At 71.4% G+C, this 56558-nt stretch carries 53 protein-coding genes (2 of these 53 cut by a window edge); 17 read left to right on the top strand and 36 right to left on the bottom strand.

Annotation, left to right across the window (positions count from 1 at the left end):
* Nucleotides 1–1647 carry the start of an NAD-glutamate dehydrogenase gene (locus tag O7605_RS04400; protein WP_269738024.1) on the bottom strand. It extends 3408 nt beyond the left edge of the window, so only the first 1647 of its 5055 coding nucleotides appear in the window; the start codon lies at nucleotides 1645–1647; its stop codon lies off the left edge, out of view.
* Between the two features lie 285 nt (nucleotides 1648–1932).
* Between O7605_RS04400 and O7605_RS04405 the strand changes: the two genes are divergently transcribed.
* A complete protein-coding gene (locus tag O7605_RS04405; RefSeq protein ID WP_269738025.1) occupies nucleotides 1933–3888 on the top strand; it encodes a penicillin-binding transpeptidase domain-containing protein in 1956 nt (651 codons plus the stop codon).
* A 22-nt stretch (nucleotides 3889–3910) separates the two neighbouring features.
* Here the strand turns inward: O7605_RS04405 and O7605_RS04410 are convergent, their stop codons facing one another.
* From O7605_RS04410 to O7605_RS04435, 6 genes are all read right to left on the bottom strand, one after another.
* Nucleotides 3911–5086 carry an arginase family protein gene (locus tag O7605_RS04410; protein WP_269738026.1) on the bottom strand — a complete coding sequence of 392 codons (1176 nt, stop codon included), beginning with the start codon at nucleotides 5084–5086 and terminating at the stop codon, nucleotides 3911–3913.
* A gap of 122 nt (nucleotides 5087–5208) precedes the next feature.
* Complete coding sequence (locus O7605_RS04415; protein WP_269738027.1) at nucleotides 5209–6120, bottom strand: tetratricopeptide repeat protein; 912 nt, start codon at nucleotides 6118–6120, stop codon at nucleotides 5209–5211.
* Between the two features lie 99 nt (nucleotides 6121–6219).
* Nucleotides 6220–7908: an acyl-CoA mutase large subunit family protein gene (locus tag O7605_RS04420; protein WP_269738028.1), complete on the bottom strand. Its 1689-nt coding sequence runs from the start codon at nucleotides 7906–7908 to the stop codon at nucleotides 6220–6222.
* A 104-nt stretch (nucleotides 7909–8012) separates the two neighbouring features.
* A complete protein-coding gene (locus O7605_RS04425; RefSeq protein WP_269738029.1) occupies nucleotides 8013–8417 on the bottom strand; it encodes an Asp23/Gls24 family envelope stress response protein in 405 nt (134 codons plus the stop codon).
* An 85-nt stretch (nucleotides 8418–8502) separates the two neighbouring features.
* Nucleotides 8503–9438: a methylmalonyl Co-A mutase-associated GTPase MeaB gene (gene meaB, locus O7605_RS04430; protein WP_443083898.1), complete on the bottom strand. Its 936-nt coding sequence runs from the start codon at nucleotides 9436–9438 to the stop codon at nucleotides 8503–8505.
* Between the two features lie 65 nt (nucleotides 9439–9503).
* On the bottom strand, nucleotides 9504–10703 hold the full coding sequence (locus tag O7605_RS04435) for an acetyl-CoA C-acetyltransferase (RefSeq protein ID WP_269738031.1): 1200 nt from the start codon (nucleotides 10701–10703) through the stop codon (nucleotides 9504–9506).
* A gap of 61 nt (nucleotides 10704–10764) precedes the next feature.
* Between O7605_RS04435 and mce the strand changes: the two genes are divergently transcribed.
* The 4 genes from mce (at nucleotide 10765) to O7605_RS04455 (ending at nucleotide 16757) form a co-directional block, all read left to right on the top strand.
* On the top strand, nucleotides 10765–11238 hold the full coding sequence (gene mce / locus O7605_RS04440) for a methylmalonyl-CoA epimerase (RefSeq protein WP_269738032.1): 474 nt from the start codon (nucleotides 10765–10767) through the stop codon (nucleotides 11236–11238).
* A gap of 261 nt (nucleotides 11239–11499) precedes the next feature.
* Nucleotides 11500–12855 (top strand): crotonyl-CoA carboxylase/reductase, encoded by a 1356-nt coding sequence (gene ccrA / locus O7605_RS04445; RefSeq protein WP_269738033.1) that lies wholly within the window; start codon nucleotides 11500–11502, stop codon nucleotides 12853–12855.
* A 290-nt stretch (nucleotides 12856–13145) separates the two neighbouring features.
* Nucleotides 13146–14426, top strand: coding sequence for a DivIVA domain-containing protein (locus O7605_RS04450; protein ID WP_164447617.1), 1281 nt, complete (start codon nucleotides 13146–13148; stop codon nucleotides 14424–14426).
* Nucleotides 14427–14594: 168 nt separating this feature from the next.
* Entirely contained in the window at nucleotides 14595–16757 is a 2163-nt protein-coding gene (locus tag O7605_RS04455) for a hypothetical protein (protein ID WP_269738034.1), read from the top strand.
* Between the two features lie 69 nt (nucleotides 16758–16826).
* On the opposite strand, the gene O7605_RS04460 is transcribed toward O7605_RS04455, so the two are convergent.
* Nucleotides 16827–17141 carry a hypothetical protein gene (locus O7605_RS04460; RefSeq protein WP_269738035.1) on the bottom strand — a complete coding sequence of 105 codons (315 nt, stop codon included), beginning with the start codon at nucleotides 17139–17141 and terminating at the stop codon, nucleotides 16827–16829.
* Nucleotides 17142–17426: 285 nt separating this feature from the next.
* Here O7605_RS04460 and O7605_RS04465 point away from each other — a divergent pair, with 285 nt between their 5' ends.
* The 3 genes from O7605_RS04465 (at nucleotide 17427) to O7605_RS04475 (ending at nucleotide 19743) form a co-directional block, all read left to right on the top strand.
* Nucleotides 17427–18227 carry a helix-turn-helix domain-containing protein gene (locus O7605_RS04465; RefSeq protein WP_269738036.1) on the top strand — a complete coding sequence of 267 codons (801 nt, stop codon included), beginning with the start codon at nucleotides 17427–17429 and terminating at the stop codon, nucleotides 18225–18227.
* Nucleotides 18218–18400 carry a DUF397 domain-containing protein gene (locus tag O7605_RS04470; protein WP_269738037.1) on the top strand — a complete coding sequence of 61 codons (183 nt, stop codon included), beginning with the start codon at nucleotides 18218–18220 and terminating at the stop codon, nucleotides 18398–18400. Before O7605_RS04465 ends, O7605_RS04470 begins: the two co-directional genes overlap by 10 nt.
* Before the next feature lie 170 nt (nucleotides 18401–18570).
* Entirely contained in the window at nucleotides 18571–19743 is a 1173-nt protein-coding gene (locus tag O7605_RS04475) for an AI-2E family transporter (protein ID WP_269738038.1), read from the top strand.
* A 43-nt stretch (nucleotides 19744–19786) separates the two neighbouring features.
* On the opposite strand, the gene O7605_RS04480 is transcribed toward O7605_RS04475, so the two are convergent.
* The 5 genes from O7605_RS04480 to O7605_RS04500 form a co-directional block, all read right to left on the bottom strand.
* Complete coding sequence (locus tag O7605_RS04480; protein ID WP_269738039.1) at nucleotides 19787–20596, bottom strand: alpha/beta hydrolase; 810 nt, start codon at nucleotides 20594–20596, stop codon at nucleotides 19787–19789.
* Nucleotides 20593–20883 (bottom strand): hypothetical protein, encoded by a 291-nt coding sequence (locus O7605_RS04485; RefSeq protein ID WP_269738708.1) that lies wholly within the window; start codon nucleotides 20881–20883, stop codon nucleotides 20593–20595. The genes O7605_RS04480 and O7605_RS04485 overlap by 4 nt, the downstream gene beginning before the upstream one ends.
* Nucleotides 20884–20957: 74 nt before the next feature.
* Entirely contained in the window at nucleotides 20958–22796 is a 1839-nt protein-coding gene (locus tag O7605_RS04490; protein ID WP_269738040.1) for a 3-hydroxyacyl-CoA dehydrogenase family protein, read from the bottom strand.
* Nucleotides 22797–22974: 178 nt separating this feature from the next.
* Nucleotides 22975–24039, bottom strand: a complete 1065-nt coding sequence (locus O7605_RS04495) for an alpha/beta hydrolase (protein ID WP_443083868.1) — start codon at nucleotides 24037–24039, stop codon at nucleotides 22975–22977.
* 164 nt (nucleotides 24040–24203) lie between these two features.
* Nucleotides 24204–24665 (bottom strand): FHA domain-containing protein, encoded by a 462-nt coding sequence (locus tag O7605_RS04500; protein WP_269738042.1) that lies wholly within the window; start codon nucleotides 24663–24665, stop codon nucleotides 24204–24206.
* A 253-nt stretch (nucleotides 24666–24918) separates the two neighbouring features.
* Here O7605_RS04500 and O7605_RS04505 point away from each other — a divergent pair, with 253 nt between their 5' ends.
* Nucleotides 24919–26415 (top strand): aldehyde dehydrogenase family protein, encoded by a 1497-nt coding sequence (locus O7605_RS04505; RefSeq protein ID WP_269738043.1) that lies wholly within the window; start codon nucleotides 24919–24921, stop codon nucleotides 26413–26415.
* A 4-nt stretch (nucleotides 26416–26419) separates the two neighbouring features.
* Here O7605_RS04505 and nucS read toward each other — a convergent pair whose 3' ends face one another.
* Entirely contained in the window at nucleotides 26420–27079 is a 660-nt protein-coding gene (gene nucS, locus O7605_RS04510; RefSeq protein ID WP_269738044.1) for an endonuclease NucS, read from the bottom strand.
* A 71-nt stretch (nucleotides 27080–27150) separates the two neighbouring features.
* Here nucS and O7605_RS04515 point away from each other — a divergent pair, with 71 nt between their 5' ends.
* A complete protein-coding gene (locus O7605_RS04515; protein ID WP_269738045.1) occupies nucleotides 27151–27771 on the top strand; it encodes a DUF4126 domain-containing protein in 621 nt (206 codons plus the stop codon).
* 84 nt (nucleotides 27772–27855) lie between these two features.
* A complete protein-coding gene (locus tag O7605_RS04520; protein ID WP_210830096.1) occupies nucleotides 27856–28155 on the top strand; it encodes a DUF1540 domain-containing protein in 300 nt (99 codons plus the stop codon).
* A 45-nt stretch (nucleotides 28156–28200) separates the two neighbouring features.
* On the opposite strand, the gene O7605_RS04525 is transcribed toward O7605_RS04520, so the two are convergent.
* Entirely contained in the window at nucleotides 28201–30204 is a 2004-nt protein-coding gene (locus tag O7605_RS04525; RefSeq protein ID WP_269738046.1) for a protein meaA, read from the bottom strand.
* A gap of 108 nt (nucleotides 30205–30312) precedes the next feature.
* On the opposite strand from O7605_RS04525, the gene O7605_RS04530 reads away from it, so the two are divergent.
* Nucleotides 30313–31161, top strand: a complete 849-nt coding sequence (locus O7605_RS04530) for an ABC transporter ATP-binding protein (RefSeq protein ID WP_269738047.1) — start codon at nucleotides 30313–30315, stop codon at nucleotides 31159–31161.
* Entirely contained in the window at nucleotides 31158–32006 is an 849-nt protein-coding gene (locus O7605_RS04535; RefSeq protein ID WP_269738048.1) for an ABC transporter permease, read from the top strand. The genes O7605_RS04530 and O7605_RS04535 overlap by 4 nt, the downstream gene beginning before the upstream one ends.
* Nucleotides 32007–32044: 38 nt before the next feature.
* Here the strand turns inward: O7605_RS04535 and O7605_RS04540 are convergent, their stop codons facing one another.
* Nucleotides 32045–32893, bottom strand: coding sequence for a 3-hydroxyacyl-CoA dehydrogenase family protein (locus O7605_RS04540; RefSeq protein WP_269738049.1), 849 nt, complete (start codon nucleotides 32891–32893; stop codon nucleotides 32045–32047).
* Between the two features lie 73 nt (nucleotides 32894–32966).
* Nucleotides 32967–34409: a UDP-N-acetylglucosamine 1-carboxyvinyltransferase gene (gene murA / locus O7605_RS04545; RefSeq protein WP_269738050.1), complete on the bottom strand. Its 1443-nt coding sequence runs from the start codon at nucleotides 34407–34409 to the stop codon at nucleotides 32967–32969.
* Between murA and O7605_RS04550 the strand changes: the two genes are divergently transcribed.
* Both O7605_RS04550 and O7605_RS04555 read left to right on the top strand, forming a co-directional pair.
* Entirely contained in the window at nucleotides 34408–34980 is a 573-nt protein-coding gene (locus O7605_RS04550) for a cob(I)yrinic acid a,c-diamide adenosyltransferase (RefSeq protein ID WP_164447635.1), read from the top strand. The two genes, murA and O7605_RS04550, sit on opposite strands and share 2 nt — an antisense overlap.
* Nucleotides 34956–35372 (top strand): VOC family protein, encoded by a 417-nt coding sequence (locus O7605_RS04555; RefSeq protein ID WP_269738051.1) that lies wholly within the window; start codon nucleotides 34956–34958, stop codon nucleotides 35370–35372. The genes O7605_RS04550 and O7605_RS04555 overlap by 25 nt, the downstream gene beginning before the upstream one ends.
* Before the next feature lie 373 nt (nucleotides 35373–35745).
* Here the strand turns inward: O7605_RS04555 and O7605_RS04560 are convergent, their stop codons facing one another.
* The 14 genes from O7605_RS04560 to glyA all read right to left on the bottom strand — a co-directional run bounded on the left by O7605_RS04560 (nucleotide 35746) and on the right by glyA (nucleotide 48003).
* Nucleotides 35746–36336, bottom strand: coding sequence for a hypothetical protein (locus O7605_RS04560; RefSeq protein WP_269738052.1), 591 nt, complete (start codon nucleotides 36334–36336; stop codon nucleotides 35746–35748).
* A 591-nt stretch (nucleotides 36337–36927) separates the two neighbouring features.
* Nucleotides 36928–37383 (bottom strand): DUF2550 domain-containing protein, encoded by a 456-nt coding sequence (locus O7605_RS04565; RefSeq protein ID WP_093405446.1) that lies wholly within the window; start codon nucleotides 37381–37383, stop codon nucleotides 36928–36930.
* Nucleotides 37384–37395: 12 nt separating this feature from the next.
* Complete coding sequence (locus O7605_RS04570) at nucleotides 37396–37680, bottom strand: F0F1 ATP synthase subunit epsilon (RefSeq protein WP_269738053.1); 285 nt, start codon at nucleotides 37678–37680, stop codon at nucleotides 37396–37398.
* 89 nt (nucleotides 37681–37769) lie between these two features.
* On the bottom strand, nucleotides 37770–38915 hold the full coding sequence (locus O7605_RS04575) for an LCP family protein (RefSeq protein ID WP_269738054.1): 1146 nt from the start codon (nucleotides 38913–38915) through the stop codon (nucleotides 37770–37772).
* A 296-nt stretch (nucleotides 38916–39211) separates the two neighbouring features.
* Complete coding sequence (gene atpD / locus O7605_RS04580; RefSeq protein ID WP_443083869.1) at nucleotides 39212–40666, bottom strand: F0F1 ATP synthase subunit beta; 1455 nt, start codon at nucleotides 40664–40666, stop codon at nucleotides 39212–39214.
* Complete coding sequence (locus tag O7605_RS04585) at nucleotides 40666–41595, bottom strand: F0F1 ATP synthase subunit gamma (protein ID WP_269738056.1); 930 nt, start codon at nucleotides 41593–41595, stop codon at nucleotides 40666–40668. The genes atpD and O7605_RS04585 overlap by 1 nt, the downstream gene beginning before the upstream one ends.
* A 9-nt stretch (nucleotides 41596–41604) precedes the next feature.
* On the bottom strand, nucleotides 41605–43251 hold the full coding sequence (atpA, locus tag O7605_RS04590) for a F0F1 ATP synthase subunit alpha (RefSeq protein ID WP_093405432.1): 1647 nt from the start codon (nucleotides 43249–43251) through the stop codon (nucleotides 41605–41607).
* A 91-nt stretch (nucleotides 43252–43342) separates the two neighbouring features.
* Nucleotides 43343–44164 (bottom strand): F0F1 ATP synthase subunit delta, encoded by an 822-nt coding sequence (locus tag O7605_RS04595; protein WP_269738057.1) that lies wholly within the window; start codon nucleotides 44162–44164, stop codon nucleotides 43343–43345.
* On the bottom strand, nucleotides 44164–44694 hold the full coding sequence (locus O7605_RS04600; RefSeq protein ID WP_210941328.1) for a F0F1 ATP synthase subunit B: 531 nt from the start codon (nucleotides 44692–44694) through the stop codon (nucleotides 44164–44166). The genes O7605_RS04595 and O7605_RS04600 overlap by 1 nt, the downstream gene beginning before the upstream one ends.
* A 29-nt stretch (nucleotides 44695–44723) precedes the next feature.
* Complete coding sequence (gene atpE / locus O7605_RS04605; RefSeq protein WP_013735640.1) at nucleotides 44724–44945, bottom strand: ATP synthase F0 subunit C; 222 nt, start codon at nucleotides 44943–44945, stop codon at nucleotides 44724–44726.
* Nucleotides 44946–45040: 95 nt separating this feature from the next.
* The gene (gene atpB / locus O7605_RS04610) at nucleotides 45041–45862 is read right to left on the bottom strand and encodes a F0F1 ATP synthase subunit A (protein WP_164447646.1); all 822 of its coding nucleotides are present in this window, start codon (nucleotides 45860–45862) and stop codon (nucleotides 45041–45043) included.
* On the bottom strand, nucleotides 45863–46084 hold the full coding sequence (locus O7605_RS04615) for a hypothetical protein (protein WP_093405421.1): 222 nt from the start codon (nucleotides 46082–46084) through the stop codon (nucleotides 45863–45865).
* Between the two features lie 165 nt (nucleotides 46085–46249).
* A complete protein-coding gene (locus O7605_RS04620; RefSeq protein WP_269738058.1) occupies nucleotides 46250–46720 on the bottom strand; it encodes a hypothetical protein in 471 nt (156 codons plus the stop codon).
* Entirely contained in the window at nucleotides 46717–48003 is a 1287-nt protein-coding gene (gene glyA, locus O7605_RS04625) for a serine hydroxymethyltransferase (RefSeq protein ID WP_269738059.1), read from the bottom strand. The genes O7605_RS04620 and glyA overlap by 4 nt, the downstream gene beginning before the upstream one ends.
* 34 nt (nucleotides 48004–48037) lie before the next feature.
* On the opposite strand from glyA, the gene O7605_RS04630 reads away from it, so the two are divergent.
* A complete protein-coding gene (locus tag O7605_RS04630; protein ID WP_269738060.1) occupies nucleotides 48038–49531 on the top strand; it encodes an SDR family oxidoreductase in 1494 nt (497 codons plus the stop codon).
* Between the two features lie 5 nt (nucleotides 49532–49536).
* Here the strand turns inward: O7605_RS04630 and O7605_RS04635 are convergent, their stop codons facing one another.
* The 4 genes from O7605_RS04635 to prmC form a co-directional block, all read right to left on the bottom strand.
* Entirely contained in the window at nucleotides 49537–51651 is a 2115-nt protein-coding gene (locus O7605_RS04635) for a transglycosylase domain-containing protein (protein ID WP_269738061.1), read from the bottom strand.
* Nucleotides 51652–51746: 95 nt separating this feature from the next.
* The gene (locus O7605_RS04640) at nucleotides 51747–52358 is read right to left on the bottom strand and encodes an arsenate reductase/protein-tyrosine-phosphatase family protein (RefSeq protein ID WP_269738062.1); all 612 of its coding nucleotides are present in this window, start codon (nucleotides 52356–52358) and stop codon (nucleotides 51747–51749) included.
* Nucleotides 52359–53003: an L-threonylcarbamoyladenylate synthase gene (locus O7605_RS04645; protein ID WP_269738709.1), complete on the bottom strand. Its 645-nt coding sequence runs from the start codon at nucleotides 53001–53003 to the stop codon at nucleotides 52359–52361.
* On the bottom strand, nucleotides 53003–53983 hold the full coding sequence (gene prmC, locus O7605_RS04650) for a peptide chain release factor N(5)-glutamine methyltransferase (RefSeq protein ID WP_269738063.1): 981 nt from the start codon (nucleotides 53981–53983) through the stop codon (nucleotides 53003–53005). Before prmC ends, O7605_RS04645 begins: the two co-directional genes overlap by 1 nt.
* Nucleotides 53984–54053: 70 nt before the next feature.
* Here prmC and O7605_RS04655 point away from each other — a divergent pair, with 70 nt between their 5' ends.
* Nucleotides 54054–55604, top strand: a complete 1551-nt coding sequence (locus O7605_RS04655) for a GGDEF domain-containing protein (protein ID WP_269738064.1) — start codon at nucleotides 54054–54056, stop codon at nucleotides 55602–55604.
* Between the two features lie 14 nt (nucleotides 55605–55618).
* Here O7605_RS04655 and prfA read toward each other — a convergent pair whose 3' ends face one another.
* Nucleotides 55619–56558 carry the 3' portion of a peptide chain release factor 1 gene (prfA, locus tag O7605_RS04660; RefSeq protein ID WP_269738065.1) on the bottom strand. 149 nt of this gene lie beyond the right edge of the window, so 940 of the gene's 1089 nt are visible here — the last part of the coding sequence; its start codon lies off the right edge, out of view; it ends in the stop codon at nucleotides 55619–55621.

Raw genomic sequence — 56558 nt, forward strand, 5'->3', positions numbered from 1 at the left:
GTCGGCGTCGATGTCACCGGGCGGGCTCGTCGGGTCGGTACGCACGATGAAGTGCACCCGGGCCAGCATCGACTCGGTCACCCGGGTGGTGTAGTCCACCCCGACCCCGTTCAGCTCACGCAGCAGGATGTCCTGCATCCGCAGCCGGTTCTGGGTGGTGAACCGGTCCCGGGGTAGATAGATCAGACAGGAGATGAACCGCCCGTACGCGTCCCGGCGCAGGAAGACCCGCAACTGCCGGCGACCGGCCATCCGCAGCACCCCGATGACCGCGTGGTACAGGTCGTCGGTCTTGATCTGGAACAGCTCGTCGCGCGGGTACGTCTCCAGGATCTGCATCAGATCCTTGCCGGAGTGGCTGCGCAGGCTCAGGCCCGACCGGTCCAGCACCTCGGCGACCTTGCGCCGGACCACCGGCAGCTCCTGGACGCTGGTCCGGTACGCGGCGGTGGAGAACAGGCCGAGGAAACGGCGCTCGCCCACCACCTCGCCGTTCTCGTCGAAGATCTTGAAGCCGATGTAGTCGAGGTACGCCGATCGGTGCACGGTGGCCCGCGAGTTCGCCTTGGTGATGATCAACAGGCGCTTCTCGGTGACCTTCTCGTGCGCCTCGGGCGTCATCGAGGACAGCGCCCGCGCCTCCGGCGAGTCCTGGCGCAGGATGCCCAGCCCGGTGCCGAGCACCGCCTCCAACGCCGGCCCGTCCGCCGCCGAGTTCGGCACCAGCCGGTACTCCCGGTAGCCGAGGAAGGTGAAGTGGTCGTGCGCGAGCCAACGCAGCAGCTCGACCGAGTCGGTGATGTCCTTCTCCGGCACCGGTGGCCGGTTGTCACTGGTCCGCGCGGCGGCCAACTCGTCGGCCAGGGCGAGGGCGCGCTGGCGCATCTTCGGCCAGTCCTCGACCGCCTCCCGCACGTCGGTCAGCACCCGCTGCAGCTCCCGGCGCAGCTTGTCCCGCTCCTCCGGGTCGCGGACCGGGTCGATCTCGATCCGCATCCAGCTCTCGACCAGGTCACCGGAGATCGCGTCGTCCGGTTCCACGTCGGCGGCGACCTCGACCAGCCGCCCCAACGGCTCCCGACGCACCACGACCAGCGGGTGCACGAGCAGGTGGACGTCCAGGTGGTGGGTGTTGAGCAGGGCGGTCACCGAATCGACCAGGAACGGCATGTCGTCGGTGACGATCTCGACGACGCTGTGGTGCTGCTCCGCGTCGGGCGAGTGGATCCGCAGCTTCAACTCGCCCGGCACCCGCTGCCGGGCCAGCTCCCGGTGCGCACGGGCGGCGTCGAGCATCTCCTCGGCGGTGAACCCGATCAGCTCCTCGTCCGGCGCGAACCGCCAGAACCTGCCCACCAGGGTCGCCGCGTCGTGGTCGTCGCCGGCAAGCGACACGGCCTGGGCCACGAGTCGCTCGGCGTTGGGCACCGGCTCGTCGAACTCGGTGTCCTCCGCGTCGTCGGCGAGCGCCTCCGGCGGCAGTCCCAGATCGTAGAGGGTGTCGATGCTCGAACCGGTCATTCCGGTCGCGCCTGTGTCTAGCCGACCGAAACCGTTCCCGTCGGTCGCCGTGTCGAAACTGTCGTCCCGGCCGGTGTCAACCTGCCGGAGGTCGGGTTCCGGTTTGATCGCCGGACGCCGGTCCATCGGTGCCACTCCCCTCGACCCACAACGCTGTGGGTCACTCTGCCGCCAAGCCTAGGCCGACCGATCGGTACTTCCGTCGGCGGACCACCGGCCGGACGTCCGGATCTCCGACGCCGTCCTTTCACCCCGTTGCGGTACGAGGTTCGACCGGGTTCGGAGTACCCCGCCTGATGTTGTTCATCACACCGTCACGAGACCGTCTTTTCGCCTGGCCAGGACCAGCGGGGCAGTGGCCGGCCCGCCGGCGTACTAGCGTGCGGAGCAGCCGACCTGGAGGAAGCACAGATGTTCGTTCCGCGCCGACACCGCCGCAGCCGGTCGCCACTGGCCGTCGCCGCCACCTGCCTGGTCGTAGCGGCCGGCCTGGTCGCCTGCTCCGGTGCGGACGGCCCGCAGCGCACCGTCGACGCCTTCCTGGAGGGTTGGCGTAAGGGCGACCTGAACGCGGTCGGCTTCGTCGACCCGACCGGCGCGAAGATCTCCGCCGGCACCGTCGTCCAGGAGATCCGGGAGCTTTCCGGCGAGCTCGTCGACGCGCCGCTCACGCTGACCCGCCAGGGCGACCCCGAGGTCGTCCAGAACACCGCCACCGCCAGCGTCCGGGCGGAGTGGACGCTACCGGGCGGGACGAGGTGGGCGTACGACCGGCCGGTGCGGCTGACCCAGGGCCGCGACGACCAGTGGCAGGTCATCTGGGAGCCGCAGATCGTCCAGGAACAGCTCACCCGCGGCGATCGGCTGGGACTGCGGCGGGACCGGGCCACCCGGGCCACCGTGCTCGACGGCGCCGGTGAGCCGATCGTGGCGCCCCGCGACGTGGTCCGGGTGGGGTTGCAGCCCAACGAGGTGACCGACGTCAAGGCCATGATCCGCGAACTGGACAGCGCGTTCCGCGCCATCCGGCCGGCGATCACCCCGCCCGTCGACCTGTCGGACCTGCCGAAGCGGCTGAAGGAGGCGAAACCGGACGCGTTCGTCGAGGTGGTCACCCTGCGCGACGAGGCGTACCGACAGATCAAGTCCCGCATCTACCCCCTGTCCGGGACGAAGTTCCCGACCGACAAGCTGGACCTCGCACCCACCCGCGAGTTCGCCCGGGCGGTGCTCGGCACCGTCGACCCCGCGTACGCCGAGGACCTCGCCAACCATCCCGACCGCTACTCCCCCGGCGACCTCGTCGGTCACGGTGGGCTGCAGGGCCGCTGGGACGAACGGTTGCGTGGCGTACCGGGCCTGGCCGTCGTCATCAACCGGGCCGGGCCGGACGGCACCGTCGAGTCGACCGGCACCGAGGTGTTCCGCAGCGAACCCCAGCCCGGCCAGCCGGTTCGCACCACCCTCGACGTGGCCACCCAGAACGCCGCGGACCGGGCGCTGCGCGCGGAACGCCGGCGGGCCGCCCTGGTGGCCGTTCGGATCACCGACGGTGCCGTGCTCGCCGCCGCCAACGGCCCCGGCGCCACCGGGGAGAACCTGGCCTTCACCGCGCAGGTGCCACCCGGTTCGACCTTCAAGATGGTCAGCGCGTTCGGGCTGATCGAGCGCGGCGCGGTCACCCCCGACACCACCGTCGCCTGCCCGAAGCGGTTCGTCGTGGACGGGCGCGCCTTCAAGAACTCCGACGACTTCGCCCTCGGCGAGGTGCCGTTCCGCACCGACTTCGCCAAGTCGTGCAACACCGCCTTCGCCGCGCTCGCCCCCCAGCTGGGCGCGGACGGCCTGGCCGTCGCCGGACGCACCCTCGGCCTGGAAGGCGAGTGGGGCGACCTGGGCCTGGACGCGTTCACCGGCAAGGTCTCGGCGAACGGCGGCGCCACCGAACAGGCCGCCGCGGCGATCGGTCAGGGTACGACTGTGGTCAGCCCGCTGGCCATGGCGGCGGCGACCGCGGCGGTGGCCCGGGGCAGGTTCCTGCCACCGCAGCTGCTCGTGGATCCCGCGCCGGAACGGGCCGCCGAGCCCGGGCCGCAGTTGCAGCCCGAGGCGGTGACGGCGGTCCAGGAGATGATGCGCGAGGTGGTCACCAGCGGCTCCGGGACCGCCCTGCGGGACGTGCCGGGTGAGCCGGTGCACGGCAAGACCGGCACCGCCGAGTACGACGACAACCCGGAGAACACCCACGCCTGGTTCGTCGGCTGGCAGGGCGACGTCGCGTTCGCCGTCTTCGTCGAGAAGGGCGGCTCGGGCAGCGGCACCGCGGTACCGATCGCCGAGCGCTTCCTGCGTGCCCTGGCCGACTGAGCGACCCAGCGGTCGTGCGGAATCAGGCGGCCGGCCCGCCGGTGGCGGTCGCCGGACGGGTGGTCTCCGTCGAGACACCCGCGCCGCCCAGGTCACCGTCGGCCAGGTCAGGGTCAGCCGGGCCACCGTCGGACACGTCGGCGCCGCTCGCGGCATCGTCGTGGAGCTGACCGCCGTGGACCGGTGCCGGTGCGTCCGGTGGGCCGAGCTGATCGATGCTCCGGCGCGGCTCGGGAGCGGGAGCCGGCGCCTGCTCGGCACGCAGCCGGGAGGGCGCCGAGCCGGGGGCGGTCACCGGCCGCAGGCCGGACACCACGGTGTTGACGATCTCCGCGGCGTACCCGCCGTCCGGGTCGTAGTCGGGGTCGAAGACGGTCAGCTCGACGCCGAGGCAGTGCGGGGTGTCGACCAGACCGGCGAGCAGGATCTCCAGCTCGGCGAAGGCGATGCCACCCGGGTCGGGCGCGTCGACCGCCGGCATCACGGCGGGGTCGAGCACGTCCACGTCGACGTGCACCCAGTAGCCGGCGCAGTCGGCCAGTTGCTCGTGCGCCCACTGGGCGGTACGCGCCGCACCCTCGGCGCGCAGCGCCGGCACCGGTCGGGTGATGATCCCGGCGGCCTGCAGGTCGAGCCGGTACTCGTCCTGGGCGCGGATGCCGAGCACCACCACGTCGACGTCCCGGAAGTAGGGTCGCCGTCCCTCGATGCCCGCCAGGTCGGCCTGGCCCCGGCCGGTGACCAGGGCGAGGTCCTCACCCGCCGCCGCACCCACGTACGACGCGTTCCCGGGGTGCCGGAAGTCGGAGTGGCCGTCGACGAAGACCAGCCCGATCCGGCCACCTACCGCCTCGCCGAGCCGGTGCATGGCCAGCGCCGAGCCGAGCAGGATCGAGCAGTCACCGCCGAGGACCACGGGAAACTCGCCCCGGTCGATGATCGCGCCGATCCGGTCGGCCAGTGCCGCCGAGTAGTCGGCGATCTCGCGCGCGTGGCAGACGCCGTCGCCGGGTCGCCAGTCACCGGCGTCGTAGCGGGGCGGGGTCAGGCAGCCCGCGTCGCGGGCCCGCAACCGGGGCAGCAGCCCCTGGTCCCGGAGCGCACCGGGTGCCTTCCCGCAGCCGGGAACGGAGGTGGGCGTGGGCGGGCGCAGGCCGAGGTTGCTCGGCGCGTCGAGGACGGCGATCCGGCGCATCATGGGCCGCCTTCGTTCGCGACTGCGGGGCTCGCAAGCTCACTCCTCGCGCTCACTGAAGCTCCCGTCCTCCTGGGGTGGAGGCGGGCCGGCGACACGCCGGCCCGCGCTGGCGTGGCAGGTACTCAGAACAGGGCGCTGGCCAAGGCCCGACGGGCCGAGGCGACGGCGGGGTCGTCCGGGCCGGCGATGGCGAACAGGCCGACCAGGTGCTGGCGTACCTTCTCCCGGTCGTCACCCGCGGTGCGGCGGACCAACCCGACCAGGCGCTGGTACGCCTGATCGGCCAGACCGCTGAGCACCTCGATGTCGGCGGCGAGCAGTTGGGCGTCGACGTCGTCGGGTTTGGCCGCCGCGGCGGTGAGCGCGGCCTGCGGATCGGCGCCGGCCACCCGGCGGGCGAGTCCCACCTGGGCCAGCCCGGCCTCGGCGGCGGCGTCCGCCGGGGTTTCGGCGAGGATCTTCCGGTACGCCTGCTCGGCGGCGTCCAGGTCGCCGCTCATCAGCGCGTCGTCCGCCTCGTCGAGCCGTGGATCCTCCGGCTCGGTCACGCTCACCCCGCCGGCCTTGAGCACGGCCTGGATCCACTGGCGCAGCTGCGCCTCGGGCACCACGCCGGAGAAGGCGTCGACGGGCTGCCCGCCGACCACCGCGTACACCATCGGGATGCCCTGGACCCGGAACATCTGCGCGAGCCGCGGGTTGGCGTCCACGTCGACCTTGGCGAGCACCCAGGCGCCGCCACCCTCCACCGCCAGCCGTTCCAGCACCGGGGAGAGCTGCTTGCAGGGCTGACACCACTCGGCCCAGAAGTCGATCACGACGGGTGTGGTCAGCGAGCGCTCCAGGACCTCGGACTGGAAGGTCGCCTCGGTCACGTCGATGACGGTGACCCCGCCGACGGCGCCGCCGGGTGCCCCGGCGGGCGGGCCGGCCTGGACCGGAGCCGGTGTGGAACTGGGGGCAGGGGTGCGCAGCGCGCTGAGGTCGACCGCGCCGCGGGTGAAGATCGACGAGGTGATCCGTGGGTCGCTCATGGTTGTCTAGTCTCGCACGCAGTCCGCCGAACTCGGATCAGCCTCGGCCCGCGCAGTTGCCACTGTCACCCCTGCCCAGCCGCCCTGGTGGGCCGAAGGTCAGAACCGTGCGGGCTCGCGGTAAACGCCCCATTCGGCCCGCAGCGCGTCGCAGATCTCGCCCAGCGTCGCCTCCGCCCGGACGGCGTCCAGCATCGCCGGGATCATGTTCCCCCCGGTACGGCTCACCGCCACCATCGCCTCGACCGCGGCACGCACCCGGCCCTCGTCCCGAGCGCGCTTGCGCTCGGCCAGTGTCCGGCGCTGTTCCACCTCCACCTCGTGCGAGATGCGCAGGATCTCCAACTCCTTGGCGACCGTACCGGTGTGGCAGTTGACGCCGACGATCTTCTTGTCGCCCTTCTCCAGCGCCTGCTGGTACGCGAACGCGGCCTCGGCGATCTGTCCGGTGAACCAGCCGTCCTCGATGCCCCGCAGGATGCCGGAGGTCATCGGCCCGATCTGGTGCGGGCCGTCGCCACCGAGCGCGCGGATCCGGGCGAAGATCTCCTCCGCCTCGGCCTCGATCCGGTCGGTGAGCGCCTCGACGTACCAGGAGCCGCCCAGCGGGTCGGCCACGTTCGTCACCCCGATCTCCTCCATCAGCACCTGCTGGGTACGCAGGGCGATCTCGGCGGAGGAGTCGGTGGGCAGGGCGAGGGTCTCGTCCAGGGCGTTGGTGTGCAGCGAGTTGGTGCCACCGAGCACCGCGGCGAGCGCCTCGACGGCGGTGCGTACCACGTTGTTGACCGGCTGCTGCGCGGTCAGCGACACGCCGGCGGTCTGGGTGTGGAACCGCAGCCAGAGCGCCTTCTCACTGGTGGCGCCGTAGACGTCACGCAACCAGCGGGCCCAGATCCGGCGGGCGGCCCGGAACTTGGCGATCTCCTCGAAGAAGTCGACGTGCGAGTCGAAGAAGAAGCTCAGCCCGGGGGCGAAGACGTTGACGTCGAGCCCACGCGACAGCCCGAGTTCGACGTAGCCGAAGCCGTCGGCCAGGGTGTACGCCAGCTCCTGCGCCGCCGTCGAGCCGGCCTCCCGGATGTGGTACCCGGAGACCGACAGCGGCTTGTAGCGCGGGATCTCGGCCGCGCAGTACTCCATCAGGTCGCCGATCAGGCGCAGGTGCGGCTCCGGGTCGAACAGCCACTCCTTCTGCGCGATGTACTCCTTGAAGATGTCGGTCTGCAACGTCCCGTCGAGGCTCGACAGGTCGGCACCCTGACGCTCGGCGGCGACCAGGTACATGCAGAACACCGGCACCGCCGGGCCGGAGATGGTCATGCTCGTGGTCACCCCGGCCAGGTCGATGCCGTCGAAGAGCACCTCCATGTCGGCGGCGCTGTCCACCGCCACCCCGCAGTGGCCCACCTCGCCGAGCGACTGCGGGTCGTCGGAGTCGCGCCCCATCAGGGTGGGCATGTCGAAGGCGACCGAGAGCCCGCCGCCACCGGCGCCCAGGATCATCTTGTAGCGCTCGTTCGTCTGCCGGGCGTTGCCGAACCCGGCGAACTGGCGGATGGTCCAGGTCCGCCCCCGGTAGCCGGTCGGGTGCAGGCCCCGGGTGTAGGGGAACTCCCCGGGCCAGCCGATCCGCTCGAAGCCCGGGTACGCGACGCCCTCCGGCGGACCGTAGACCGGCTCGACGGGCATCCCGGAGAGCGTGGTGAAGTCGGCGTCCCGCTTGCGCGCGGAGTCGTAGCGGGCCTGCCAGCGGGCCCGCCCGGCCGCGATGTCGTCGGCGTTCATCCCCGGGCTCCTCCTCGAGTCCTCGACTGCGATCGAGTGTAGAGCCCCTGCCTGAACGATCGATAAGGTAGTTCGTACCGACCGGTAACCCGAGCTGCGCGAACTCAGCCGGCGGGACCGTCGATGGCCACGTCGTCCACCCGGATGTTGATCTCGTCGACCCGCAGCCCGTACGCCTCCACCGCCCTGGTCACCGCGACCCGCACCGCCGTGGTCACCTCGGGCACCGGATGCCCGGCGTCGGTCACGAGCACCAGGTTGATCACGGCACCGCCGTTCGTCACGTGCGCCGAGCACCCCCGCCGCGCGTCGCCGACCTGGTCGAGCCCCACCCGGTCGAGCACCGCGTTGAAGAACCGGGCGATGTCGCCACCCAGCTCGACCACGCCGGGCACCGACTTCGCCGCCGCCACCGCGATCTTCTCCACCACCTCGTCCGAGATGTGGGTGCGCCCGCCCGCCACCGCGTCCGGCGTCATCGCCAGCTCCTGCGTCATCTCGTGATCCATGCGTCCCCCAGCGGCCGTCGCGGCAGCCGCGCAACCGCGCGGCGGTGCGAGCCTAACCGTCTCCGGCGGTCCGCAGTGGACGCGGTCATCCGGAGAGCTGAGCCAGCAACGCCTCGGCTGCCGCGTACGGATCGGTGGCACCGGCCGCCACCTCGGCGGCGAGCGCGGGCAGCTGCGTACCGTCGCGCAGCGAGCCGATCCGGGAGCGGAGCACGCCCAGCGCGATCGCCTCGACCTCGGCGGCGGCCCGTGCCTCGCGCCGCCGGCGCAGCTCGTCGTGCTCGACCAGCCAGGCGCGGTGCTTGTCGATCGCGGCGGCGACGTCGTCGATGCCCTCACCACGCGCGGCGATCGTCCGCACCACCTGCGGACGCCACTGGCCCGGCCCACGCTCGCCGAGGGCGATCATGCCCTGGATGTCGCGGACCGTGGCGTCGGCGCCGTCCCGGTCGGCCTTGTTGACCACGAAGACGTCGGCGATCTCCAGGATGCCGGCCTTCACCGCCTGGATCGCGTCGCCCATTCCGGGCGCGAGCAGCACCAGCGTGGTGTCGGCCAGGGAGGCCACCTCGACCTCCGCCTGCCCGACGCCGACGGTCTCCACGAGCACCACGTCGCAACCGGCGCCCTCCAGCACCCGCACCGCCTGCGGGGTGGCCGCCGACAGCCCACCGAGATGCCCTCGGCTGGACATCGAGCGGATGTAGACGCCCGGGTCGGTGGCATGGTCCTGCATCCGAACCCGGTCACCGAGGATCGCGCCGCCGGTGAACGGACTGGACGGGTCGATGGCCAGCACCCCCACCCGGTGACCGTGCGCGCGTAGGGCCCGGACCAGCTCGTTCGTGGTGGTGGACTTGCCCACCCCCGGCGAACCGGTCAGGCCCACCACCTGGGCCCGTCCGGTGTACGGGGCGAGCGCCGCGGCGATCGCCGGCACGGTCCCGTCGCCCGACTCGACCAGGGTGATCAGCCGGGCGACCGCGCGGGGGTCACCGTCGCGGGCCCGTTCGACGAGCATCGGTACGTCCCGGCTGCGGCGCACCGAACCGGTCGCCGCCGCCGGGACGCGGGTGTCCGACTCGCTCACAGATCGGTTTCGCTGGGGTCGGGCACGTGGATGATGAGCGCGTCGCCCTGGCCCCCGCCGCCGCACAGCGCGGCCGCGCCGGTGCCGCCGCCACGCCGCTTGAGTTCCAGCGCGAGGGTGAGCACGAGCCGGGCACCGGACATGCCGATCGGGTGGCCGAGCGCGATCGCGCCGCCGTTGACGTTGACCTTGTCCGGGCTGACGCCGAGGTCACGGATCGACTGGATGCCCACCTGGGCGAACGCCTCGTTGATCTCGATCAGGTCGAGGTCGGAGACGGCCAGGCCACCCTTGCGCAGGGCGTGCTGGATGGCGTTGGACGGCTGCGAGTGCAGGGAGTTGTCCGGACCCGCCACGTTGCCGTGCGCTCCCACCTCGGCCAGCCAGGCCAGACCCAGCTCCTTGGCCTTCGCCTTGCTCATCACCACCACGGCGGCGGCGCCGTCGGAGATCGGCGAGGAACTGCCGGCGGTGATGGTGCCGTCGGAGGTGAACGCCGGACGGAGCTTGGCCAGGGACTCGGCGGTGGTGTCCGGCCGGATGCCCTCGTCCTCGCTGATCACCAGCGGGTCACCCTTGCGCTGCGGGATGACCACCGGGGTGATCTCCTCGGCGAAGTGGCCGTTCTTCTGGGCGGCGGCGGCGCGCTGGTGGCTGCCGGCCGCGAACTCGTCCTGCTCCTGGCGGGTGATGCCGCGGGTGCCGCCGTGCCGCTCGGTGGACTCACCCATCGAGCAGCAGTCCCAGGCGTCGGTCAGCCCGTCGAGTGCCATGTGGTCCTTGATCACCACGTCGCCGTACTTGTAGCCGGCACGCTGACCGAGCAGCAGGTGCGGGGCGTTGGTCATCGACTCCATGCCGCCGGCCACCACGATGTCGAACTCGCCGGCCCGGATCAGCTGGTCGGCCAGGGCGATCGCGTCGAGACCGGAGAGGCAGACCTTGTTGATCGTCAGGGCCGGTACGGACATCGGGATGCCGGCCTCGACGGCCGCCTGCCGGGCGGGGATCTGCCCGGTGCCGGCCTGGAGCACCTGGCCCATGATCACGTACTGCACCTGGTCGGGTGCGACTCCCGCCCGTTCGAGCGCGGCGGAGATGGCGATGCCGCCGAGTTTGGTCGCCGGTAGGTCCTTGAGGTTGCCCAGCAGGCGCCCCATCGGGGTCCGCGCGCCGCTGACGATCACCGAAGCCATACCTGCCTCCGAGGGGATGCCGCACTGTACGCCTTAACGAATGTTCGGCCAGACTAACGTCATGCCTGAGAACTCCCCCGCCGAGCCCGCTGCCGACTATGTCACAGACATCGGGCTGCGCCGCATCGACCATGTCGGGATCGCGGTGCCCGACCTCGACGTCGCCATCGACTTCTATCAGCGCACGTTCGGGATGCGCTGCGTGCACACCGAGACCAACGCCGAGCAGGGCGTCCGGGAGGCGATGTTGACGGTCGGGCCGAGCGCCGAGGGCGGTTGCGTGCAACTGCTCGCGCCGCTGACCCCGCAGTCGACGATCGCGAAGTTCCTGGACCGCAACGGGCCGGGCGTTCAGCAGGTGGCGTACACGGTGACCGACATCGACGCGGCCTGCGCGGCGCTGCGCGAGCGTGGCGTACGGCTGCTCTACGAGACCCCGAAGCGCGGCACCGCCGACTCCCGGATCAACTTCGTGCACCCGAAGGACGCCGGCGGCGTATTGATCGAACTGGTGCAACCGGCCGCGTCCCACTGACCCGGCCCGCGCCCACCCGACCTGACGAGCCGCGAGCACGGAGGTGTGCGCTTGCCCGGGCAGGCACGCACCTCCGCGCAGTGGCCGATGCACTTTCTCACAGGAGGCTTCCAGCCTTAGCTACCGTTCAGTAACCTCCGGCCTCACAGGTAGCCCGGTGGCGCGGTATGTGGCGGCGGCCGACATGGTGACGGCCGCCGAACGGCGTCGACGATGGCAGCCCCAGGCCCGCCGCCGACGCGGCGAGAACCGGAGGTCACCGTGCAGGAGATTCTCGAAGCCATCATGGCCGCGGACGGGTCGGCCGACCCGGCGCGCGAGTTGGCCGGCGTCGCCGGGCTGCCGGTACCGGAGAGCTACCGGGGCGTGGTCGTCCGGGCCGGGGAGACCGGGATGTTCGACGGCATGGCCACCCGGGACAAGGACCCCCGCAAGGCCCTGCACCTGCAGGAGGTGCCGACGCCGGAACTCGGCCCGGGAGAGGCGCTCGTCGCGGTGATGGCCAGCGCCATCAACTACAACACCGTCTGGACCAGCATCTTCGAGCCGCTGTCCACCTTCAGGTTTCTCACCCGCTACGGCCGCACCTCTGAGCTGGCCCGTCGGCACGACCTGCCGTACCACGTGGTCGGTTCCGACGCGGCGGGAGTGGTGCTCCGGGTCGGTGCCGGGGTGAGCCGCTGGCGTCCGGGCGACGAGGTGGTGGCCCACTGCCTGTCGGTCGAGCTGGAGGACGCGGCCGGTCACGACGACACGATGCTCGACCCGCAGCAACGGATCTGGGGGTTCGAGACCAACTTCGGTGGCCTGGCCGAGCTGGCCGTGGTCAAGGCCAACCAGCTGATGCCCAAGCCGGCGCACCTGAGCTGGGAGGAGGCGGCCAGCCCCGGGCTGGTCAACTCGACCGCGTACCGGCAGTTGGTGTCGCACCACGGCGCGAACATGAAGCAGGGCGACGTGGTGCTGATCTGGGGCGCCTCGGGCGGGCTGGGCGGCTACGCCACCCAGTTGGCGCTCAACGGCGGCGCCATCCCGGTCTGTGTCGTCTCCTCCGCGGAGAAGGCGGAGCTGTGTCGACGGATGGGTGCCGAGCTGGTCATCGACCGCTCCGCCGAGGGCTTCCGGTTCTGGTCGGACGAGGAGACCCAGAATCCGGACGAGTGGCGCCGCTTCGGCGAGCGGATCCGGGAGCTCACCGGCGGCGAGGACCCGGACATCGTCTTCGAACACCCGGGCCGGGAGACCTTCGGTGCCAGCGTCTACGTCGCCAAGCGCGGTGGCACCGTCGTCACCTGCGCCTCCACGAGTGGCTTCCTGCACCAGTACGACAACCGCTACCTGTGGATGCACCTGAAGCGGATCGTGGGCAGTCACTTCGCCAACTACCGCGAGGCGTGGGAGGCCAACCGGCTGGTGGCGCTGGGGAGGATCCACCCCACCGTGTCGAGGACGTACCCGCTGGAGCGGACCGGCCAGGCCGCGTACGAGGTGCACCGCAACGCCCACCAGGGCAAGGTCGGCGTGCGCTGTCTGGCCCCTGCGGACGGACTGGGCGTACGCGACCCCGAGCTACGCGCCCGCCACGTCGAGGCCATCAACCGGTTCCGTGGGCGCTGACCTGACGGCCGAGGCGCCGGTGGCCATTCGGTGATCGCCGATTGGCTTTCCACACGGGCGGCCTGACGCCCATTCGTGTGAGAGAGCGACGCGGAAACAAAGGGGCCGTGCGCGATCCCGCCACGGCCCTTTTCCACGTCACGCTCCGTGCCATCCGGCTCGCCCCGGAGCTGGCAAGATCGCCTGTCGACCCGGTGGCCGACCACCGCCCGGAGTTGACCATGTAATGCGGACGGCAAAGGGCGGCACGCTCTTGCGAAGCACCCCAGGGAGTCTGCCAGTATGTCCCAATGCCCCAGCAGCAGTCCTCCCCTCTCGCGTTCTTCGATAACGCGAACTCGCAGCCAGATTTCACGGTTGGCCTGCGCGGATACAACACCGGTCAGGTCGACGACTTCATCGGCCGGCTCAACGCCGCGCTGAGCCAGGCCAACAAGGACCGCGCCGACGCCGAGCAGGCGCTCAACGACGCGCAGCGCCGGCTCCGGCAGTCCGAGCAGCGGCTCACCGCCCTTGAGCAGAAGCTCACCGACACCAGCAAGCAGCTGGAGGAGAACAGCCGGCCCACGCTGTCCGGCCTCGGCACCCGGGTCGAGCAGATCCTCCGGCTCGCCGAGGAGCAGGCCAACGACCACCGCAACGAGGCCAAGCGCGAGTCGGAGGGCATCCTCTCCGCCGCCCGCCTCGAGGCGCGGGAGATCACCGACAAGGCGCGTGCCGAGGCCGCGGCCATGAAGGCGACCGCCGAGCGGGAGGCCGGCAACGTCCGCACCGCCGCCGAGCGCGAGGCCGCCGAGGTGCGCGTCCAGGCCCGACGCGAGGCCGACACGCTGCGCGCCGACGCGGATCGGGAGACCAAGCAGCTGCGTACGGTGACCGCCCACGAGGTCGCCGAGCTGAAGTCCACCGTGGAGCGCGAGGTGGCCACCCTGCGGGCCACCGCCGAGCGCGAGATCACCCAGCAGCGGGCCAAGGCCGCCCGCGAGGCCGAGGAGAAGCGCGCCGAGGCGACCAAGCTGCTCACCGACGCCCGCGACAAGCGCGACAAGGATCTCCAGGCTCTGGAGTTGCAGCTCGCGGAGCGGCGGGAGAAGGCCGAGCGCGAGGAGTCGGAGCGGCACGCCGCCCAGGTCGCGCAGACCCAGAAGCTGGTCAACGAGGCCGAGCAGCGGGCCCGCGCCGCGCAGGACCGGGCCAAGGAGATCGAGCAGCGCGCCGAGGCCCGCCGGGTCGAGTCGGAGCGCAACGCCACCGAGACGGTGGAGAAGGCCAAGGCCCTGGCCGAGCGGACGCTCAACGAGGCGCGCGCCGAGTCGCAGCGGCTGCTCAGCGAGGCCCGCACCGAGGCCGAGCTGACCACCCAGGCGGCCAGCCGCGAGGTCGAGGACCTCACCCGGCAGAAGGATGCCGTCACCGCCCAGCTCGTCCAGATCCGGTCCAGCCTCGCCGGCCTCGCCGGTCTGGTGCCGGGGGTGGCCGACGCGGTGGTCGCCAAGGTCGAGGCCACGAAGGCGGAGGACACCAAGGCGGAGGGCTCCGAGAAGCCCGTCGCCGCCGAGTCGGCCAGCTGAGCCGCCTCCCGTACCGGGGCATGAATTTACGGCGTGAGGTGACACCGGGACACCGGTGGCACCTCACGCCGTCATGCGTCCCACACCCGCCGCGATCCGTGTGAAGTACCTCCAATCCACGGCGTCCGTATCGCCCCAGGAGGGCCTGATGCGTGTGAGGATGGGGGCATGTCGCACGGCGAGGAACTGTTCGCGCTCGGCGGGGACGTGACCACGGAGCCCAGCTTCGAGTCCGCCCTGCGGGGGTACGAGAAACGACAGGTCGACCGATACGTCGCTCGTGCGGAGCACGAGATCGCCGCGCTCGCGGCCGAGCGGGAACAGGCGTACACCCAGATCCACAAGCTGGCCGGTCAGGTCGAGGTGCTGCAACGTGACCTCGCCCAGGTGCGCAAGCAGGTCGGGGTCGTCGACCGAGCCGCCTTCCGGCATCTCGGGCCACGGGTGGAGCAGATCCTGACGCTGGCCGAGGAGCAGGCCGAGGACATCCTCTCCGCCGCCAACGAGGAGATCGAGGCCCGGCGGGCCGCCGCCGAGCACATCATCGAGGAGGCTCGCGTCGCGGCGGCCACCGCGCTCAAGGACTTCGAGATCGCCCTGGCCGCCCGCCGGGCCGAGGAGGAGCGGCAGGCCGCCGCTCGCCGGGCCGAGTCGGAGGCCGCCGCGAAGTCGGCGAAGGAGGAGGCCGCCCGGCTGCGCAAGGCCGCCCAGGAGGCCCTGGACCGGGCGCAGCAGGAGGCCACCCAGCTACGGGACGCGGCCAAGGAGATCCACAGTCGGGCCCAGCAGGAGGCGACCAAGCTGCGCGACGCGGCCCGCGAGGCGCTCGCCACCGCCCAGCAGGAGGCGACCCAGCTGCGCGACGCCGCCAAAGAGGTGCACGCGAACGCCCAGCAGGAGGCGCGACGGCTGGTCGACCAGGCCACCGAGGCGGGCCGGGCCACCCATGCCAAGGCCCAGCAGGAGGCCAAGCAGATCATCGACGACGCCGCCGAGGCTGGCCGGGCCGCCCGTAACAAGGCCCGTCAGGAGGCCGAGCGGCTGAGCACCCAGGCGACCGAGGCGGCCAAGCGCACCCGCGCCGAGACCGAGGCGTACGCCCAGCGGATGCGCGGCGAGACCGAGGCGTACGTGCAGCACGCCCGGGCGCAGGCGCAGCAGGAGCTGGGCGCCTGGCGGGCCGGGGTGGAGAAGGAGGTGAACAGCCGACGCGAGGCGGCCGACCGGGAGCTGACCGAGCGCAAGGCCACCGTCGAACGCGAGTTCACCGCCCGCCGCGATCAGCTCGAGAAGCAGTACAAGACCCGCAACGCCGAGCTGGACGAGCGGATCCGCACCCGTACCGCCGAGCTGGAGTCCGGCTTCGAGAGCCGCAGGTCCCAGCTCGAGTCGGAGTACACCGCGCGGAAGAACGAGATCGAGCAGGGCGCCGACCAGATCCGCCAGGCCGCCGAGCGGGATGCCGCCGCGCTACGCGGGCAGGCCGAGGAGCAGGCCGGTGAGCTGCTGCGCCAGGCGGAGACCGAGTCGACCACGAAGCGAGGCGAGGCCGACGAGTACGTCGCCACCGTCCGACGCGACGCCGACGAGTACGCCGACACCACCCGGCGGGAGGCCGACGAGCACGTCACCGCCGTGCGGCGCGAGGCGGACGAGCACGTCGCGGCGTCCCGCCGCCAGTTCGAGGAGTACGCGGCCACCACGCAGCAGCACCTGGCCACCACCCAGCAGCACCTCGCCGCCACCCAGCAGGAGGCGGCGGCCAGCCGGCAGCAGCTCGCCCAGGTGATGTTGGAGATCGCCAAGGCCCAGCAGCAGCTCGCCGACCTGCGCCAGGAGACGTGGAAGTCCCGGCAGGAGTCCGACGAGCTGGAGCGCAAGCTGCTCGGCCTGCGGCTCCAGGCTACCTCGGCTCCCGCCGCGTCGGCCGCGCCTGCGGTGGCAGCTTCGGCCACGAACGGGGCACGCCCCGTCGGCGTCTCAGCGAACGGTGCTCGACCCTCCGGCGACGATGCCCCGGCGGCGGGCGGCCGGACCGGTGACCGTCCGGGCGGGGACGATGCCCGGCCGGCGACGAAGCCGGTGGCGGAGCCGGTCACCACTGTCGAGGACTCGTCGCCGACCCGGCCGGCGGCCGAGCCCACGAGCGCCGACGGCGGCACCGCGAGCGAAGGACTGGACGGCGAGCCGACGGTGGCGGCGGTTCCCGGCGAGGGTGGCCGAGGTGCCACCCCGACGAAGATCACCAGCACCGGCGAGAACGGCAAGCGCCCCACCAAGCCGACCACCGACGAGCGGACCGCCAAGCCCAGCACAGTCACCTCCGACTGACGCCGCCCAGCCGACCCCAGCGGCGATCATGCAGTTGTGGCGGTTACAAAGCGGTCCACTGCGGACAAGTCAACCACCACAACTGCATGATCGGCGGGCGGGTGGGGGGTGGTGGCGGGGTCGGGTCCAGGTGAGGAAGCGGGAGAAGAGGGCCTGCGGCGTGGGGGCGTCGTGCGGGTTGAGGTGGTACAGGTCGCGCATGGCTTCGTGCATCAGGCCGGCGAGGTAGACGGACAGACCGGTCAGGTTGTCTTTGTACTCCGCCCGCAGCACCAGTCGCGCCTCCCCGCAGGGCCAGGGCTGCCCGTCGGTACGGCAGCACCAGGTCGGCCGCAACGGCGTGTGTGGCGGTCGACCTGGCCGGGCCGCGCGCTCAAGTGACACAGCAAGCTCCGCAAGGACGGCTCCCGGGTGCGGCTGTCGTGGCCAGGGCAGCGACAGCCGCACCCGGAGCGGGTTCGAAAAGGGCCGCCCACAGGGGGATTGCGGGCGGCCCCCGCCTGAACCCGTCCGCGCCCTCCGGGCAACGAACGAATCCGGCATGGCTGACAGTCTGGTGACGGGACCACTACTGTCGGAAGGCATCGAGGCTGGTGGTGGCCCTGGTGCGGGATGCGGAGGCCGCCGGGGAATGCCGAGTGGTTCTCGGCCGGCGATTGTGGAGGCAGTGTGGAGCAGACCACGGCGGACCTGATCCGGTCCCAGCTACGCCGGCTACGCGTCACCGCCGGGTTGAGCCAGGAGGAGTTCGGGAAACTGGTGCACTACTCGGCGTCGATGGTCTCCGCCGTGGAGACCGGCGCCCGGCCGTACGATCGCCAGCTCCTGGCCCGGGCCGACGAGGTGCTGACCTCCGGCGGCCTGCTGGGGTCGCTGCTGCGGATCGCCGAGCGGGAGGGGCAGCCGTCCTGGTTTCTGCCCTGGCTGGACGCCGAACGCCAGGCCCGGCAGCTGCGGGTCTTCCAGCCGACGCTGGTCCCCGCGCTGCTCCAGACCGAGGGCTACGCCCGCGCGGTGATCCGTTGCGACGACCTGCTCAGCGACGACGAGGTCGAGCAGCGGGTGGCCGCCCGGCTGGACCGGCAGGCCATCCTCGACCAGCCCGACCCGCCGCAGCTCGTCGCGGTCGTCGACGAGGCGATCCTGCACCGGCGGGACGAGCGCTTCCGGACGCTCATGGGGCACCAGATCGAGCACCTGATCGCCTGCGCCGAGCGCCCGAGCGTGAGCGTCCACGTCGTACCGCTCAGCGTCGGGCTGCATATCGGCCTGTCCGGGCCGTTCTCGTTGGCCAGGGACGCGGACGGCGGCTGGGTGGCGAGCCAGGAGACCCAACTGACCGCCGCGCCGACCGACAACGAGGCGAATCTGGCTACCCTGTTGGCGCGCTGGGAGACGGTGCGCAACGAGGCACTGTCCCGCCAGCAGTCGATCGCACTCCTCAACGAGATGGTGAAGTCATGGCCCTGAACGGCGCGACCTGGCGCACCGCCACCCGCAGCGGCAACACCGACTGCGTGGAGGTGGCCGACAACCTGCCCGGCCTGGTGGCCGTCCGGGACAGCAAGGACCGGCGGGGCCCGGTGCTCGCGTTCACCCCGTCGACCTGGCGGTCCTTCGTCGCAACGCTCAAGCGGACCTGACTCGCCCCAGCCGCTCGCGCTGAACCACCCACGCCCTCAGCTCGACAGCGTGCCCGCACCAGCACTGCGGGGCGACGGCACTACCCTGCCGAACAGGGCCGCCGGCTCGCCGGCCCGGCAGGCTCATTTCGACCCGGCGGCACCGCCGGAACAGCCGACGGGGAGACCTGATGGCGCAACACGAACCCGATGAGGCCGAGCCGAGACCGGCCGAGCGGGAGCAGCACGACTCGAAGCCGCCAGGGGCCGACGAGGCGACCGGCGCGCCGCAGCAGCGTCCGGTAGGTGCCGATGCCGGCCGCTTCGGCACCCCCGGGCGACCGCTGCGCCGCAACAGCTTCCTGGTCGGATTCACCGGTGCGCTCGGCGTACTGCTCGCGTACGCGGTCTATCTGGGGGTGCGCAACGCCGCGGGGATCCTGGTCCTGGTGGTGATCGCGCTCTTCCTCGCGGTGGGCCTGCACCCGGCGGTGGTCCGGTTGCGGTCCTGGGGGTTTCCGCGCGGGTTGGCCGTGGCGACGGTCGTGCTGATCGTGCTGGCGCTGCTGGCGGCCGGGGTGCTGGCGCTGGTGCCACCCATCGTCACCCAGTCCGGGCAGTTCGTCGAGCAGTTGCCGAGCTACCTGGAGTCGCTGCGCCGCAACGAGACGGTGAACGACCTGGTCGAGCAGTTCGACCTGATGCGCCGCGCCCAGGAGGCGACCAGCGCGGACATGATCGGCCGGGCGTTGGGCGGGGTGCTCGGCGGGGCACAGCTGGTGTTCGGCACCGTCTTCCGGGTGCTCACCGTGCTGGTGCTGACCATCTACTTCCTGGTCTACTTCGACCGGCTCCGCAACCTCGGGTACGCGTTGGTGCCGCGTTCCCGTCGGCAGCGGGTGCAGCTGATCGGTGACGAGATCCTGACCAAGGTCGGGGCGTACATGGTGGGCGCGCTCGCCATCGCCGTGCTGGCCGGGGCGAGCACCTTCGTGTTCGCGCTGGTCGTCGGCCTGCCGTACCCGTTCGCCCTGGCGGTGGTGGTCGCGGTGACCGACCTCATCCCGCAGATCGGCGCCACCCTCGGTGCGGTGATCGTCAGCCTGGTCGGCTTCGCCACCGATCCCTCGGTCGGCATCGCCTGCGTGATCTTCTTCGTGGTCTACCAGCAGGTCGAGAACTACCTCATCTATCCCAAGATCATGCGGCGGTCGGTGCAGGTGAACGAGGTCGCCGCGCTGGTGGCCGCGCTGCTCGGGGTCGCGCTGGTGGGGGTGATCGGCGCGCTGATCGCCATCCCGACGGTCGCCGCCATCCAGCTCATCCTCCGCGAGGTGGTCCTCCCCCGCCAGGACGCCCGCTGACCCTGCCGGGCCAGGGCGAACCGGCAGAGGCCGCCAGCGCGGTTCAGTCGGCCTGGCGCTGTGGTGGGCCCGACACCGGGACGTCGGCGAACGCGGCGACCGTCCGGTCGGCGTACGCGCTGGCGTCGCCGGTCTCCATCGGGCCGTCCCAGGTGGTCGGCAGCGGCACCGGCGCCGCCGGGTTGACCCGCCGCACCACCTCGTCCAGCACGGTCTCGGCGTCACCGACCCAGAGGTGCTTGGCACCGGGCACACCGACCACCTCCGCCTGCGGGATCGCCGCGAACCGCTCGCGGGCCTGCTCCGGGCGCAGATAGTCGTCGAACTCCGGCACCAGGGCGGTGACTGGTTTGCCCGACTCGGCCCACTGGGCCAGGTCGGACGGGCCGGAGTAGCGCAGCGGCGGGGACAGCAGGATCGCGCCGGTCACCGCCGGGTCGCAGCCGTAGCGCAGCGCCAGGTCGGTGCCGAACGACCAACCCAGCAACCAGACGTTCGGCAGTTCGTGGAACTCGGCGTACTCGATGGCGGCGGCGACGTCGAAGCGCTCGCCGACGGCGGAGTCGAAGCTGCCCTCGCTGGTGCCGCGCACACTGCTGGTGCCCCGGGTGTTGAACCTGAGCACGGCCACGTCGGCCAGGGCGGGCAGCCGCCAGGCCGCCTTGCGGAACACGTGGCTGTCCATCATTCCGCCGTGGGTCGGCAACGGATGCAGACAGACCAGGGTCGCGGCCGGTTCCCGGTCGACCGGGCGGGCCAGCTCGCCGACCAACCGCAGGTCGTCCGCGGTGTGCAGCTCGATGTCCTCTCGATGCCCGGGCAGGATCGAGGAGGCACGGATCGGTGCGCTCATGCCTCCAGTCTCCCGTTCCGCCGCCCCCGCTGGATCACCGGGGCCCGACGGTCGCGGGCCCGCCAGCAACCGGTGTGCCAGTGCCGGCGGTCGGTGAGGTCGCCCCGACCGTCCGCCGGCCAGGCCACGACGTGCGCCACACCGGGCCGGATCTCCTGGTCGCAACCGGGGCAGCGGTACGTCTTGGTGGACGAGCCGCCGCTGATGCCGCGCACCTGCCACTCCCCGTCCCGCCACTGCTGGACCGCGGCGACGCCGTGCCGGGCGCGCTCGGCGTCGAGGCGCACCGCGTCGTCGCGGCGGGGACGGTTACGACGGGGACTCACGTCATCAAGCGTACGGTCGAGCCGGCGCGACCCGGTCAGCGGCGGGTGTGGTCGCGGAACCCCCGGCCGGTCTTGCGGCCCAGGTAGCCGGCGGTGACCAGGTGCTCCAGCAGCGGTGCCGGGGCGAACCCGGGCTCGCGCAGCTCCAGGTACAGCTCCCGCTGGATGGCCAGCGCCACGTCCAGGCCCACCACGTCGAGCAGCTCGAACGGACCCATCGGGTAGCCGCAGCCCAGCTTCATCGCGTGGTCGATGTCGTCGGTGGTGGAGTAGCTGGCCTCCAGCATCCGCACCGCGTCGTTGAGATACGGGAACAGCAGCGCGTTGACGATGAAACCGGACCGGTCGCCACAGACCACCCCGGTCTTGCCCAGCGTGGCGCTGACGGCCTGCGCGGTGGCGACGGTCTCGGCGGAGGTACGGATCGTCCGGACGATCTCCACCAGCGGCATCGCCGGGGCCGGGTTGAAGAAGTGCAGACCCACCACGTCGGCCGGGCGCTGGGTGGCCATCGCCAGCTCGATCACCGGCAACGACGAGGTGGTGGTCGCCAGCACCACGCCCGGCTTGCAGGTCTCGTCCAGGCTGGCGAAGAGGGCCTTCTTGACGCTGAGTTCCTCGACCACCGACTCGACCACCAGGTCCACGTCGGCCAGGTGGTCCAGCGTCGCCGACCAGTTGATCCGACCGAGCGCGGCATCCCGGTCGGCCTCGCTGAGCCGGCCTCGGACCACGCCCTTGTTGAGCGACGTCCGCACCGCCTCGAAGACCTTGGCCGACTGCTCCGCGCCCCGGGTCACCGACACGACCTCGTAGCCGGCGTTGGCGAAGACCTCGATGATCCCGGTCGCCATGGTCCCGGAACCCACGATGCCGACCTTGGTCACGACTGCGGGGCTCGCAAGCTCACTCCTCGCGCTCCCGATGCCAACCTTGGTAACAGCCTGGTCGGACGCCGCCGGTTCCGTCGTGGTCGGCGTCTGCTCGTCCGGTACGACCTTCGGCGAGCCGGGCCGCTCGTAGGTGTAGAAACCCCGGCCGGACTTCCGCCCGAGCAGCCCGGCGGTCACCATCTGCTTGAGCAACGGCACCGGGGCGTGCCGGCGGTCCCGGCCGCCACGCCGGTACATGGTGTCCAGGATCTCGTACGCGGTGTCCAGGCCGATCAGGTCCATCAGCGCGAGCGGACCCATGGGCAGTCCGCAGCCGAGCTTCATGGCCGCGTCGATGTCCTCGCGGGTGGCGTACCGGGACTCGAACAGGTCGACGGCGTGGTTGAGGTAGCCGAAGAGCAGGGCGTTGGCGATGAACCCGGCCCGGTCGCTGATGGTGACGTCGACCTTGCCGAGCCGCTTGCAGAGCGCCTCCACGTCGGCCACCACGTCGGCGGAGGTGACCACCGTGCGTACCACCTCGACCAGCTTCATCACCGGTGCCGGATTGAAGAAGTGGATGCCGACGACCTGGTTGGGGCGCGCGGTGGCCACGGAAATCTCGGTCACGCTCAGCGAAGAGGTGTTGGTGGCGAGGATGGCCTCGGGCTGGCAGACCCGATCCAGCTCGGCGAAGAGCCGCTGCTTCAGATCGAGGTGCTCGGGTACCGCCTCGATCACCAGGTCCACCGAGTGCAGCGCGTCCAGCCCGACGGCGAAGGTGACCCGGCCCAGCAGCGCGTCCCGGTCGGCCTCGGCGAGCTTGCCCCTGGCCACCGCCCGGTCCGTCGAGCCGGTCAGATTGGCCCGACCACGGTCGAGCGCGGCGTCGGAGATCTCCACGGCCACCACGTCGATGCCGTTGCGGGCGAAGACCTCGACGATGCCGGCACCCATGGTGCCCAGACCCACCACACCCACGCTGGTGAACTCGCGCGTCACGACCCGGCCTCCCCTGTCGGCAGCGACACGGCCGGACATTAACGGCCGCTAAGGTTATGCGCGCGAGTCTGCCATGTGACGCACCGTTGTCGAGGCGTCGTGGCACATGTCACCGATGTCCCGGTTTACCCGCCCGACCCGGTCGGCGGTCGACCGGCGGGTCGGGAGCGGACCCGGCTCAGTCGGGAGCGACCCCGGCGAGGGCGAGCAGTTCGGCGACGAACTCCGCCGGGCGCTCCAGGTGTGGGCTGTGCCCGCAGCCGGACAGCACCACCTCCCGGTAGCTGCCGCCGGTCTCGGCGTACCGGTCGAGCACCGCGCGGGTCTGCCCGATCATCGGCTGCGGTGGGCACTCCTGCGGCCCGGGCCAGCCGGGCACCACGCCCAGCGCCCCCAGTTGGGCCAGGTCGAACAGCGAGGTGTCCGAGACGATCAGGTCAGAGTCACCGCGGATCCAGGTGACCGGGGGCTTGGGTGTCACGGCCACCAGTTCCTCGGCGATCCGGAACCGCGCCAGCGCGTTGAGCACGCCACGGCCGCCCGGCGCGCTACCCGGCCAGTTCGGCGAGCTCACCGCGTCGCCGGGGTAGTTGTCCGGGCCGGTGGCGGTGGAGAGCACGCTGTCGAGCAACGGTTCCTCGTCGTCGCCGAGGCAGGCGGGGTCCGCCACGTAGGCCGCCCGCAGCACGCTGCGCGGGCTGGTCCGCGCCTCCGCGCCGCGGTCACCCGCGGCCAGCCGCGCGACGAAGTCGCCGCTCGCCGTGCCGGCCCCGGAGCCGGCCAGGTCGGGCGTGGTCGGCGTGCCGGCCAGGTCGCGGGTGGCGCCGAACCCGTACGGGGACACCGGCGCCGCGAGCAGCAGCCCGGCGATCCGGTCGGGGCGGTCCACCAGCAGGCGCATCGCCACTCCGCCGCCGAGCGAGTGGCCGACCACCACGGGCCGGACGCCCTCGGCGAAGAGCGACGGCTCGTCGAGCAACGCCGCCACGTCGTCGGCGAAGTCGGTCAGGCCCCGGGTGGCGTCGACCGGGGCGGTCTGCGTGGCCCCGTAGCCGCGCAGATCCGGCGCGACCACCCGCAGGGTCGGCGGCAGGCGGCGCACCAGCGGCTCCCAGAAGGCGGCCGAGGAGCAGTTGCCGTGCACGAGCAGCACCGGCACGCCGTCGACGGGTCCGGCCACCCGGACGGCCTGGGTGATTCCGTTCGCGGTGACGTCGCGCTGCTGGCTGTCCATCCGCGGCATGCTGCCACGATCGACACCGCCGGTCCATGTGGCCGGCACCCACGGGGCCGGGCCCCCTTGGGTGGCGGACACCCACGCGTCCTGGCCGGAACGTGTGGCCGGAAACCACGGATGCAAGCCGGCACGCGACTTCCGGGCCCGGCACGGGGATCGAGACTCGGTCGTCAGCGGTGGACGCCGACCACCACCCCGTCCGGCACGCCGGCCTGCCCGGGCACCACCGGTGTCGGGACCGTGGCGGGCAGCGGGCGGATCGGTCGTCGCTCCTGGCGCGGCAGTTCGAAGCTCAGACCCACCGGATCCGTGCGGGCCACGCCCGGGTCGAAGAACCTCAGCTCGGTACCGCCGATCCGGATCACGTCGCCGTCACTGAGCCGGACGACCTCGGTTGCCCGGAGGTCGTTCACCCAGGTGCCGTTCGTGGATCCGAGATCCACCAGGGAGGCGCCCTCACCGGCACGCCAGATCTCGACATGCCGCCGGCTCAGATGCGGGTCGTGCACCACGATGTCGACCGCCGGATCACGGCCGATCACCTGCGGCCGGCGCGGCAGCCGGAAACGCCACCCCCGCATCGGCCCGGCAGCCACCGTGAGCAGCGGCATCAGTTGCGGATGTTCCTCCATGGACGGTCAGCCCCTCCACCCGTGTGACGATCCCGGGTCAGCGTTTCACCACCGGGTGTCCACCTCCACCATCCAGCCGGATGCGTACCGGTAACCGTCCGGGTGCTTTGTGTTCACATATTCCACGGCATCCGGCGACGGAACTACCGGCCCGGACGAGAGGTTCGTCCGATTCAACCGTCCGGACGGCTGGGAGGATTCGCCCGTTTCCCCACCCCTACCGGCGAGTAATTCTCGCGTCTAGACTTCCGCCATGACGGCTGTGCTACCCCCCGGCACCCCAGCGGTCCAGGGCAACCACCTGATCTCGACCAGCCCGGCGTCCGGCGACGAAGCCGGGCGCGTCCCGGTCGCCACCACGGTCGACGTCGAACGCGCCGTCGAGCGGGCCCGCGCCGCCGGCCAGTGGTGGGCGGGGCTCGGCTACACCGGGCGACGGGAGCGGCTGCTGCGCTGGCGGCGACTGCTCGCCCAGCGGATGGAGCAGTTGGCCGCCCTGATGCACGCCGAGAGCGGCAAGCCGCTCGCCGACGCGCTCGTCGAGATCGTGACCACGGTGGAGCACGTGGACTGGGCGGCCCGTAACGCCCGGCGGGTGCTGGGCCCCCGGCGGGTCCGCTCGCGGCTCGTGCTCGCCGAGTTCTCGGCCCACCTGGAGTACCAGCCGCACGGCGTGGTCGGCGTGATCGGCCCGTGGAACTATCCCGTCTTCACCCCGATCGGCTCCATCGCGTACGCGTTGGCGGCCGGCAACGCGGTGGTCTTCAAGCCCAGCGAGTACACCCCGGTCGTCGGTCAGTGGCTCGTCGACAGCTTCGCCGAGGTGGTGCCCGAGCATCCGGTGCTCGCCGCGGTGCACGGACTCGGCGACGTCGGTGCCGCCCTGTGCCGGTCCGGGGTCGACAAGCTCGCCTTCACCGGCTCGACGGCCACCGCCAAGAAGGTGATGGCGGCGTGCGCCGAGTCGTTGACCCCGGTGCTGGTGGAGGCCGGCGGCAAGGACGCCATGATTGTGGACACCGACGCCGACCTGGACGCCGCCGCCGACGCCTGCGTATGGGGAGCGATGACCAACGCCGGGCAGACCTGCATCGGCATCGAACGCGTCTACGCCGTGGAGCCGGTCTTCGACGCGTTCGTCGACAAGGTCGTCGAGCGCGCCGGGCGGCTCACCGTCGGCCCCGACCACGCCGACATCGGTCCGATCACCATGCCCAGTCAGCTCGACGTGATCCGGCGGCACATCGAGGACGCGGTGGCCCGTGGCGGTCGGGCGGTGCTCGGTGGGCCGGACGCGGTACGCCCGCCGTACGCGCACCCGACGGTGCTGGTCGAGGTGCCGGAGGAGGCTGCCGCCGTACGCGAGGAGACCTTCGGCCCCACCCTGACCATCAACCGGGTCCGCACCGCCGACGAGGCGCTCGCCCGGGCCAACGCCCTGCCGTACGGGCTTGGTGGTTCGGTCTTCGGTCAGCGGCGCGCGGTCGCGATCGCCCGGCGGTTGCGCTCCGGGATGGCTTCGGTCAACTCGACGCTCACCTTCGCCGGCATGTCCACCCTGCCGTTCGGCGGGGTCGGCGAGTCCGGCTTCGGCCGGATCCACGGCGAGGACGGGCTGCGCGAGTTCGCCCGGGCCAAGGCCGTCACCCGCCGCCGGGGGCGTTCGCTGCTGCCGTCGACCACCTTCGAGCGCACCGAGGCCGACGTGAGCCGGCTGGTGAAGGCGGTCAAGCTGCTCTACGGCCGGTGACCGGCTAGAAGAGCGTCAGTTCGTCGCGCTCGATGCCCCGCAGCCGGTCGTAGTCGACCACCACGCAGCGGATCCCCCGGTCGGTGGCGAGCACCCGGGCCTGCGGCTTGATCTCCTGCGCGGCGAAGACCCCGGCGACCGGGGCGAGCAACGGATCACGGTTGAGCAGTTCCAGGTAGCGGGTGAGCTGCTCCACCCCGTCGATCTCGCCACGGCGCTTCACCTCGACGGCCACCGTGCCCTGGTTGGCGTCGCGGCAGAGCAGGTCGACCGGGCCGATGGCGGTCATGTACTCGCGGCGCACGAGGGTGAAGCCGTCGCCCAGTGCCTCGGGGTTGGCCGCCAGCAACTCCTGGAGGTGGGCTTCCACGCCGTCCTTGCGCAGCCCGGGATCGACACCCAGCTCGTACGAGGTGTCCTGGAAGATCTCCTCCAGGGTGATCCGCAGTTCCTCGCCGGCCTTGTTCACCACCCGCCAGACGCCCGGGGCCTCCTCCAGCCGGCACGGCGGGCTCATCCAGTTCAACGGCTTGTACGCCCGGTCGTCGGCGTGGATGGAGACCGATCCGTCCGCCTTCACCATCAGCAGCCGGGTGGCCGGCGGCAGGTGGGCCGAGAGGCGTCCGACATAGTCCACCGAGCATTTCGCAATCACCAACCGCACCCGAGCAGGGTAGCGGAGTCACCGGCCGTCGCCACCGAGCGGCGCTGGCGTGCCGGTGCCATGCTGGGCTGGTGCTCGAAGTGCTCACCGGTACCGGCCTCGCCGCCTCGGCGGGGCTGAACGCCTACATTCCGTTGCTCATCACGGGTGCGCTGGCCCGCTACACCAGCGTCATCGACCTGCCTAGCGGGTGGCAGTGGCTGGGCAACGAGTGGGTGCTGGGCATCCTCGCGGTGCTGCTCGTGGTCGAGGTCGTGGCGGACAAGGTGCCTGTGGTGGACCACGTCAACGACATGGTGCAGACGGTCGTCCGGCCGACGGCCGGCGGGCTGGCGTTCGGAGCCGGTTCGGCGTCCGAGACGGTGACGGTCAGCGACCCGGACAGCTTCTTCGCCAGTGGCGGCCAGTGGTTGCCGGTGCTGGTCGGGGTGCTCATCGCGCTCGGCGTCCACCTGCTGAAGTCGACCGCGCGACCGGTCATCAACGCCACCACGGCGGGCCTGGGCGCGCCGGTGGCGAGCACCGCCGAGGACGCCACGAGCGTGGTCATGTCGCTCGTCGCGATCATCCTGCCGGTGCTGGTGCTGGCGTTCCTGGTCGGCCTCGTGCTCGTCCTGCCGTGGCTGCTGCGCCGCCGGGCGGACCGGCGTCGGGAGCGGCAGGCGGCACGCGAGGCGGGCTTCCGCGTCTGAGCCCGGGTCGCCGGCTCGACCGAATCACCACCTCAACCCGCCCTAAAGCCTAAAATTGGGGCAATCAACGGAGGAGGTTGGGTCATGACCGCAGCAATGGAGATGCCCCGGGTCCAGGAGTGCGTGGTCGCCGCGTGCGCGTACAACCACACCGGCGACTGCCACGCCTTCGCCATCACCATCGGCAGCATGGACCACGCCCACTGCCACACCTTCATCGAGATGCCCGCCGTCCGGGCGGGTCTCGACGGGCAGATCGCCCAGGTCGGGGCGTGCCAGCGCGCCGACTGCCGGCACAACGAGCAACTGGAGTGCCAGGCACCGGCGATCCGGGTCGGCCCCGACGCCGACATGGCCGACTGCATGACCTACGACCACCGCTGAGCGTGCCGTCCGCGCGGATCCCGGCCACCCGCCGGGGTCCGCGCGTCACAGCTCGTTGGCCTGCCGGATGACGGTGACCAGCTCGTCGATGATCTCGGTGAGCGCGAAGTCCTTCGGGGTGAACACCCGGGCCACCCCGGCCGCGCGCAACTTCTCGGCGTCCCGGGCGGGAATGATGCCGCCGACCACCACCGGCAGATCCGGTCGGCCGGCGGCCCGCAACCCGTCGAGCACCGCCGGCACCGCCGCCAGGTGCGAGCCGGAGAGCACGGAGAGCCCGACCAGGTCCACGTCCTCCTCGACCGCGGCGGCCACGATCTGCCCGGCGGTGAGCCGGATACCCTGGTAGACCACCTCGAAGCCGGCGTCGCGGGCGCGGACCGCGATCTGCTCCGCGCCGTTGGAGTGCCCGTCCAGGCCGGGCTTGCCGACGAGCAGTCGCAGCCGCGCGTTGCCCAGTTCGCGGGCGGTGGCGGCGACCCGGGCGCGGACCTCGGCCAGCCCGTCGTCACCGCCGCTCGCGGACCCGCCCACCAGGCCGGTGGGTGCCCGGTACTCGCCGAAGACCTGGCGCAGGGTCGCCGCCCACTCCCCCGTGGTCACTCCCACCCGAACGCACTCGAGCGTGGCCGTCATCAGGTTGGCCGTGGTCGCGGCGTCCGCGCGCAGCCGGGCCAGGGCGGCGTCCACCGCCGCCGCGTCGCGGTCGGCCCGCCAGGCGCGTACGGCCGCCGAGGCGGCGATCTCCACGGCGGGGTCGACCTGCTCGACCGCCTCGGCACCGGCGGCAGTCAGCGGCGACGGTTCGGTCTCGGTGAACCGGTTGACGCCGACCACCACGTCGCTGCCGGCCTCGATCCGTCGCCGCCGATCGGCCAGGGAGGCCACCAGGGCGCTCTTGAGGTATCCGGTCTCCACGGCGGCGACCACGCCGCCCATCTCCAGCACCGTCGCCAGCTCGGCCCGGGCGCCGGTGACGATCTCGTCGACCAGCGCGGTCATCACGTGCGAGCCGTCGAACAGGTCCGGGTACTCCAGCAGGTCCGACTCGTAGGCGAGCACCTGCTGCATGCGCAGCGACCACTGCTGGTCCCACGGTCGGGGCAGGCCGAGCGCCTCGTTCCAGGCCGGTAGCTGCACCGCCCGCGCCCGCGCCTGCCGGGAGAGGGTGACCCCGAGCATCTCCAGCACGATCCGCGGCACGTTGTTCTCCGGCTGCGCCTCAGTCAGGCCGAGGGAGTTGACCTGCACGCCGTACCGGAAGCGGCGCTGTCGCGGGTCCGTCACGCCGTACCGGTCGCGGGTGAGCTGGTCCCACAGCACGCCGAAGGCGCGCATCTTGGCGATCTCCTCGACGAACCGCACCCCGGCGTTGACGAAGAACGACATCCGCTGCACCACCTCGCCCATCCGCATCGCCGGCACCTGGCCGCCCGCGCGCACCTCGTCGAGCACCGCCACCGCCGTGGCCAGCGCGAACGCCACCTCCTGCACCGGCGTGGCCCCGGCCTCCTGGAGGTGGTACGAGCAGATGTTCACCGGGTTCCAGCGCGGCATCTCGCGCAGCGTGTACGCGATCACGTCGGCGGTCAGTCTCAGCGAGGCGGCCGGCGGGAAGATGTGCGTCCCCCGGGAGAGGTACTCCTTGATGATGTCGTTCTGGGTGGTGCCGGCACAGCGGGCCGGTTCGGCACCCTGTTCGGTGGCGACCGTGCCGTAGAGGCCGAGCAGCCACATCGCCGGCGCGTTGATGGTCATCGAGGTGTTCATGTCGGCCAGCGGAATGCCGTCGAAGAGCGCCCGCATGTCACCCAGGTGCGACACCGGGACGCCGACCCGACCGACCTCGCCGGTGGCGAGTTCGTGGTCGGGGTCGTACCCGGTCTGGGTGGGCAGGTCGAAGGCGACCGACAGGCCGGTCTGCCCCTTGGCCAGGTTGCGACGGAAGAGCGCGTTCGTCGCGGCGGCCGAGGAGTGCCCCGCGTACGTCCGCATCACCCAGGGACGGTCCCGCTCCGGCAGCCGGCCCATGAGTGCCTTCTCGTCCATGGCCGGGAGTCTAAGTTACCGTTCAGTAGAACGGGTTGTGCAAAACCACACAGCCTCCGCCACCCCCGGTGCGGACGCCGGGTCACGGCGGGCCGCACACTTGACGGCATGAGTGACGACGTCGCGATCCGCGTCCGAGGGCTGCGCAAGACGTACGGCGGCCCTCCCGCGGTCGCCGGGCTGAACCTGGACGTCCACCGGGGCGAGGTGTTCGCGCTGCTCGGGCCGAACGGCGCCGGCAAGACCACCACCGTGGAGATCCTGGAGGGCTACCGCCAGCGCGACTCCGGCGAGGTACGCGTTCTCGACGTCGACCCGGCCAACCCGACGCGCGACTGGCGGGGGCGGGTCGGCATCGTGTTCCAGGGCACCGGTGAGTTCGACGAACTTTCCGTCGCCGAGGTGGTGCACCACTTCGCCGGCTTCTACCCCGACGCCGACGACCCCGACAAGGTGATCGAACGGGTCGGGCTGACCGCCAAGGCCCGCGCCCGTACGCACACCCTCTCCGGCGGGCAGAAGCGCCGGCTCGACGTGGCGCTCGGCATCATCGGCCGCCCGGAACTGCTCTTCCTGGACGAGCCGACCACCGGCTTCGACCCGGAGGCCCGGCGGGAGTTCTGGGAGCTGATCCGTGATCTCGCCGCCGCCGGCACCACGATCGTGTTGACCACGCACTACCTGGACGAGGCCGAGGCGCTCGCTGACCGGGTGGGTGTGATCGCCGGCGGCCGGCTGGTCGAGGTCGCCGCACCGAACCAGCTCGGCGACCGGCAGGAGGCGCTGGCCACGGTCTCCTGGCGTACTCCGGACGGCACGCTGGACAGCACGCAGAGCGCGACGCCGACGGCGCTGGTGGCGGACCTCGCCGCGCGGTTCGGCGGCGAGGTGCCCGGCCTGACCGTCACCCGACCCACTCTCGAGGACATCTACCTGACGATGATCGGACACCGATGACCACCACGACGAGACCGGCGGAGCCGGTCACCGCCGCGGCTCCGGCCCGGCGGAGCGGTCCGGCCGGCCTCGCCCTGCGGCAGGGGCGGCTGGAGATCCGGCAGTTCCTGCGCAGCCGTGAGTCCGTCGTGTTCACGCTGGGCTTCCCCCTCATCATGGTGCTGATCTTCGCGTCGATCTTCGACGAGGAGATCACTCCCGGGGTGAGCTACACGCAGTACTTCATCACCGGCATGATCGCGACCGGCCTGATGACGGTCAGCTTCCAGAACCTCGGCATCTGGATCCCGATCGAGCGGGACCGGGGGGTGCTCAAGCGCTACCGGGGCACGCCGATGCCGAAGTGGGTCTGGTTCGCCGGCAAGGTGATCATGGTGCTGGTGACCGGCGTCGTGATGACCGCGCTGCTGCTCGCGGTGTCGGTGACGCTGTTCGACCTGGAGCTGCCGACCACCACCACGGCCTGGGTGACCTTCGGCTGGGTCAGCGCCCTGGGGGTGACCGCCTGCACGCTCTGCGGCATCGCCATCTCGTCGCTGGCCCGCACCGCCCGCAGCGGCTCGGCGGTGGTCACCCCGGTCGCGCTGGTGCTCCAGTTCATCTCCGGGGTGTTCTTCGTCTTCACCAACCTGCCGAGCTGGATGCAGCAGGTGGCGGCGCTGTTTCCACTCAAGTGGATGTGCCAGGGGCTACGGGCGGTCTTCCTGCCGGAGAGCTTCGGCGCGGACGAGCCCGGCGGCTCGTTCGAGCTGACCCGCGTCGCCGTGGTGCTGGGCGTCTGGTGCGTGATCGGCCTGGTGCTCTGCCTGACCACCTTCCGGTGGACCACCCGCCGCGACGGCTGAGCCACGGGGAGGGCCGCACGGCCCTCCCCACAGCTGCGTCAGTACGAGTAGAAGCCCTGGCCGGTCTTGCGGCCCAGGTCACCGGCGGTGGCCATGCGCTGCAACAGCTCCGGCGGGAAGAACTTCTCGTCGGCCGTGTCGGTGTAGATGTTGCGCGTCGCGTTCAGCAGCACGTCGACACCGGTCAGGTCGACGGTGGCCAGCGGGCCCATCGCGTGCCCGAAGCCGAGCCGGCAGGCGGTGTCCAGGTCCTCGGCGGAGATCACGCCGGCCTCGACCAGCTTGACCGCCTCCATGGCCAGCGCGCAGATCAACCGGGTGGTGACGAAGCCGGCGATGTCGCGGTTCACCACCACGACGGTCTTGCCGATCTCCTCGGCGAAGGACCTCACCCGCTCCAGGGTGGCGTCGCTGGTCTTGTAGCCGCGCACCAGCTCGCAGAGCTTCATCATCGGCACCGGAGAGAAGAAGTGGGTGCCGACGACCGCCTCCGGACGCTCGGTGGCCGTCGCGATCTGGGTCACCGGGATCGCCGAGGTGTTGGTGGCCAGCACCGCGTCCGCCTTGCAGATCTTGTCCAGCGCGCGGAACACCTCGTGCTTGATCTCCAGCTTCTCGAAGACCGCCTCGACGACGATGTCCGCGTCGCCGGCCGCCTCCAGCTCGGTGGTGGTGGTGATCCGCGCGAGCGCCGCCTCGACCTCGTCGCCGGAGAGCTTGCCCTTCTCGGCGAACTTCGTCAGCGACCGCCGGATGCCGTCCAGACCACGCGTCGTCGCCGTCTCGTCCAGATCCCGCAGCACCACCTGCCAGCCGGCCTGCGCCGCCACCTGGGCGATGCCCGAACCCATCAGACCGGCACCGATGACCGCGAGTCGACCCGCCATGCTGCTACTCCCTCGCTGCGAATGAGTGTCTGCCTGCACCCTAGTCGGCGAGCCTGAACGATGGCTAAGTCGCTCAGATGGTCAGCTCGGGTTCCTCCGGCGCGGTCGCCCGCTCCACCTCGATGCCCAGCGCCCGCAGGTCGGCCACGAAGTCGGGATAGCCCCGGTCGACGTGGTGCACGTGGGACACCTCGGTCACCCCGTCGGCACAGAGTCCGGCGATGATGAGCCCGGCGCCGGCCCGGATGTCGGTCGCGCGCACCGGCGCGCCGGAAAGCTGCTCCCGGCCGCGTACCACCGCGTGGTGCCCGTCGGTCTTGATGTCCGCGCCCAGCCGCATCATCTCGTTGGCGAACATGAACCGGCCGTCGAAGATGTTCTCGGTGATCAGCGAGGCGCCCTCGCTCAACGCCGCGAGCCCGATCGCCATCGGCAACAGGTCGGTGGCGAAGCCCGGATAGGGCAACGTCACCACGTCCACCGCGCGGGGTCGCTCGTCCATGCGTACCCGGAAGCTGTCCGCCCGGGTCTCCACCGTGCCGCCGGCCGTCACCACCTTGTCGAGCGCGACCTCCAGGAACGCGGGATCGAGGCCGGTCACGGTCACGTCGCCACGGGTCATCGCCGCGCCGAACGCCCACGTTCCCGCGACGATCCGGTCCCCCACGGTGGCGTGCCGGACCGGACTCAGCCGAGGTACGCCGACGATGGTGATCGTCGAGGTGCCCTCGCCGTCGATGAGCGCACCCATCCGCTGGAGCATCGTGCAGATGTCGACGATCTCGGGCTCCCGGGCCGCGTTGTCGATCACGGTGGTGCCCTCCGCCAGCACCGCCGCCATGACGAGGTTCTCGGTCGCCCCGACGCTCGGGAAGTCCAGCACGATCTCCGCGCCCCGCAGCCCGTCCGGGGCCGAGGCGATCACGAAGCCGTGCTCGCCGGAGATGTCGGCACCCATCCGGGTCAGCCCGGAGATGTGCATGTCCAGACCCCGGGAGCCGATCGCGTCACCGCCCGGATGGGCCACCCGCACGTACCCGCGTCGGGCCAGCAACGGACCCAGCACGCAGATCGACGCCCGCAGCCGGCGGACCAGGTCGTAGTCGGCCTCGACGCCGGGCTGCTCCGGCACGTCGATGGTGACCGAACGGGACCGGGCCACCCCGCCGACCGCCACCATCGGGTCCACCGGATCGTCGGCGTCGAACCGTACGCCGCAACCGAGGCGGCGCAGTACCTCACCCATGATCGCGATGTCGGTGATCCGGGGCACATTCGTGATCACCGTACGACCGGGCGCGAGCAGCGCGGCGGCCATCAGCTTCAACGCCGAGTTCTTCGCACCGACCACGTGCACGGTGCCGGCGAGCCGGGCGCCGCCACGTACCCGGATGACGTCGACGTCGGCGATCGCGGCGTCACCGGCGTCACCCGGGCCGACGCCCGCCGGCCAACCCGCGCCGGCATCCGGTCGGGCCGGGATCGTCAGGTCCGGTATCCGTAGGCTGTGCGTCATGGCCGTCCACCTCACGCGCATCTACACCAAGGCCGGCGACGCCGGCATGACCAGGCTGAGCAACAACGAGCAGGTGCCGAAGAACGATCCACGGATCGCCGCGTACGCCGACGTCGACGAGTGCAACGCCGCACTCGGCGTGGCACTCGCCCTGGGCCAGCTACCCGACGGGCTCCGCGCGGTGCTGGCGTCGATCCAGAACGACCTGTTCGACGTGGGCGCCGACCTGTCCACGCCCGTCGAACCGGACCCGAAGTACCCGCCGCTGCGGGTGACCGAGGAATACGTCGAGCGCCTCGAGGGCTGGTGCGACGAGTACAACGCGCGCCTGAGCAAGCTCGACTCCTTCATCCTCCCCGGCGGCACCGCGGGCGCGGCGCTGCTGCACGCGGCGCGGACGATCGCCCGGCGCGCCGAGCGGTCGGCGTGGGCCCTCATCACCCACGACCCCGACCGGACCAGCCACCTCCCGGCCAAGTATCTCAACCGGCTGTCGGATCTGCTCTTTATCCTGTCAAGAACGGCAAATCCGGACGGAGACGTGCTATGGGTGCCCGGCGGAGGCCGGTGACCTTCGGTGCACTGCACCACGTGGAGGTCTGGGTACCCGACCTGAACGCCGCAATGCGTAGCTGGGGCTGGCTGCTCGGCGAGTTGGGCTGGACGTCGTTCCAGCAGTGGCCGGTCGGTCACTCCTGGCGACTCGGCCCGACATATCTGGTACTGGAGGCATCACCCGCACTCACCGGCACCCGTCACGACCGACGCGCCCCGGGCCTCAACCACCTGGCCTTCCACGCCGGCCCGACCGCCGCCGTGGACCGGCTGGTCGAGCAGGCGCCGGCGTACGGCTGGGAGCTGCTCTTCGCCGACCGGCACCCGTACGCCGGCGGGCCCGACACGTACGCCGGGTATCTGGCGGACGGGCAGGGGTACGAGGTGGAGTTGGTGGCCTCGGGCTGAGCTGTCCTGTGCTGCGCTTCGGGGTGGTTGCGGTGGGGGGCTGGGGGCGACCGTGCCCGGCTTCGGGCGGTCAGGCTTGATCCCTGCGCCGGGCACGGTCGCCCCCAGCCTGACCTGGTCGGTCCCCGCCCGGGCGTGGGCGTTGAGCCAGCCCGGGTGGGTTTGACTGTCGGCTGTCTGTTGTCTGTTGTCCGCTGGACAGTTCAGTTTGTGGTGCTGCTGGCTGTCTGGCGATCTGGTCGCGGTCAGTGCGCTTGGTGGTGTGCGGATACGCCGCTGGCCGGCACCCGGGTTGGGGTGCCGGCCAGCGGCTTTCTGCTCCCCCTGTGGAGGAATGTCTTCGGTTGGCGGTTGTCGGCTGGTCGCTGTGGGGTCAGCTGGTCCAGTGCTGGGCGACGAGGTCGGCGGCCTGCTGTTCCCACTGGGCGTAGTGGTCGGGGTAGGCCGAGACCTGCACGGTCTGCGCGGCCTGGGTCAGCGGCATGTCCTGCCAGCCGTCGACCTGCTTCAAACCCTTGAGGAACGCCAGGGTGGAGTACTCGGGGTCGGTGATCTGCTCCACCGTGCCCCACCCGGAGGAGGGGCGCTGCTGGAACAGGCCCTGCGAGTCGTGGTCGTTGCGGTCACCCAGGTGACCCAGGTTCTCCAGCTTCGACTCCTGCAACGCGGTCGCGATCGACACCACCGCGGCACGCTCGTCCATGCCGGCCTTCTTCGTCGCCGCGATGATCGCCTTCACGTTGTCGATCTGCTCGTCGTTCAGCTCGACGTGCGACTGGTTGCTCGGGGTGCCGTGCGGCAGCAGCTTGCTGGTGTCGGGCTTGTCGGCCTGCACCGCCGCCGCGACCGGGTTGCTCGTGACCGGGGTGGCCTCGGCGTGGGCGGCCACCGGACCGGCGAACAGACCACCGGTGAAGGCCAGACCCGCGATACCCAACACGCTCTTCCGCAGCATCGTGTTCATCACAAAGCTCCATTCGGGGGTCGACGCACACACACCCGGAGGGGGACGGGGCGCGCGCACGCAAGCACCGACAGGCGCTCAAACAAGGGGAAAGTCATCCAGCACGCGGGGCGTGTACCGCCGCTTCGCATCGCCGGGACCATGTGTAACGACCACCGACCCGCCATCATTCCCGGGGGCCAGCACCCGCCTGGGCGGGCGCCGTCTTCCTCGGCCGTTCAGGGATGTCCAACGACCGCCGGCCCGCCATCATTCCCGGGCCTGCACCCACCCACCGTGCGGCGGGCGATCTTCCTCGGTCGCTCACCCGTCTACAACCACCCCGGCCCGCCACCCATTCCGCCCGAGCCCCCGACCACTCCGCGATCTTGGTCCGAAACCGCCCACCGAGGGGCACGACCGCACCAAGATCTCCAACCGGCGACACTAACAGAAACGGACAGACGGCACATTCGGGCGAAGTGGCCGCACGACGGGGTGTGGCCCGCCGTGCCCGGCGCAGGGATCAAGCCTGACCGCCCGGAGCCGGGCACGGCGGGCCACACCCCCACACGGTTGATCATGAGGTCGGGGTGGAGGGGGGTGGGGCTGTTAGGCGGCGGGCCAGTCTTGGGAGGCCATACGTGGCGAGACCGCCCCCGGAGGGGCGGCCTCGAGCCAGGAGAGAAACCCGGTGACGGTGGATCGTGCCATGGCGATCTCGACCGGGGCGTGTCGACTGGTACAGCGGAGGATGATCCAGTCGGCCGGCATGGACATTCGTTCCTGCCCCTCGGGCAGTCGCCGTCGTTCGACCGCCAGCCCTTCGCGGGACAGCACCCGCTTGGGGCGTACGGCGAAACTGAACATCCGGTACCAACGAAGTTCGTCGCCGACGAAGCGGCCGAAACCGGGTGACCAGCCGCGACCGTCGAGCATGGTGGAGGTCCGGACACTGAGCCGGATGATGCCTCCGCTACGGGTGACCAGAGCCCGCCGGATGAAGAGGAACAGGAACGCGCCGAGAAGTACGGCGACGCCGATTCCGACCCCTTCGACGATCTCCATCGGCGGGTCGGCTCAGTTGCCGGAAGCCGCGGCGGCCGGAGTGGCGGTCTCGGCCAGTACGGTCACGCCCTGCTCGCTGACCGAGATGAAGCCGCCTGCCACGTCGTAGCTGAGCTGCTCACCCCCGGAGAGCTTGATGCGTACCTGGCCGGGCTCGGCGAGCTGGCCGAGCAGGGGTGCGTGCCCCGGCAGCACACCCAGCTCACCCTCGGTCGTCCGGGCCATGACCATCTCGGCCGTGCCGGACCAGACCTTCTCCTCGACGGCCACGAGCTGGACGTTAAGCTGCTCTGCCACGCTGTCTCCTTGCTGAGGCGGCGGATTGGGGAAATTCTAGTCGCGCCCGGGACCTGTTCTTCAGGCGGGTGCCAAGACCCGCGCCACGTTCAGCTCCTGTTCACCAGCTTCGGATGTTCGAGCAGGAACGGGTCCAACAGTTCCCGCTCCAGCGCGACGAAGAAGTCGTCCACCTCGGGCGCGAACTGTTCACCGAGGTACTTGCCGTTCTCCTTGATTCCGCCACCCGGCAACTTGATCATCTGGATGTTGCCGGGACGGATGTCCTTGAGCGCGACGGCGAAGTCGAGCACGCTGTGCCCCCGGCCGCTGAAGATCAGCGACTCGCCGGCCGCGCGGAGCACCTTGTCCAGCTTCACCGGGTTGGTCACCACGTCGGCGCTGAGGGCCTGACCGGCCATCGCCTTGACGAACTGCTGCTGGTGCCGCTGCCGGCCGTAGTCGCCGTCGGGGACACCGTTCTCCGGGTACCGCTGGCGGACGTAGTCCAGCGCCTGCCAACCGCTGAGGTGCTGCTTGCCCTTCGGGTAGACCGCCTGCGGCCCGATGTAGCCCTCGCCGTTGGGGTTGCCCTGGCGGTGCTTGCCGCTCGGCTCCCGGTGCTCCGAGCGGACCTCCCGCTCGATCTTCATCGTGACGCCGCCCATGGCGTCGACGATCTTCTGGAAACCGGAGAAGTTGATGATCGCGCCCGCGTCGAACCGCTTGATGCCGGTGACCCGCTGCACGGTGATGGCGAGCAGCTCGAAGCCCTTCGCCGCGTCCGGCTTTCCGCCGGGCACCCGGCTGCCGTACGACATCGCCGCGTTCAGCTTGGTGGTGTCGCCGGGGAAGTTGGCCTTCTCGAACGGCGGGATCTCCACGTAGAGGTCACGCGGCAGGGAGAAGAGATACGCGCGGTCCATCTCCTTCGGCACGTGCAGCACCATGATCGCGTCGGACAGCGGCGGGGTGTCCTTGTCGCGAGGATCGATGCCGACCAGCAGGATGTTGAGCGGGCCCTTGATGTCGCTCTTGGGAGTGGCGCCGGCCGCCTGGTCGCCGAAGAGGTCCGCTTTGCCGACCGCGCCCTCGTAGCGGGCGATCAGCGCCTCCGCGCCCACCAGACTGGTCCCGCTGAGCACCATCAGGACAACGCCGAAGATGGTGCAGAGCTGCGCCCAGCGGGGCACGCCCCGCCACACCGACGAGCGCCCACCACGCTTGCCGCGTCTGCCGGCCTTACCCACAAGCATCTCCGTTCGTCACGCCCCCGGGGGGAAGTACGGGCGCGCGGGGCCGAATGGTTTAACCAATCAACGCTCATCGGCGCATGAGCGTGGCTGTGCGATGCACAGCGGAACTGACCGCGACCGCGCCTCGCCACTGCACGGTCGCCCTCCTGGACATCGCAACGACGGTAGCTCGCAGTCGGCGTGATCGCCGAGCACGGGTCACCGGGCAGCGGCGATGGTACGTCGTAAAGATGAACAGAAGGCCGCCCCGGGGTTACCGGGACGGCCTTCTTTCTGGTGTCTCTGTGTGGCGAAGGTCAGCCCTTCATCAGCTCGGCGGCCTTCTTCTCCAGGTCGTCGAGCCCACCGCACATGAAGAACGCCTGCTCGGGGAAGTGGTCGTACTCCCCCTCGCTGATCTTGCGGAACGCCTCGATGGTCTCCTTGATCGGGACCGTCGAGCCCGGCACGCCGGTGAACTGCTCCGCCGCGTAGGTGTTCTGCGACAGGAAGCGCTCGATCCGCCGGGCCCGCTGGACCGTGATCTTGTCTTCCTCGGAGAGTTCCTCGATGCCGAGGATGGCGATGATGTCCTGCAGGTCCTTGTAGCGCTGGAGGATCCGCTTCACCTCGCTGGCCACCTGGAAGTGCTCCTGGCCGACGAACTCGGGGGCCAGGATCCGCGAGGAGGAGGCCAGCGGGTCCACCGCCGGGTAGATGCCCTTGTCGGAGATGGACCGCTCCAGGTTGGTGGTCGCGTCCAGGTGGGCGAACGTGGTGGCCGGCGCCGGGTCGGTGTAGTCGTCCGCCGGCACGTAGATCGCCTGCATCGAGGTGATGGCCTGGCCCCGGACGGAGGTGATCCGCTCCTGCAGCTCACCCATCTCGTCGGCCAGGGTCGGCTGGTAACCCACCGCGCTGGGCATCCGGCCCAGCAGGGTGGAGACCTCGGAACCGGCCTGGGTGAAGCGGAAGATGTTGTCGATGAAGAGCAGCACCTCCTGCTTCTTCACGTCCCGGAAGTACTCCGCCATGGTCAGCGCGGAAAGCGCGACCCGCAGCCGGGTGCCCGGCGGCTCGTCCATCTGGCCGTAGACCAGAGCGGTCTTGTCGATGACGCCGGAGTCGGTCATCTCGTGGATGAGGTCGTTGCCCTCACGGGTGCGCTCACCCACGCCGGCGAAGACCGAGGTACCACCGAAGTTACGGGCGACCCGGGTGATCATCTCCTGGATGAGCACCGTCTTGCCCACACCGGCACCGCCGAACAGGCCGATCTTGCCGCCCTTGACGTACGGGGCGAGCAGGTCGATGACCTTGATGCCGGTCTCCAGCATCTCGGTCTTCGGCTCCAGGTCCGCGAAGGCCGGGGCCTTGCGGTGGATGCCCCAGTGGTCGTCGGCCTGGATGGTCTCGCCCTCGGTCAGGTTGAGGCACTCACCGATGGCGTTGAACACGTGGCCCTTGACCGCGTCGCCGACCGGCACCTTGATCGGGCCGCCGGTGTCCCGGACGTCGGCACCGCGCACCAGGCCGTCGGTCGGCTGCATCGAGATGGCGCGGACCAGGTTGTCACCCAGGTGCTGGGCGACCTCCAGGGTCAGCGTCTTCTCGCCGCCGGACAGGGTCACGTCCACGTGCAGCGCGTTGAACAGGTCCGGCATGGCGTCGCGCGGGAACTCGGCGTCGACGACCGGGCCGATGACCCGGACCACGCGACCGGTGGCCGTCTTGGTCTCGGCTGGTCCTCCAGCAGCGGTGGAAACAGTCATCACACTTCACTTCCCGACGCGGCCAGCGCGTTCGCGCCGCCGACGATCTCACTGATCTCCTGGGTGATCCCGGCCTGGCGGGCCGAGTTCATCTCACGCGTGTACTTGTCGATCATCTCTTCGGCGTTGTCGGTGGCGCTCTTCATCGCCCGCCGCCGGGCCGCCGACTCGCTGGCCGCCGACTCCAGCAACGCCGCGTAGATCCGCGTGTTGATGTACTTCGGCAGCAGCGCGTCGAGCAGCGCCTCCGCGTCCGGCTCGAACTCGTACGCCGGCAGCGCACCCTCCGCGCGGGGCCGTTCCTCGATCTGCAACGGCCCGATGATGCGGGTGATCGGGTTCTGGGTCATCAGGGACTTGAACTCGGTGTAGACGATGTGCAACTCGTCCACGCCGCGTACCCCGTCCGGGCCCGGATCGCCGTCGGTGTCGTCCGCACCGGCGGTGAACGCCTTGATCAGCGTCTCACCGACCTCGCGGGCGTCAGCGAAGGACGGCTGCTCCGAGAAGCCCGTCCAGCTGGCCTCGATCGGCCGGTTGCGGAACCGGTAGAACGACACGCCCTTGCGCCCGATGACGTAGAGCACCGGCTCCTTGCCGTCGGCCTTGAGCCGGGCGATCAACGACTCCGCCGTCCGGATGGCGTTGGAGCTGTAGCCACCGGCCAGGCCGCGGTCGGAGGTCACCAGCAGCACGCCCGCCCGCCGCACCCGCTCGCGCGGGGTGAGCAGCGGGTGGTCGACCGAGGCGTTGGACGCCAGCGCGGTGAGCACACCGGTGACGGCCTGGGCGTACGGCAGGGACGCCTCCACCCGGGCCTGGGCCTTGGCGATCCGGCTCGTCGCCACGAGCTCCATCGCCTTGGTGATCTTCTTCATCCCCTTCGCCGAGCGGATCCGTTGACGAAGAACACGTACCTGCGCCGCCATGGCCCGGCCCTACTGCTTCTCGGCCGGAGCCTCGCCGCTGTACCGGGTGACCGTCTCGTGCTCGGCCTCGCCCTCCAGCGGCGCCGCCGGCGCCTCGTTGATCGTGCGCTCGTCCTCACGGCCGAGGAAGCCCTGCTTGAACTCCGCGACGGCCGAGTCGAGGGTGGCGATGATGTCGTCGTCCCACTTGTTGTCGGCGATCGCCTGGAGCGTGGCGTTGTGCTTGCGCCGCAGGTGCTCCAGGAACTGGGTCTCGAAGCGCCGCACGTCGCCGACCGGGACGTCGTCCAGCTTGCCCTCGGTGCCGGCCCAGACGGCCACCACCTGCTCCTGCACCGGGTACGGGGAGTAGTTCGGCTGCTTGAGCAGCTCCACCAGGCGGGCACCGCGGTCCAGCTGGGCGCGGGAGGCCTTGTCCAGGTCGGAGGCGAAGGCGGCGAACGCCTCCAGCTCCCGGAACTGGGCCAGGTTCAGCCGCAGCGAACCGGAGACCTTCTTCATCGGCTTCACCTGGGCGGCGCCGCCGACCCGGGAGACCGAGGTGCCGACGTTGATCGCCGGCCGGACGCCCTGGTTGAACAGGTCGGTCTCCAGGAAGATCTGACCGTCGGTGATCGAGATGACGTTGGTCGGAATGAAGGCCGAGATGTCGTTGGCCTTCGTCTCGATGATCGGCAGGCCGGTCATCGAGCCGCCACCCATCTCGTCGGAGAGCTTCGCGCAGCGCTCCAGCAGCCGGGAGTGCAGGTAGAAGACGTCACCCGGGTACGCCTCACGGCCCGGCGGGCGACGCAGCAGCAGCGACACGGCCCGGTACGCCTCGGCCTGCTTGCTCAGGTCGTCGAAGACCACGAGCACGTGCTTGCCGCCGTACATCCAGTGCTGGCCGATCGACGAGCCGGTGTACGGGGCGAGGTACTTGAAGCCGGCCGGGTCCGACGCCGGGGAAGCGACGATGGTGGTGTACTCCATCGCGCCCGCCTCCTCAAGGATGCCCTTGATGCCGGCGATGGTGGAGGCCTTCTGGCCGATGGCGACGTAGATGCAGCGGACCTGCTTCTTCGGGTCGCCGGAGGCCCAGTTCTCCCGCTGGTTGAGGATGGTGTCCAGGGCGACGGTGGTCTTGCCGGTCTTCCGGTCACCGATGATCAGCTGCCGCTGGCCCCGACCGATCGGGGTCATCGCGTCGATGGCCTTGATGCCGGTCTGCATCGGCTCGAAGACGGACTGCCGGGCCATCACGTTGGGGGCCTGCAGCTCCAGCTCGCGGTAGCCCTCGTCGGCGATCTCGCCGAGGCCGTCGATCGGCTGGCCGAGCGCGTTGACCACGCGGCCCAGGAAGGCGTCGCCGACCGGCACCGAGAGCACCCGGCCGGTGCGCTTGACGCGCTGCCCCTCCTCCAGCCCGGAGTAGTCGCCGAGGACGACGACACCGATCTCCCGGACGTCGAGGTTCAGCGCCACGCCGAGCGTGCCGTCCTCGAACTCCAGCAGCTCGTTGGTCATGGTCGAGGGCAGGCCCTCGACGTGGGCGATGCCGTCGCCGGTGTCGGCGACGGTGCCGACCTCCTCACGGGAGACGTCGGGCGAATAGGAGGAGACGTAGCGCTCAAGGGCGCCGCGGATCTCCTCCGTCGAGATGGTCAGCTCGGCCATCCTCTGCTTCCTTAAGTATCAGGGGCCCGGGATACCTAGTACCGACCGGTCCTCGGGTCGACTGTCTTTCCGGGCGCTTCGCGGGTGCTGGTCAGCGCTTCGCGAGCGCGTTGCGGGTCTCGTTGAGGCGGCGCAGGATCGTCCCGTCGTAGAGGTCCGACCCCACCCGTACGCTCACTCCACCGAGGATCGTCGGGTCAACCGTAAGCTTGACAGCAACCTGTCGATCGTATATGGCGGATAGCCGATCGCCCAGTCGCCGCTCCTCCTCCTCGGTGAGCGGGGCGGCGACCGTCACGTACGCGACCTGCCGGTCCCGCCGCTCCGCCGCCAGCTCCACCAGCCGGGACAACGCGGCGGTGAACGACCGGCCACCGAAGCCGGCCAGCGCCGCCTCCGCCAGCCGCACCGTCACCGGCCGGGCCTTGCCCGTCAGGAGCATCCCGACCAGCTCGGCCCGCTGGGCCACCGGCGCCATCGGGTCGGACAGGGCATTGGACAACTGCGGGTCCGCGGCGACCACCTGGCCGAAACGGAACAGCTCGTCCTCCACCTCGCCCAGCTCGTCGGCGCGGTCGGCGCTGGCGAGCAGGGCCTGCACGCCGAGACCTTCCGCGCCGTCGAGCAGTTCCGACGGCACCGACCAGCGGCCGGCGACAAGCGTCCCGAGCAGGTCGAGCGTGTCCGCACCGACCTTGCCGGAGAGCACCGAGTTCAGCAGGCCGGTGCGGTCCGCACCCTCGCGTGCCGGGTCGGAGAGCGCCCGGCGCAGCCGGACCTCCCGCCGCAGCAGGTCCGCGACGGCGAGCAGTTCCGCACCGGTGCCGGCCACGGTCGACGGCTCGGCACCGGCGACGTACGCCTCCAGCCGCGCGAGCGCGGCGGCGTAGGACTCCCGGCTGGCGGCCTGCATCAGCGGGCCCCCGCGCTCTCGAGGTCGGTGAGGAACCGCTCGACGGTGCCCTTACGCCGGGCCTCGTCGGCGAGCGACTCGCCCACGATCCGGCTGGCCAGGTCGACCGCGAGGCCGCCGACCTCCGCGCGCAGCTCGCGCACGATGGTCTGGCGCTCCACGGCCAGCGACTCCCGGCCGGCGGCGATGATCCGGTCGGATTCCTCCCGGGCCTTGGCCAGGATCTCCGTCCGGATCGACTCGGCGTCGGCGCGGGCGTCGTCCCGGATCCGGGCCGCCTCGGTACGCACCTCGGCGAGCTGGGCCCGGTACTGCTCCAGCAGCTGGTTGGCCTCGGCCTGAGCAGCCTCGGCACGCTTGAGGCCGCCCTCGATCGCGTCGACCCGCGCCTGGTACATCGCCTCCATGCGCGGCATCACGAACTTCATCAGCACGAAGCAGAGCAGGGCGAAGGCGATCGTCCCGACGACGAGCTCCTGCCAGATCGGCACGAGCGGGTGATGCTCTACACCTTCAGCGGCGACATACATGTCAGACCTCCGGGTCGCGTCGGGCTACGTCAGACTGCGAACGCGAGCACCAGGCCGAACAGGGCGAGCGCCTCGACCAGCGCGAAGCCCAGGACCAGCCAGGTGCGGTTGTAGCCGGCGGACTCCGGCTGGCGGGCGCTGGCCTGGATGTAGGCCGCGAAGACCAGGGCGACACCGATGCCGGGGCCGATGGCGGCGAGACCGTAACCGATGGTGTTGACGCTGCCCTCGATGGCGGCAATAACGTCCATTGCGGGTATTCCTCCTAGTAGACGCGTGATTCCTCACGCGTACGCGGTCGTACCGGAAGCTTGGTCGGGCCGGGCGGCCCGCCGAGGTCTGTGGATCAGTGCCCGTCGGCGAGCGACGTGCCGATGTAGTTGGCGGTCAGGGTGACGAAGACGTAGGCCTGCAACAGCGCGACGAGCACCTCGAAGAAGGCCATCAGGATCGCCATCAGGAACGAGAAGACCGACGTCACCTGGACGAAGACGTTGTCCGAGGCGAGCATCACGAAGCCGCCGACGGTGAACACCAGCAGGATCAGGTGCCCGGCGAACATGTTGGCGAAGAGTCGCACCGCCAGCGTGACGGGTCGGTTGATGAAGTTCTGCAGGAACTCGATCGGGATCAGCAGGACGTGCATCGGCCACGGCACGCCCGGGATGATCAGGCTCTGCTTGAGGTAGCGGCCCAGACCCTGCTTGCGGACACCGATGTAGAGGTACATCACGTAGGTGATCGCGGCTAGCACGATCGGGAAGGCGATGTGCGAGTTCGGGGAGATCTGCAACCCGGGGGTGACGCCGAAGAGGTTGGTCACCGCGATGAAGCAGAACAGCACGGTGAAGTAGGGCGCGAACCGGATGCCGTCCTTGCCCATCTGCTCGCGGGCGATGTTGTCCCGGACCAGGCCGTAGATCGACTCGGCCATCCACTGACCCTTGCTCGGCACCAGCTTCGGGTTCCGGTAGGTGGCCATGAAGAAGATGATCAGAAGCCCGACGGCCAGCCAGATCATCAGCGTGAACTTCGTGACCCACGGGCCGGCGAGATCCGGCGGGTAGAAGTCTCCGACGCTGGGGGGCCAGGGAAGGCCCTCTGCGGCGACAAGCTGTCCGCTCACCGTGTCATCCTCCGCACTCGACAGACCCGCGCGTGCCGGCACTCAGGCACTGAGCCTCTTCATGATCAGGTAGATCGCTCCGGCTGCGCCGAGCATCATGCCCACGGCGATTCCGACGCCGGTCGGCAGGCCCAGGAACTCCCCCGCCAACCAGCCGAGGAATCCCCACACCACGATGCCGGCGAGCAGGTAGCCGAGGACGGCTCCGGCGACACCTTCCGACGAGTGTTCGTCGGGGCTTCTGCGGTGTGGGTTGTCGGCCATGACGAGGCGAACACTATCAGCCGGGTGTTTCGCGAGTGTGCGGCACCCCCCACACTGCGGGCAGCGTGCGGGCGGCGGGTGCGGCGCGTCAAGCCGGGGTTAGCCTACTCCTGTCCGGCCAGCCGGACAGGCCGACGAAACGCCGGGGAAACTCCAGCCGTACGGTCAGTGATCCGACGGACGGTCCACGCTGGGCAGCGGGGAGCGCAACGCCCAGGTCAGGTGGGCACCGGTCCACACCAGCACGGCCGCGATGATGGCCGCCCCCATGTCCGGCAGCCCCGGCCAGCCGGTGGCCGCCACGGCCGCCATCGCCACTCCCAGGATGACGATCTTCGTGGCGTAGGTGACCAGCCCCACCGACATGATCAGTCGCGGGTGGACCGCGTCGGCCCAGGCCACCGAGAGACCCGAGATCAGGTAGCTGACGACCACCAGGGCGATGCCGGCGGCCACGCCGGCCGCACCGGTCGGGCCGCGCAGCACGGCGGCGGCCGGCACCGCGACCACCGCCAGCGCGGCACAGGCCAGCAGTGGCAGGCGCAGGTACGGCAGCCGGGCCCGGATCGCGCCGGGTTCCCCGGCCCGGGGCGCGGTCGCCCGGGGTACGCCGGGTCCGCCCGAAGGCGCGCTCATCGGGGGTACGCCGGGAACTCGGCCGCCAGTTCGGCCGCGTCGGCGGCGATCCGGGCCAACTCGTCGACGCCACCCGGGGCGGACGGATCGGTCCGCACCGCCCGGGCGATCAGCACGGCGACCTGACGCATCTGCGCCTCCCCCATGCCCTGGGTGGTGACGCTGGGCGTACCCACCCGGATTCCGGAGGCGACAAACGGCTTCTGCGGGTCGTACGGGATCGCGTTCTTGTTCAACGTGATGGTCGCCGCGTCGCACCGCGCCTCCGCCTCGGCGCCGGTGACCCCGGTCTCCCGCAGGTCGATCAGCGCCAGGTGGGTGTCGGTGCCGCCGGAGACCGGACGCATCCCCTCGGCGGCCAGCCCGGCGGCGAGCGCCCGGGCGTTCGCCACCACCTGCGCGGCGTAACCGCGGTACGCCGGTTGTGCCGCCTCGTGCAGCGCGACCGCCTTGGCCGCCACGGCGTGCATCAGCGGGCCGCCCTGGGTGAACGGGAAGACCGCCTTGTCGATCCGCTCCGCCACCGCCTCCCGGCAGAGGATCATGCCGCCGCGCGGGCCGCGCAGCACCTTGTGGGTGGTCGCGCAGACCACGTCGGCGTACGGCACCGGCGACGGGATCGCCTGCCCGGCGACCAGCCCGATGAAGTGCGCGGCATCCACCATCAGGTACGCGCCCACCTCGTCGGCGATCTCCCGGAACCGGGCGAAGTCGATCAGTCGTGGGTACGCGGTCGCCCCACAGATGATCATCTTCGGCTGGTGGGTGCGGGCGAGATCCCGTACCTCGTCGTAGTCGATCAGCTCGGTGTCCCGCCGGACGGTGTAGCCGACGGGTTTGAACCACCGGCCGGAGAAGTTCACCCGGCTGCCGTGGGTGAGGTGCCCCCCGTGCGGCAGCTCCATCGCCAGCACCGTGTCACCCGGCTGGACCAGCGCGGCGTACGCGGCCAGGTTGGCGCTCGCGCCGGAGTGCGGCTGGAGGTTGGCGTGCTCGGCGCCGAAAAGGTCCTTCGCCCGGGCGATGCCGAGTTCCTCAGCCCGGTCCACCTGCGCGCAGCCGCCGTAGTAGCGCCGGCCCGGATAGCCCTCGGCGTACTTGTTGGTGAGCGTCGAGCCCAGCGCCGCCAGCACGGCCGGCGAGGTGAGGTTCTCGCTGGCGATCAGCTGCAGCCCGCCGCGCAGCCGGTCCAGCTCGCCCAGCACCACCTCCGCGATCTCCGGGTCGGCCGTGCTGAGCTGCTCGAAGTCCGGCCCCCAGAAGGTGCCCTCGGCGGTCTCCACAGCGCCAGAGTCTAGGAGACCGCAGACTGGAGGCGTGAGATGCCTGGTGACCGGAGCGACCGGATACATCGGCGGGCGCCTGGCGCCGCGCCTGCTGGCCGAGGGATACGCGGTGCGCTGCCTGGCGCGGCGGGCCAATCGGCTGCGCGACGTGCCGTGGGCCGCGCAGGTCGAGGTGGTCGAGGGCGACCTGAGCCGGCCGGAGAGCCTGGCCGGCGTCTTCGACGGCGTCGACGTGGCGTACTACCTGGTGCACTCGCTCGGCCAGGCCGGCTTCGAGGCCGCCGACCGGCAGGCCGCGACGACCTTCGCCGAGGCGGCCCGCGCCGCAGGCGTACGCCGGATCGTCTACCTGGGTGGGCCGGAGCCGGCGCCCGACGACGCCGCCTCGGCGCACCTGCGCTCCCGCGCCGAGGTGGCGCGGATCCTGCTGGACAGCGGCGTGCCCACGGTGGTGCTGCGGGCGGCGGTGATCCTCGGCTCCGGCTCGGCGTCGTTCGAGATGTTGCGCTACCTGACCGAGCGGCTGCCGGTGATGGTCACCCCACGCTGGGTCAGCAACCGGATCCAGCCGATCGCGGTCCGCGACGTGCTGCGCTACCTGGTCGGCTGCGCGACGCTGCCACCGGAGGTCAACCGGGCCTTCGACATCGCCGGTCCGGACGTGTTGACCTTCGGCGACATGATGCAGCGCTACGCCCGGGTCGCCGGGCTCTCCCGCCGTCTCCTGCTGCCGGTACGGCCGCTCACGCCCACACTGTCGTCGTACTGGGTCGGACTGGTCACCCCGGTGCCCAACGCGCTCGCCCGGCCGCTGGTGGAGAGCCTGGTGCACGAGGCGGTGGCGCACGAGCACGACATCGCGACGTACCTGCCGGACCCGGCCGGCGGACTCACCGGTTTCGACCGGGCGGTCGAGCTGGCGCTGGCCAAGGTGCGCGACGCCGAGGTGGAGACCCGGTGGTCGAACGCGGCCGGTGCGGACGCCCCCGCCGAGCCGCTGCCGAGCGACCCGCACTGGAGCGGCGGCACCGCCTACACCGACCTGCGGGAGCAGACGGTGGCGGCCCCGCCGGAGGCGTTGTGGCAGGTGATCGAGGGGGTCGGTGGGGAGAACGGCTGGTACTCGTTCCCGCTCGCCTGGTCCGTGCGCGGCTGGTTGGACCGGCTGGTCGGCGGGGTGGGGCTGCGGCGCGGCCGGCGTCACCCGCACCAGTTGCGGGTCGGCGAGGCACTCGACTTCTGGCGGGTGGAGGAGATCGTCCCCGGCGAACTGCTGCGGCTGCGCGCCGAGATGCGGCTGCCCGGCCGGGCCTGGCTGGAGATGCGGGTGCAGACCGACGACGCGGGACAGGTCAGCTACCGGCAGCGGGCGGTCTTCCTGCCCCGGGGTCTGGTCGGGCACGCGTACTGGGCCGCGGTGACGCCGTTCCACGCGGTGGTCTTCGGCGGGATGGCCCGCAACATCGCCGAGGGTGCCGAGCGGTTGGCGGCGGCCGCCCCGGCCCGCGGCCCGGCCGCCGGCTGAGCCGGTCAGTCGCCGGTGCGCTGCCCGGTGACCCGCCAGGCGGTCGTCTCGCTCGGCGGCACGAAGTCGCGGACCGGCTCGTCGCGCAGGGCGAAGGAGAGGATCTCCCCGACCGCCTCCACCATGGCGGTCTGCACCGCCCGGCCGACGGCGTCGCGCGGCTCGTCGGGGTTGGCCGCCATCGCCGCCACCGCCACCTGCGGGGTGAGGGCCACGACCGTCTCCGTGGCGTACCGCTCGGAGCTGCCCGTCTTGCCCACCACCGGCCGGCCGAGCTGACCGCGCAGCCCGGTCGCCGTGCCGCCGTCGCAGCCCTGGTACATCGACTGGTCGCCGACCGGGCAACGGGCGGCGTCCGCCGCCGCCCGGGCCACGTCGACGTCGAGCACCTGCCGGCAGTCCGGCTGCCCGGCGGCCACGCGGCGACCGTCCGCATCGGTGATCGAGGTGACCGGCGTGGGCGCGCACCACGTGCCCTCCGCGCCCAATGTCGCGTACGCACCGGCCAGGTCGAGCGGGGTGGTCGCGGAGACCCCCAGGGTGAACGGGCCCCACTCCCGGGCACCGTGCCGGGCCAGTTGGGCGTCGTCGTCGGCCCGGAACACGATGCCGAGCCGTTCGGCCATCTCCACCACCCGGTCCGCCCCGACCCGCTCGGTGAGCCAGGCGAAGTACGTGTTGACCGAGTCGCCGAAGGCGGTCCACATGTCGTGCCGGCCGCTCACCGAGGCGCTGGCGTTCTGCGGACACCAGTACCCTCCGCAGCTCGCCTCGGTGCCGCTGACCCGGAAGTCGGTCACGATCCGTCGAGGCGCGTCGAAGACCGTGTTCAGCGGCAGCCCGGCCTCCAGCGCGGCCAGCATGGTGAACAGCTTGAACGTGGAACCGCCCTGGTAGCCGACGATGGTGCCGCCGCCGGCGACCAGTTGGTTGACGGTGTTGGGGTGGTTCTGCTGCCCGCCGGGGTTCGCGGCCACGCTGTAGGTGCGGTTCACCGACATGGCGAGCACCCGCCCGGTGCCGGGTTGGACCACCGCGGTCGGCATGGCGTGCGGGTGCTCGGCCGGGTAGATCCGCCGCACCTGTTCGGTGGTGGCCCGCTGCACACCGGGGTCGAGTGAGGAGACGATGCTGAACCCGCCCCGGCGCAGGGTGCGTTGCCGCTCGTCGACACTGGCGCCGAACGCCTTCTGACTGTTCCACCAGCGGGTGAACCAGTCGCAGAAGAACCCCCAGTCGTTGTGCCCCTCGGGCACCGCCGTGCAGTCGTTCGGTGTCTCGCTGGGCCGCAGGTTCAACGGCTGGGCCGCGATCCGGGCCGCCTCCTCGGGCGCGGCCACGCCCGATTCGACCATCCGGTCCAGCACGTAGCCGCGCCGGGCGGTCGCGCTGTCGGCGTCGCCGTTTATCGGATCGTCGCTGTCCGGGGACCGGACCAGCCCGGCCAGCAGCGCCGCCTGGGCCAGCGTGAGCTTCGCCGGTGCGGTGGAGAAGTACCGCTTGCTGGCGGCGGCGACGCCGTACGCGCCGGCACCGAAGTACGCGATGTTCAGGTAACGGGCGAGGATCTGCTCCTTGGTCAGCTCCCGCTCCAGCGCCAGCGCGTACCGGATCTCCTGGATCTTGCGGGCGGTGCTCACCTCGGTGGCCGCGGCCCGCTGCGCCTCGCTGAGCCGGGGGTCGGTGCTCAACACGTTGCGGACGTACTGCATGGTCAGCGTGGAGGCGCCCTGCCGGGTGGCGCCGTCGCGCCGGTTGGCGGTGAAGGCCCGCACGATGCCCCGCAGGTCCACCCCGCTGTGCTCGTGGAAGCGGGCGTCCTCGGCGGCGATGATGGCCTGCCGCATCACCGGCGCCACCTCGTCCAGCGGCACGTCCACCCGGTCCTCCTGGTAGAAGGAGGTGATCAGGGTGGTGCCGTCGCTGGCGTACAGGTTCGATCGTTGGGCCGTCGGCGGTGTCCGCAGCGTGTTGGGCAGCTCCGCGTACGGCGCGGAGAGCGCCGAGAATCCGATGCCGAACACCAGCGCGGCCGGCAGCGCCGCCACCGCCAGCACCAGGCCGGCGAGCGTGCCGGCCAGCAGGACGGTGAACATCTTCGGCAAGAACGCCCGGGTCATCAGCTCTCCCCGCAGGAGCCGTCAGGACTCCCTCAGGATGGCGCTAATCACCCTTTCTGCCGCGCCTTTCCCCAAACCCGGATGAAATTCGCCGATCAGGGGAGCAGCAGCGCGGCGAGGGGCTGCACCGTCTCCTCGATCTCGTCGGCGACCCGGCTGAAGCACTGGTCACCGCGCCCCCACGGGTCGTCGAGGTCGTCGGTGGGCAGCGCGGTGGCGCCCTGACGGGCCTCGTGCGCCGCCTCGACCAACGCCACGCCACGGGCGTGTACCGCGTCGGCGGTGGCCTCGGCCGCCGGCAACCCGGCCGGGTCGAGCGCGGCCAGCAACCGGCCGAACTCGCCGAGGACGAACGTGCGGCCGGCGGCGTCGGGCCGCAACGCGGTCACGTACTCCTGCTGATCCGCGGTGGCGGTCAGCACCAGGTCGGCGGCGTCGATGTGATCGGAGCGCAGTTTGCGGGCGGCGAACCCGTCGGTGTCGCCGCCCCGGGTAATGACCTGACGGGCCGCCGGCGGGTTCATCTCCTCGCCGGCATGCCAACCGCCGGTGCCCGCGCTGTGGCTGTGCAGCAGTTCCCCGGCCCGGGCCGGGTCGACCTCGCGCCGGGCCAGCCGATCGGCCACGGCGAGGGTGAGCAGCCGCTCGGCCATCGGAGAACGGCAGATGTTGCCCATGCAGACGTGCAGGACGGTGAAGGGAGGCACCTACACCACCTGACTCTCACGCAGCTCCGGTACCACCTCACGGAGCCGGGCCAGGTCGATCGCGCCCTCCCGGACCAGCACCGCCTCGTCGCCGGTCAGGTCCACGATCGTGCTGGGCACCGGATCCACCGCCGGCCCCGCCTCCAGGTAGGCCCGCACGGAGTAGGCGAGTTGGTCGCGCGCCTGGTCGGCGGTGAGCGCGGCCGGCTGACCGAGCTTGTTGGCCGACGCGACCGCCATCGGCCCGGTTTCGCGCAGCACCTCCAGCGCCACCGGGTGCAGCGGCATCCGCACCGCCACCGTGCCGCTGTCGTCGCCGAGATCCCACCGCAGGCTCGCCGAGTGCTTCACCACGATGGTCAGCGCGCCCGGCCAGAACGCCTCGACCAGATCACGCGCCGCGGCGGGCAGGGTGTAGGCCAGGCCGTCGAGGGTGTGCCGGGAACCGATCAGCACCGGCGGCGAGGCGTGCGGGACAGCCTTGGCGTCCAGCAGCGCCTTGACCGCGTACGGGGTGAACGCGTCGGCGCCGATCCCGTAGACCGTGTCGGTCGGCAGGACGACCAGCTCGCCGTTGCGGACCGCCTCGATGGCCGCAGCGATGCCGCGGTCCCGGTCGGCGAGCGACCGGCAGTCGTAGAGCATCACGAGGAGCCAGTCTGCCACGTCGCGGTGGCACCGGGTGGCGGGCGGTCCGCGAGGCGGGACGCGGTGACGAAACGCGGCCGGCCGGCGAGGTCGCGATGGTCGACGATCGCGGCGTACCGACCGTCGGCGGCGAGCAGATCCGGCACCACCGTGCCGTGGCTGTCGTCGTGTTCGACGCCGAGGACGCCACCGGAACGCAGCAGGAAAGCCGCCCGGTCGATCACCCGGCGGATGACGTCCAGCCCGTCCGTCCCACCGAACACGGCCTCCGCCGGGTCGTGGTCGGCCACCTCCGGAGGTACGGCCACCGCGAGCGGGACGTACGGCGGGTTGCACAGCAGCACGTCCACCCGACCCGCCAGCTCGGCCAGCAGCGCCGGATCGGTGGCGTCCGCCGCCACCACCTCGATCGGCCGGTCACCGGCGGCGACCCGAGCCGCCGCGTTGCGCCGCAGCCAGGACAGCGCCCGCGGCGAGCGTTCCACCGCCACCACCCGGGCCTGCGGCACCTCGGAGGCCACCGACAGGGCGATCGCCCCGGACCCGCTGCACAGGTCCACCACCAGCGGCTCCGACCGCCCGTCGGCCTGCCCGCCGTCGTTGCCCGCGACCCGCCGGGCCTGGTCGACGCCCCACCCGGCGAGCAGTTCGGTCTCCGGGCGTGGCACGAAGACACCCGGCCCGACGGCCAGCTCCAGGTGCCGGAAGCCGGCGGTGCCGGTGAGATACTGCAACGGTTCCCGTCGGGACCGGCGGGCCACCAGCGCTCGGTAACCGACGAGTTGCTCGTCGGTGAAGCCGTCCGCCAGCGCCAACCGCCCCCGGGGGATCCCGAGCACGTACCCGGCCAGCAGCTCGGCCTCCGCGCGGGCCGAGGTCACGCCGGCGGTGGCGAGAGTACGGGCCGCGTCGGCGATCACGGGCGTCGGACGGTGACGTCTCGTCCCTTCGGACGGGTGTTGCGGCGCGGTGGTCACGCAATAATCATGAAGCGTCGCCGTGCACGTGCATAAGCGGGTGCAGCGGCACACCGACAGGAGGTCACGGGTGGGCTGGCTCGACCGGGTCGAGGACCAGGTTGACGCCCTGACGAAGGCGCGGGCGTTGCAGGAGGTGAGCCGTTCCACCGAGGCGTACGGGCTCCTGGAGCAGGTGCTGCGTGCCACCCGCGACCCGCACGCCCGCGCCGACGCGCTCGTGCAGCGGCTCTCGGCCCTGATCAACCTCGGGCGTACCGCCGAGTACACCCGCGCCATCGAGGAGGCGTCCGCGGCGGTACGCGACCTCGCCGAGCCCTATCTGCACGGGCACCTCAACGCCCTGGCCGCGCTGGCCGCCCATCATCAGGGCGCGCTGGACCGCTGCGTGACGCACCTGGTCAAGGCCGCCCGGGCGCTCGGCGCGGTCGAGGAGGCGGACCGGGACACCGCCTGGGGCTGGCACGACCTGGCGATGGCCTACTCGTACCTCAGCTTCCACGGCTACGCGTTGGGCGCGATCGAACGCGCCCGGCAACTGGGCACCGCCGCCGGCATCCCCGAGGAGACGTTCGCCGCGCCGGGCATCCGGCTGCGCAACGCGGTCGCCCTGGACCACACCGGTGACAGCGACGGCTGTCTGCGCGTACTGCGTGATGTCGGCGGCGACCTGGGCCGGTTCGTCACCGCCGGACGTGCCGACCGGCTGCGTCCCAGCAGCCTGGCCGCCTACGGCTACGCGGCCGCCCGCCGGTGTGCCCTCGGCGACGACATCGATCCTGTCCCGGGCCTGGACCCGGCCCGGCTGCTCGGCTACGGCGCGGACAGTGCCCGGGCCCGCGACATGCGCCAGCTCGGCCAGGTGTGTCTCGCCATCGCCAGCGGACGCCCCATCGAGGCGGTCACCCGGCTGGACACCGTCCAGGTGTCCGCGGAGACGCTCGGCGCGGCCGAGCCGGCCCGGCTGCGCAGCATGGCGCTCGGACGAGCCGGTGACCACGCCGCCGCGCACCGGGCCGACCGGCTGGCCTTCCGGCTCGCCGCGCAGCGCCACGACCGGCTCCGGGACGTCTACATCGACGGCATCGCCGCCCGGATCGACCACGAGGAGATGCGTCGCGAAGCGGCCCGGTTCGAGGGAGAGGCACTCACCGACCCGCTGACCGGGCTGCCCAACCGGCGCCGGTTGGAGCGCTACATCGCGGCCGTGGTCGCCCGGGGTGAGCGGGTGGTGATCGGCGTCTGCGACCTGGACGGGTTCAAGGCGGTCAACACGCGGCACGGGCACCACTCGGGCGACCTGGTCCTGCAACGGGTCGCCGGAGTCATCAACCGGGTGATGCGTCGGGGCGACTTCGTCGCCCGCTACGGCGGTGACGAGTTCGTGGTGGTGCTGCCGGAAGCGGGGATGACCGAGGCGGCCGAGGTGGCTCGCCGGATCGACGCGGCCGTCCGCACCGAGGACTGGGAGTCACTGGTACCGGGCACTCCGGTCGGGGTCAGCATCGGTTTCGCCGAGGTGGGCGCGGGCGGCCCCGGCCAGCGGGACGCGCTCGGCGCCGCCTTCGAGGCCGCCGACCGGGAGATGCTGCGGGCCAAGGCCCGGCCGCGTACCGCCTGACCGACGGCAGCGTCTCAGCGGCGGGTCAGCTCCGCGTCGCCCGCCAGGCGCGCGGCCCGGTCCGCCTCGCCGAGCGCGTCGAGCACGCCGTCCAGCTCCCCGGCGAGCACCAGATCCAGGTTGTACGCGGTGAAGCCGATCCGGTGATCGGTGATCCGGTTCTGCGGGAAGTTGTAGGTGCGGATCCGCTCGGAGCGGTCCACCGTACGCACCTGGGCCTTGCGGGCGTCCGACGCGGCGGCGTCGGCCTGCTCCTGCGCGGCGGCCAGCAGCCGGGCGCGCAGGATCCGCATCGCCTGCTCCCGGTTCTGCAACTGGGACTTCTCGTTCTGGCAGGAGACCACGATGCCGGTGGGCAGGTGGGTGATCCGCACCGCCGAGTCCGTGGTGTTCACCGACTGGCCCCCGGGCCCGGACGAGCGGAAGACGTCGATGCGCAACTCGTTCGGGTCGACGGTGACGTCGACCTCCTCGGCCTCCGGCAACACCAGTACGCCGGCCGCGCTGGTGTGGATGCGTCCCTGCGACTCGGTGACCGGGACCCGCTGCACCCGGTGTACGCCGCCCTCCCACTTCAACCGGGACCAGACTCCGTTGCCGCCCTCCGGCACACCCTTCGTCTTGATCGCCAGCGAGACGTCCTTCACGCCGCCGAGGTCGGAGTCCTGAGCGTCGATCACCTCGGTGACCCAGCCGCGCCGCTCCGCGTACCGGGTGTACATGCGCAGCAGGTCACCGGCGAACAACGCGGACTCCTCGCCGCCCTCGCCCGCCTTGATCTCGACGATGACGTCCTTGGCGTCGTGCGGGTCACGAGGGATGAGCAGTTCGGCGAGCCGCTCCTCCAGCACCGGCAGCGTCGCCGCGATCGTCTCGGCCTCGGCGGCGAAGGAGGCGTCCTCGGCGGCCAGTTCGCGCGCCGCGGCGAGATCGGCGCGGGCCTGCTCCAGTTCG

The organism is Verrucosispora sp. WMMA2121 (assembly GCF_027460185.1).
GTDB classification, from domain to species: domain Bacteria; phylum Actinomycetota; class Actinomycetes; order Mycobacteriales; family Micromonosporaceae; genus Micromonospora; species Micromonospora palythoicola.

Bases quoted from the DNA above. Each gene is read 5' to 3' on its own strand.
- O7605_RS04405 (WP_269738025.1), top strand. From the start codon at position 1,933: ATGTTCGTTCCGCGCCGACACCGCCGCAGCCGGTCGCCACTGGCCGTC.
- O7605_RS04410 (WP_269738026.1), bottom strand. From the start codon at position 5,086: ATGATGCGCCGGATCGCCGTCCTCGACGCGCCGAGCAACCTCGGCCTG.
- O7605_RS04415 (WP_269738027.1), bottom strand. From the start codon at position 6,120: ATGAGCGACCCACGGATCACCTCGTCGATCTTCACCCGCGGCGCGGTC.
- O7605_RS04420 (WP_269738028.1), bottom strand. From the start codon at position 7,908: ATGAACGCCGACGACATCGCGGCCGGGCGGGCCCGCTGGCAGGCCCGC.
- O7605_RS04425 (WP_269738029.1), bottom strand. From the start codon at position 8,417: ATGGATCACGAGATGACGCAGGAGCTGGCGATGACGCCGGACGCGGTG.
- meaB (WP_443083898.1), bottom strand. From the start codon at position 9,438: ATGCTCGTCGAACGGGCCCGCGACGGTGACCCCCGCGCGGTCGCCCGG.
- O7605_RS04435 (WP_269738031.1), bottom strand. From the start codon at position 10,703: ATGGCTTCGGTGATCGTCAGCGGCGCGCGGACCCCGATGGGGCGCCTG.
- mce (WP_269738032.1), top strand. From the start codon at position 10,765: ATGCCTGAGAACTCCCCCGCCGAGCCCGCTGCCGACTATGTCACAGAC.
- O7605_RS04450 (WP_164447617.1), top strand. From the start codon at position 13,146: ATGCCCCAGCAGCAGTCCTCCCCTCTCGCGTTCTTCGATAACGCGAAC.
- O7605_RS04455 (WP_269738034.1), top strand. From the start codon at position 14,595: ATGTCGCACGGCGAGGAACTGTTCGCGCTCGGCGGGGACGTGACCACG.
- O7605_RS04470 (WP_269738037.1), top strand. From the start codon at position 18,218: ATGGCCCTGAACGGCGCGACCTGGCGCACCGCCACCCGCAGCGGCAAC.
- O7605_RS04475 (WP_269738038.1), top strand. From the start codon at position 18,571: ATGGCGCAACACGAACCCGATGAGGCCGAGCCGAGACCGGCCGAGCGG.
- O7605_RS04480 (WP_269738039.1), bottom strand. From the start codon at position 20,596: ATGAGCGCACCGATCCGTGCCTCCTCGATCCTGCCCGGGCATCGAGAG.
- O7605_RS04495 (WP_443083868.1), bottom strand. From the start codon at position 24,039: ATGCCGCGGATGGACAGCCAGCAGCGCGACGTCACCGCGAACGGAATC.
- O7605_RS04500 (WP_269738042.1), bottom strand. From the start codon at position 24,665: ATGGAGGAACATCCGCAACTGATGCCGCTGCTCACGGTGGCTGCCGGG.
- O7605_RS04505 (WP_269738043.1), top strand. From the start codon at position 24,919: ATGACGGCTGTGCTACCCCCCGGCACCCCAGCGGTCCAGGGCAACCAC.
- O7605_RS04520 (WP_210830096.1), top strand. From the start codon at position 27,856: ATGACCGCAGCAATGGAGATGCCCCGGGTCCAGGAGTGCGTGGTCGCC.
- O7605_RS04525 (WP_269738046.1), bottom strand. From the start codon at position 30,204: ATGGACGAGAAGGCACTCATGGGCCGGCTGCCGGAGCGGGACCGTCCC.
- O7605_RS04530 (WP_269738047.1), top strand. From the start codon at position 30,313: ATGAGTGACGACGTCGCGATCCGCGTCCGAGGGCTGCGCAAGACGTAC.
- O7605_RS04535 (WP_269738048.1), top strand. From the start codon at position 31,158: ATGACCACCACGACGAGACCGGCGGAGCCGGTCACCGCCGCGGCTCCG.
- O7605_RS04540 (WP_269738049.1), bottom strand. From the start codon at position 32,893: ATGGCGGGTCGACTCGCGGTCATCGGTGCCGGTCTGATGGGTTCGGGC.
- O7605_RS04550 (WP_164447635.1), top strand. From the start codon at position 34,408: ATGGCCGTCCACCTCACGCGCATCTACACCAAGGCCGGCGACGCCGGC.
- murA (WP_269738050.1), bottom strand. From the start codon at position 34,409: ATGACGCACAGCCTACGGATACCGGACCTGACGATCCCGGCCCGACCG.
- O7605_RS04555 (WP_269738051.1), top strand. From the start codon at position 34,956: ATGGGTGCCCGGCGGAGGCCGGTGACCTTCGGTGCACTGCACCACGTG.
- O7605_RS04560 (WP_269738052.1), bottom strand. From the start codon at position 36,336: ATGAACACGATGCTGCGGAAGAGCGTGTTGGGTATCGCGGGTCTGGCC.
- O7605_RS04565 (WP_093405446.1), bottom strand. From the start codon at position 37,383: ATGGAGATCGTCGAAGGGGTCGGAATCGGCGTCGCCGTACTTCTCGGC.
- O7605_RS04575 (WP_269738054.1), bottom strand. From the start codon at position 38,915: ATGCTTGTGGGTAAGGCCGGCAGACGCGGCAAGCGTGGTGGGCGCTCG.
- atpD (WP_443083869.1), bottom strand. From the start codon at position 40,666: ATGACTGTTTCCACCGCTGCTGGAGGACCAGCCGAGACCAAGACGGCC.
- O7605_RS04585 (WP_269738056.1), bottom strand. From the start codon at position 41,595: ATGGCGGCGCAGGTACGTGTTCTTCGTCAACGGATCCGCTCGGCGAAG.
- atpA (WP_093405432.1), bottom strand. From the start codon at position 43,251: ATGGCCGAGCTGACCATCTCGACGGAGGAGATCCGCGGCGCCCTTGAG.
- O7605_RS04595 (WP_269738057.1), bottom strand. From the start codon at position 44,164: ATGCAGGCCGCCAGCCGGGAGTCCTACGCCGCCGCGCTCGCGCGGCTG.
- O7605_RS04600 (WP_210941328.1), bottom strand. From the start codon at position 44,694: ATGTATGTCGCCGCTGAAGGTGTAGAGCATCACCCGCTCGTGCCGATC.
- atpE (WP_013735640.1), bottom strand. From the start codon at position 44,945: ATGGACGTTATTGCCGCCATCGAGGGCAGCGTCAACACCATCGGTTAC.
- O7605_RS04615 (WP_093405421.1), bottom strand. From the start codon at position 46,084: ATGGCCGACAACCCACACCGCAGAAGCCCCGACGAACACTCGTCGGAA.
- O7605_RS04620 (WP_269738058.1), bottom strand. From the start codon at position 46,720: ATGAGCGCGCCTTCGGGCGGACCCGGCGTACCCCGGGCGACCGCGCCC.
- O7605_RS04635 (WP_269738061.1), bottom strand. From the start codon at position 51,651: ATGACCCGGGCGTTCTTGCCGAAGATGTTCACCGTCCTGCTGGCCGGC.
- O7605_RS04645 (WP_269738709.1), bottom strand. From the start codon at position 53,003: ATGCTCTACGACTGCCGGTCGCTCGCCGACCGGGACCGCGGCATCGCT.